Raw genomic sequence first — 57671 nt, 5'->3', positions numbered from 1 at the left:
AAAAAGGCGACAGATGCGTCTGAAGAACAACGGGTCTATCAGATAGACAGCGTAGATCGGAATACAGGCGTACAACGAATGAAAAGTTGGCAAGCGGATCTGGAGATTACGGCCGGCGGTAAACGTTATCGTTTGTTTATCCGTCGCGCCCCTGCCGATTCCCTTCCCGCGGTCGAGAGCGAGATGGGCACATTTACCGATAATCGCATTGCGGTGAGTATTACCCGTGCGGATCGTTCCCAGCTGTTCGGCAAGACCTTTACGAAAAAGGATTTCGCTGCTTTCTTGCCCGACGCTTATCTGAGTCGATCGATTTTGGAAGGGGTAGTTTTGGACAATGAAAAGACTGCGAATGGGAAGGGGGACATCGTATTAGCAGCTAGTGTGAGTTTCCCGATGACCGACTTGTATGTCCCCTTTACCATTACCATCGCTCCTTCGGGGAAAGTGGCGATCGAGAAGGAGGAGGATACCGTCGATGTTACTCTGTGGGAAGCGGTAGCCGACAGCACCGACGTTTAGTCCATCGGACGGTAATCCTTCGCCAGTCCGCCTTCGCTGGTTTCTTTGTATAAGGAAGGCAAATCGTGTCCGGTCTGCTTCATTACTTCGACTACTTTATCGAAAGAGACTCGATGGCGTCCGTCGGTAAACGAGGCGTAGATATTAGCGTCCAACGCTTGGGCGGCCGCATAAGCGTTTCGTTCGATGCAGGGGATCTGCACCAGTCCACACACCGGATCGCACGTCATCCCCAAATGGTGTTCCAACGACATCTCCGCAGCGTATTCGATTTGCGCCGGGCTGCCTCCGAACAATTGGCACGATGCGGCGGAGGCCATGGAGCAGGCGACGCCCACTTCCGCTTGACAACCGGCTTCTGCTCCCGAGATGGAAGCGTTCGTTTTTACCACGTTGCCGAACAGACCGGCGGTGGCTAAGGCGCGAAGTATACGGGTATCGCTGAACTCGTGACTCTTCTGTAAATGATAGAGCACGGCCGGCAATACACCGCACGAGCCGCAGGTAGGAGCCGTTACGATCAGTCCGCCGGAGGCATTTTCCTCACTCACGGCGAGCGCATAAGCGAAGACCAGTCCGCGCGAGCGAAGGCTGTCTTTATACCCCCTCGCCTTGATGTAATAGGTAGAGGCCTTTCGCTTTAAGTTCAGCGGGCCGGGGAGGACACCCTCGTGTTCCAACCCTCTTTCGATGGAATCTTTCATCACCTTCCATATCTCGGCTAAGTAATCCCAGATGTGGTCGTCTTCACAGTCGCTGACGTATTCCCAATAGTTGCGCCCCGTATGTTCGCACCAATACAGAATTTCTCCCAACTTGTTCTTTGTATAGATGTCGGGGGTCGATCTATCATCGAAGCCTTCTTCGGCCAGGGCTCCACCGCCCACGCTGTACACAGTCCATTCGTCGGTCACCTTTCCCTGCTCGTCTTTCGATTTGAAAGTCATTCCGTTAGGATGAAAGGGCAAAAAAACGTGTGCTTTCCAGCGGATCTCGGTGGGGGCGGCGGGTTGCAGAATATCGAGGATGGCTTTATCAGTCATGTGTCCTCTGCCGGTTGCGGCTAGGCTGCCGTAGAGCGTCACCTCGAAAGTTTTTGCTTCGGGATGCCGACAGAGGAAGGTGGTTGCTGCCCGGCGGGGAGCTATAGTATGACTGCTCGATGGGCCGTTGCCGATGCGATATAGTTCACGTAAAGACTTCATGAAGACAGGTATTTAAATTTTCCGCAAAACTAATACTTTATTTTGACATGCTATCGATTTGGTTGGGCAAATCCGTTTGACATGGAACTTTCGATCGTTGCCGAAGCGATCGAGGCTTTCTTTTCCTTCGTTTTGGCGTTTACGGGCGCTGCGAATCTCTTTTTTCGTTTTGAAGCCTTCGGAAAGTTCCGCTGCTTTCAGAAGATGAAATAATCGGTCTGTGCATACGCTTTCAAAGCAAATCGACTACGGTAATTCCCACCCCGCCGAGTTGGACATGCTCGTCGCGATAACAGGCGATGCCTGGAACTGTGGAAAGATATTTGCGAATAAGCATTCGGAGAATGCCAGAGCCCGTACCGTGCAGAATCCGTACGCGCTTGGCTCCTAAGAGCACGGCATCGTCGATGAAATAAGTGACCGCTCGAATCGCTTCGTCACCTCGCATTCCGCGAACGTCGATGTCTTGCTTGAAGTTCAGCTTTTTTTCGTAGACCTGTTCCTGTGTCTGCGTACCCACAAAAGCGCTTTTCGCTGTGGAGCGTTCGGTGGTTGGAGGGCGGTTTGCCCGTTCCAATCGGGCAATGTTCACTGTTGTTTTGACAACACCGAAAATGACGACGGCATTGTTGCCGTTTATTTCGGCTACCTGCCCCACGCTGCTTTGTCCCGTAATCCTCACGGTATCGCCTTCCCGAAGTGGGAGGTTTTCCTTTTCAGGTTCGTCGATCGATCGAGCTCCCTTTCGTGCTTTTCTTCTCGCTTGTCTTTCTTGTAATTTCCGCATTTGCTGTTCGATTTGGTCGTCTGCGGCTATTTGCTCCACGCTGTCTATCTCACTTTGCAGTTTCTCCAATTGCTGGCGAACTTGTTTAGTCTGTTCCTTTTCGGCTTGGGCTTCTTTAATCGTTCGGATCGTTTTTTCAATGCGGGCGTTCGATTCTTTCAGCAGCCATTCCGCCTCTTCTTTCGCTTTTCTGATGATTTCTTTTCGACTTTTGTCCAGTTCTCGTATTTCCGCTTCATACTTGGTGATGATCTCCTCCAGATATTTTTCCCGAAGGCGGACATGCTGCCGCTTATTTTCCCAGTATCGCTTGTCTCTGACGATATCCTGCAAGTATTTGTCAGAGTTGATGTACTCGCTCCCGACTAATGCCGAGGCATCGTCGATGACATCTTCCGGCAAGCCGATTTTCCTCGCAATCTCTACGGCGAACGAGCTTCCCGGATTACCGATCTGAAGTTGGAAGAGTGCTTGCATCAGATGTCGGTCGTACAACATGGCTCCGTTGACGATGCCTTCGTGGTCTTCCGCATAATGTTTCAGGTTCTGGTAATGGGTGGTGATGAGACCAAATATTTTTTTTTCGTTGAAACGTTTCAACAAGGCCTCCGCAATGGCGCCACCTATTTGCGGCTCAGTTCCTCCACCGAATTCGTCGATAAGAATCAGGCTGTGTTCGTTGCCGTGTTTCAGCATTGTCTTCATATTCGACAAATGTGAGGAATATGTGCTCAGATCATCCTCAATACTCTGTTCATCACCTATATCGATGAAAATATCGCGGAAGATCCCCGCTTTGCTGCTTTCGCTCAAGGGGACGGGCATGCCGCATTGGAGCATGTATTGCAACAACCCGACCGTTTTTAAGCAAACGGATTTGCCGCCGGCATTCGGTCCGGAAATGAGTAAGATTCGTTGACGGCTGTTCAATTCGATGTCTAGGGGGACGACCTCTTTGTCGTGTTTGGCTAATGACATCTGCAATAAGGGGTGGACAGCCGTCCCCCAATCGAGGATGCACGCATCTTCCACGTCTGGTTTCAGGCCGTTCGTCTGAATAGCGAATAGCGCCTTGGCGCGGATAAAGTCAATCTCTGCCAGAAACTCGTAAGATCGCAGTATTTCCGGGATTTGCGGGCGAATGTTGACGGAGAATTCCATCAGGATACGGACGATTTCCCGCTTTTCTTCGTGCTCCAATTCGCGGATGCGATTGTTGGCTTCGACCACTTCTTCGGGTTCGATGAATACGGTTTTGCCAGAGGAGGATTCGTCGTGAACAATGCCTTTGATCTTTCGCTTCAATGTGGGCGCAACAGGGATCACCAACCGTCCATCGCGCAGCGTGGGAACCGCCTCTCTATCTACATACCCGGCGGATTGCGCCTGTTTGAGAATATGATTCAAGGTGTGCGAAATACTTCCTACGATCCTTGTCAGATCGCTTCGCACGGTTTGCAAAATGTCTGACGCATCGTCTCTGATGTGCCCAAACGGGTTTACTAACCGATCTATTTCGTCAATAAGCTGCGGAAAAGCGAGTACCTCGTCTTCTATCAGTCTGTATAGGGCGGGGTAAAGAGCAGCTCCGCTGCGATTCGGTGTCAGGAATCCAATGATATTGCGGATCGTTTCCAAAGATTGGCGCAAGTCGAACAACTTCGGTTCGTCGAGATACGTTCCTTCCGCTCGGATTCGTTTCAGACAAGGGCGTACGTCGATGAAAAACTGATGGGGGAAAGGCTCTTCTTCCTGCAATATTCGCATCATCTCGACGGTTTGATCGAGCTGTTCGTTTATTTCGTCGAATTGGGAGGAAAATTTCATTTCGTCTATCCGTTGTTTGCCTAAGGAGCTCAGGCATTTCTCTTTCAGCAACAACCGGATAGTGTCGAATCCGATCTTTTGTTCGTAATTCTTCGGATATATCATACCTGTTCTAATCTGATTCGCAAAAGTACGATACAAAAATATTTATTGCAAAATTCGACTGAAGTATTTGCAGAAGTTGGGGAAAGCCTTTACATTTGTACCAACAAAAAGGAGAGATGCCGGAGTGAACGATCGGACCGCACTCGAAATGCGGCATACGGGTAACCGTATCCAGGGTTTGAATCCCTGTCTCTCCGCAACGGGTATTAAATGAATCTTAATTTTAATAAGATATGAGGGTGACCTTAGAGACTTCGTTTGCGGGGTTGAAGTTAAAGAACCCCCTTATTGTCAGCAGTTCGAGTTTGACGGATACTCCCGCTAAGAATAGGAAGTTGTATGAAGCCGGTGCAGGAGCGATCGTGCTGAAATCTCTTTTTGAGGAACAGATATTGATGGATGCCGATAATCTGCTCGACACCGGTACATGGTACGGCGAAGGCAATGATTATCTGGAAGGTTACCTGCGTCAACACAAATTGAACGAATATGTTTCACTGATCGCTGAAAGCAAGAATATTTGTGATATTCCCATCATCGCCAGCATCAATTGTTATGACGACGCCAACTGGACCGACTTTGCCCGAAACGTGGAGAAGGCCGGTGCAGACGCTTTGGAAATAAACATCTTGGCTTTGCGGACCTCCCTCGATTACGATTACGGCGAGTTCGAACAAAAGCATATCGATATTTTAAGGCGAATCAAAAAGGCAGTTCGTATTCCCATTATCATGAAATTGGGTGATAATTTCACCAATCCGGTAGCACTGATCAACCAACTTTCGGCGAACGGTGTGGCGGCGGTAGTGCTTTTCAATCGGTTTTATCCGATTGATATCAATGTAGACAGGATGCAGCAGGTGCCGGGCAAGGCGCTCAGCACGGAAATGGATTTAGGCAGAGTGCTGAGATGGATTGGAATCGCTTCCGCTGCTGTAAAAAAAACGGATTACGCTGCCTCGGGCGGCATTCATTCAGCCAAAGGGGTTATCAAAACGATATTGGCCGGAGCCACGGCGGTAGAAATATGCAGTACTATTTATAAGAATACTTCGAACGTGATCGCTGAATACCTGCAAGAGATGAAATGTTGGATGGAAAGCAAACGCATGGCGAATATCGATAGCTTCAAAGGTCTGCTGAGCATGCGCGATTTGAATGGGGTGAATACTTTCGAGCGGACGCAATTCTTGAAGTATTTCGAGAATTTTAGTCAATAAATGCTGAGAATTTACCGCTTCGATGCTCGTGAATCATCTTTCCCATGAATTTAAGAACGGTTTTCCGGAATAAGAAACGTTTATGAAAAATGTGTTTTTGTGGTTCTTGCTGATCCCGATCGTCGGTCATATCTATGTTTCCGTACGCCTATGGCAAATGTTGCCCCTGTTGACTGCGGGTAAGATTGCTGTTGTCATAGCGATGGTCGTCGCTTTCGCCCTATTGTTTATCGGTGTGTCCGGGGTACTCGATAAGATGCCGATGCCCCTTGCCGTTGTTTTCTATGAGGTCGGCACCTCGTGGATCTTTATTCTTCTGTATCTGTGCATGCTATTTCTATTGCTCGATTTCGGCCATCTCGTCCGGTTGGTTCCGTCTTCCTTTCTGCACCAGAGTGTTTCGGGAAGTCTTTCCGTTTTCTTCTTGATGCTTGGCATCTTTGTTTACGGCTATATACATTATAACGAGAAGGTAAGAGTGCCGATAGAACTGAAGACCGACAAACGTATGGATAAACCGATAAAAATGGTGATGATCAGCGATTTACATCTGGGTTATCATAATCGGAAAGCTACCTTGCACCGATGGATTGATAAGATCAATGCGGAAAGTCCTGACCTCATTCTCATCGCTGGCGATTTGCTTGACGGGAGTATTCGTTCTGTCGACGAAAAACGCCTGTATGAAGAGTTTCACAGGCTGAAAGCGCCGGTTTATGCTTGTATGGGGAACCATGACTTCTATACCGGCGTGCAGAACGATTTGAGATTCTGTCGACAAGCGGGCATCACTATGCTCCGAGATACAGCCGTGGTGTTTCGGGATATGGTCATCGTGGGAAGAGACGACCGAACGAATGCGGGAAGGAAAGAACTCGCTTCTATTATGGAAGGGATAGACAGAAGTAAATATATCATCGAACTCGACCACCAGCCTTACCGTTTGGAGGAGGCGCAAGCGTGTGGAGTAGACTTTGAATTCTGCGGTCACACACATTACGGACAGGTTTGGCCCATCTCATGGATAACCGACCTGATATACGAAGTTGCTTTCGGACCTTATCAAAAAGGGAATACCCGTTATTATGTCAGTTCGGGGTTAGGTATTTGGGGCGGGAAGTTCCGTATAGGCACGCAGTCGGAATACCTTGTGGCTACGTTGGGTAACGATGGCTACCGCTGAGAGCGATTGTAATCGGGACGAACCGATTTCTGAAGGAATTCAAATTAATTTCTATTTTTCCGATCCGTTTTCGTTCCTTTTTTCCTACCTTTGAAACGTTTAATGAACGGCTATGATCGAACGTCCCAAAGTATCGGTAGTTATTACCATCTATAACGGAGCTTCTTATTTGGAAGCTTCCGTGCGTTCCGTGCTTTCGCAAACGTTGAAGGAAATAGAGATTATTCTTGTGGACGACGGATCATCGGACGATAGCGTTTCGAAACTGAAGAAGCTGGCCGAAGAAGACGAGCGTATCCTGCTTTACGAACAGGGACATAAGGGACGCCCGTCGGCTCGTAATGCTGGATTGGATCACGCCAGCGGCGAGTTCGTTTACTTTATGAATTGTTCGGACGAACTGGATGGCGATGCCTTGGAGTATGCTTACAAGTTTACCAAGAAGAGGCAATTGGACTTTGTTTTCTTCGACGGCGACGTGGTGGGCGGCGAAGAGGCCAATGGAATTCAAATAAACAAATATCACCGTTCGGCTCCTTATAACGAGATTATCGTTTATAAGGGTTTGATCTTGTTCGACGATATGCTCGATAATGGCACTTATCGACCGGTGCCGTGGTTACTGTTTATCAGGCGGGTTATTCTGCAGGAAGCAGGGATTCGCTTTTATCCGGGAATCGTTCACGATGACGAACTCTTTACTGCCTTATTGTTCATTCAGTCGGATCGAGTGGGGTGTATCCGTCGGAGCCTTGTCAGGCATCGCATTGTAAAGGAATTCCTAGTACCTTCCTCCCAGATGTTGTACCATATCCGCTGCTATCTTACGGTTTTGGATGAGCTGTTTGCTTATGCAGGGCGTTTCCCTTATCTCTATCCGCATATCAGGAAGTATGCTTCCATCACGTTGAATCGGGTTTTCAAATCAATTCACCAGATTTCGTTTTCAAAAAAGATTCGTGCCACAAGGCTTTGCCTGAAAGCGGGTTATTTGCGCTATATCGAAGGCAGTACGCTGATCGGTTTCTGGTTCAGGAAATAAAAGTACGTTTGTTACGAAGTTTGTTGTGTGTCTGCGGTTATTCGTAAAGATCCTGTGCATAGGCGAAGAATGTTTCGCTTTCTTCGAGCGTAGGCCGGTGTTTGTCTTTTTCCGAGAGAATGATTTTTTCGTCAGGTAGGCGCCAATCGATACGAAGTTCCGGATCGTTCCACGCGATACCTCTTTCGAAATCTGGCGCATAAAAGTTATCGCATTTATACTGAAACAGCGCTTCTTCGCTCAGTACAGCGAATCCGTGAGCGAACCCTCTGGGGACGAAGAACTGATATTTGTTCTCTTCGCTCAGTACGGAGGCGACGTATTGTCCGTAGGTGGGCGAGCCTTTCCGAATATCGACGGCAATATCTAAAACCGTTCCCTTGATTACCCTGACTAACTTCGCTTGAGTGAAAGGGGGCTTTTGAAAATGCAGACCGCGGATCACTCCGTAGGTGGAATAGCTTTCGTTGTCCTGCACGAAAGTCGTATGCAACACCTCGCGGGAAAAATCCCGAAGGTTGTAACTTTCGAAGAAGTATCCTCGCGTATCGTGGAAGACTTTCGGTTCTATGACATAAACTCCGTTGATAGCAGTTTCGATGACATTCATTTTACGTTGTTTTTTTCTTCGACCTTATTGATAAGAGTTTTCAAAGATAGCAAAACGGAATGGATTTTTTAGGTGGTAAATAGTAAAAGATTAGCTATCTTTGCAATAAATGACGAATAAAAGAAAAAATATGAGTTCGACAAGCAATCATTTGGTAATTATGGCGGGGGGTGTCGGTAGCCGTTTCTGGCCGATGAGTACACCGGAAAGCCCCAAACAATTCCTTGATATATTAGGTTGTGGAAAAACCTTGATCCAGTTGACGGCGGAGCGCTTTGAGCCTATTTGTCCTCATGAAAACATCTGGGTCGTTACTTCTGCAAAGTACAAAGAGACGGTGCAGGAACAATTGCCCTGGATCGGGGAAGATCGTATCCTTTGCGAGCCTTGTCGCAGGAACACGGCCCCGTGTGTCGCGTACGCCAGCTGGAAAATTAAACAAATAGCCCCTGAAGCGAATATGGTCGTTACTCCGAGTGATCATCTTATCGTGGATGTACGTGAATTCGAACGGGTTATTCGATCGGCATTGAAATTCACCAGCGGTTCAGATGCGATCTTAACGCTGGGGATGAAACCTAACCGGCCCGAAACGGGGTATGGGTATATCGAAGCGGATTTGAGTTGTGCTTCCCTGACGAACAAGGAAGTATATCGGGTGGATTCCTTTAAGGAGAAACCGGATGCGGCAACAGCCCAGCGTTATATATCCAAGCAGAATTATTATTGGAATTCGGGCATCTTCGTTTGGAATGTCCACACGGTGGTGAATGCAATCCGCGTTTATCAACCCGCCATGGCTAAAATTTTCGAACGCTTGACACCGTATTACTTTACTGAGAAAGAGCAGGAAATGGTGAACGAGGTTTTCCCCTCGTGTGAAAATATATCGGTGGATTACGCTATTATGGAGAAAACGGATGAGATTTTCGTCTTCCCTGCCGACTTCGGCTGGAACGATTTGGGAACGTGGGGATCCTTGCACGAGAATACCCGGCGGGATGCCCATAACAATACGTCGATCGGGACAAATATTCGATTGTACGAAACCCGAAATTGCATTATTCATACCACGGACGAGAAGAAAGTTGTGGTGCAGGGATTGGATGGGTATATCATCGCCGAGAAAGAGGACCAACTCCTGATTTGTCGCTTGAGCGAAGAGCAGCGGATCAAAGATTTTTCCGCAGATTGATGCATCCGAACGAATGTGCCGTGTACCGGAAGTAACTTTCGCCCGCCGCGAGTCCCGAAAAGAATCTCCGACGGGCAGTGTTGCCTGTCATTATGTTATGAAATCAATGATTTTTCGAACTGGTCCCTGCTGCGGGTGATAACACACACGCCCCTTTATCTTATCACATTCAATGCCGCTTCGTAGTTCGGTTCGTCGACTATATCGGCGACCAATTCGGTGTAAATTACCTTCCCGGACGGATCGATGATAACGACGGAACGAGCCAACAATCCTTTCAACGGGCCGTCGCTCATCAATAATCCGTACGTTTGGGCGAAGTCGGAATCATACAGGTAATCCGAAAGCGGGATGACCTGTTCGATGCCTTCGGTCGTACAAAAGCGGCTTTGTGCGAAAGGGAGGTCCTTCGAGATGCAGAGAACCAACGTATTCGGCAGGGTTGCCGCTACTTGATTGAACTTGCGGACAGATGCGGCGCAAACGGTAGTGTCCAAGCTGGGGAAGAGATTCAAAATAAGATTTTTACCTTTTCCGTCCTTCAGCGAAAAGCGACTTAAATCGCCTTTTACCAATGAAAAATTGGGAGCAATCGCTCCTACTTGTACGAACTCGCCGAGCAGATTGACCGGCATTCCTTTGAACATTGTTTTCGACATAACGATATCTTTTAAGGTTTGAATATTTCTTATTTTTTTCCCTTATATGTAAGATACACGACGATAGCCACGCCAACGGCGATAAAACCGTAGCCTATTTGATGACTGTATCGCGTCACGACATCTAACAATTGATCTTCGGGAACGACGGATTCCAAATAATAGCCGATGATCGCTAAGATGGAATTCCAGATTCCTGCCCCCAAGACGGTATAGACGATGAAAGTATGCAGTTTCATCTTGGCTAAACCGGCAGGAATGGAAATCAATTGGCGGATGGCGGGGATTAATCTTCCGATGAACGTCGATAGGGCCCCGTGATTGTCGAAATACGTTTCCGCATTCCGAACTTTCTGTACATCGATTAAACAAACGTGTCCCAACCGACTGTTGGCAAATTTATATACGAGGGGTCTGCCTAAGTAATAGGCGATGGTATAATTAATCAGGGCGCCGATGGTAGCGCCGATGGTCCCGAAGACGATGATGAGTACCACATGTAGCTCGCCCGTTGCAGCAGCCTTGTAAGCTGCCGGCGGGATAACGATTTCCGACGGGAAGGGGATAAACGAACTTTCGATGGTCATTAAGATCGTAACGGTCCAATAGTTCAGGTGGTCCAAACACCATTGTATGAAAGCGACTGATTCCATAAGTTAATTTTCTGCTTCGAATTTCGATACATCGATCTCTCCTGTGCTAATTTCTCTTTTTACGTTTGCGATAGAATCTTTGAACAGGGTGTCGTTCATCGGATCGTCGTCGGTTCCCAACTTCTCGTAGATTTCCGGCGCATACTTTCTCAATAAGGTTAAATAGCGAACAGTACCCGCATAATTCTTTCGGCAGAAGTAGCAGTAGGCGAGGAACAAATAACAGCTTTTGTCTCTGTCCGAATATTTTTCTTCAATCTGTTGGAAATACGTGATAGCTAGATCCAGATCTTTGGCGTCCAAACAAGAAGTGGCGATCTGAAGCCATATCATATACTCCGTATCGTCATCTTCGGCCTCTATTAAGCTTCGGGCCTTGCCGAAAGAACGCATGGCTTCCGGTTTCCTTGCCATGAGGAGGTACAGGAATCCTTCCGTAACATAAAACGTGATTGTTTCAGCATCCATTTCTATGGCCTTCGTAAGGTATGCCATCCCTTTCGAGGGCTGGCCGAGATGGCCGTAGGCATTGGCCATGTCCTGGTATGCCAGTGCCGAGATATATTGGTTGGAGTTCGGATGACGGATGATTTTCATGCTGTACTCGATGGCTTTGTGGTAGTCTTGAAGTTCGAGGTATATTTTGGTTATGTAGCTCCATGCCTTTTCCTTGTTTACGCTGGCTTCCTCGAAGCGTTTGTATGTTTCCAGAGCCGCTTGGATATCGCCTGCTTCCAGAAAGCATCCTCCTTTCAGTTCGAGTACCGTCGCATCCTTATCGTTGATTGCTAATGCATAGTCTAACGTCTCTTCGGCTTCGGGGTATCGTTCGTCTCTCATATAGCATTTGGCTAACCCGATCCAATAGGCTAAAGAATAAGGATGTTTGTCGATCAGTTTTTTGAATAATTCGATCGCTTGCGGAATATTGTCGAAGTTGAAGTAGTAATTGCATAGCATTTCGATCAGCTCGTCGTTCTTATCGAGCTCATAGCCGTGATCTCGGATTGTTTTCAACCACTTTTTGGCGTATGCCTTATTCCCTTGGTCCGCATAAGCATTCACAATGTCGGCCAGCACTTCCGAGGAATACGCTTCGTCTTCGGCTAACTTTTGAAAGATCTGATCGCATTCTTCCCATCGCTCTTCCTGAGCCAGCAATTCTACCTGAAGGAATCTGACCTCCCGATCATTTTGATCGGTGATTTTGGCTAAAAAGCGATAAGCCTTTTCCAAATCATCGTTCGACGCTGCGGATCTGGAAAGGAAGATCAAAACGTCGGCGTCGTCAGGATGGACCTTTAAAGCCGTATTGATGACTTGTTCCGCTTCCTTGATCCGATCATTTTCGAGATAATATTCAGCTATATCGACAAATTCATCAGCTTCCAAATAAACCGATGATTTGTTTTCCACACTTTGTTCGTATGCGTGTAATATTTCTCTGAAAGGAGTATTTTCAAATTGTGAAGAGGTATCGTAATTCATGGGTTATTTGTTAATTTTGCTCCAAGTATCCTTCAATGAAACGGTGCGATTGAAAATCAAGTGATCCGGAGTAGAATCTTTATCGACGTTGAAGTATCCGATGCGTTGGAACTGCAAATAATCTAAAGGCTTGGCTCTCGACAAGTATTTCTCGACATAACAGCGAGTGAGAATATGCAGCGAGTCGGGGTTGATCATTTGTTTCATGGCCGTCAACGCATCGCATTGCTGCGCTTCCCGAATAGCTTCTAATTCATCCCGCGGGTTTTCTACATTCCAAAGCCTATCGTAAAGACGGACTTCTGCAGAGAGACAGTGTGCACAGCTTACCCAGTGAAGCGTTCCCTTGACTTTGCGGTTGCTGCCCGGCATTCCTGTTTTGGTGTCGGGGTCGTATTCGGCATAGATTTCTGTAATATAGCCTTGCTCATCTTTTTTGCAGCCTGTACACTTAATGATATATCCGTTTTTCAGGCGGACTTCCTGCCCCGGAGTGATTCGGAAAAATTTCTTCGGAGCAACTTCCATGAAATCGTCCCGTTCTATCCACAGTTCGCGACTGAATTCAATGAGGTGCGAATCTGAATTCGGATCCTCCGGATTGTCGATGGCTTCCATCTCTTCTACTTTTTCTTCCGGATAATTGGTTATGATCAGCTTTATGGGATTCAAAACCGCCGAAACTCTCGTAGAACGGGTGTTCAGATCCTCTCGGACGGCGCTTTCCAACAAAGCGAAATCATTTAACGCGTCATATGTGGTATAACCGATCTTATTGATGAAGTTACAAATTGATTCGGGAGAGTAGCCGCGACGGCGGAAGGCGCAGATCGTCGGCATACGGGGGTCATCCCATCCGTTGACCAAATGTTCTTTCACAAGGATCAACAGATTGCGCTTGCTCATTAAGGTATAGTTCAGGTTCAGTTTGTTGAACTCGTATTGGCGGGGACGATGATCCTGGAGATCTTCGTCGTCTTTTACCCAGTCGACGAACAAGTCGTAAAGCGGACGGTGGGGAACGAACTCCAAAGTACAGAGAGAATGGGTAACTCCTTCGAAATAGTCACTTTGTCCATGAGCGAAATCATACATCGGATAGGCTTTCCACTTATCGCCCGTGCGGTGATGCGGCGTCTTTACTACCCTGTATAGGATAGGGTCGCGGAAATGCATGTTCGGACTGGTCATATCTATTTTAGCGCGAAGCACCATCTTTCCTTCTTCGATTTCTCCGGTATTCATTTTTTGAAAAAGATCCAAACTCTCTTCCAGAGGACGGTTTCTGTATGGACTCTCCACGCCGGGTTGGGTAGGCGTACCTTTTTGTGCTGCGATTTGTTCCGATGTCTGTTCGTCGATATAAGCCTTGCCTTGTTTGATTAAACGGATGGCAAAGTCCCACAACTGCTGGAAATAGTCGGAGGCATAATATTCTCGTTCCCATTTGAAGCCTAACCATTTGATATCCTCTTTGATCGCATCGACGTATTCCATATCCTCTTTGGTCGGGTTCGTATCGTCGAAGCGAAGATTGCACACGCCACCGTATTGTTTGGCTATTCCAAAGTCCAAACATATTGCTTTTGCATGGCCGATATGTAGGTACCCGTTCGGTTCGGGAGGAAATCGGGTCTGTATTCTCCCGTCGTTCTTTCCTTCCTGTAAGTCTTTCTCAACAGCTTGTTCAATGAAATTCAAACTTTTCTTTTCAGAAGCCTCCATATTTTTTGTAGCGTCCATATCTAACTTATAAATTGATGTAGTCTGCAAAAGTACGCATAAATTTTAATTTATACCTTACAAGGACTCTGCGAAATTTGTTGGTATCGAATGCTCTGTCTGGCGTTTTCGATAAAAACCTTTGTTTTAGAAAACTTTTTTATAGTTTTGTAACCGGAATATATAAAGAAAGATTCTTTTTAAGATATTTTACCTGGATTCGTTGAAAAACATAAAAATATGTTGTAAGACATGTAATTTAATTTGGCGGATACTAAAAAAGGGTTCATATTTGCAATGTTATCCTGAAAACAATCTTTTTACCTTAAAAAACTAATACCTATTGAAAGCCTAAAAAGAGAGCTTTGTGAAAAGCTCTCTTTTTTTGTAAGAGAAAATCTGCAATGCGGTTAGTTGGGATAAATGTTCCGAAAGGAAGTTTTGTCATTTTATTAGTTTTATTAGCTATTTTATTGTAACAGAAATACTAACTTTGCAAGCTGGATAAGCGTATACTGTTAGATGAAGAATTTTTATATCAAACTCTATATACTGATTTTACTTTTATTATATTCCGTCCCTTTTGTGGCGCAAAATATTCAAGGAGTTGTGCGGGATTCTACAACGAATGAACCGTTGGCCTATATTGCCGTTTTCTATGACGGTAGAGGCGTGGGGAGTATTACCGACGCTGATGGCCGTTACACTGTGGAGACTCGAAAGGGGTGGAACCGATTGACTTTCTCCGCCGTAGGGTATACGACGAAAGAGGTCAATATTATTCCTGGAGTGACCAGAACGATGGACGTAAAACTTATTCCGAATAATATCATGCTGGATGAAGTGCTGGTCAAGCCGAAGCGCCAGAAGTATTCCCGAAAAAATAATCCGGCTGTCGAGCTGATGAAGAAAGTCATAGAAAGCAAAAAACAGCATAAGCTGGAACAGAACGATTATTATCAATACCATCGTTATCAAAAAATAACCTTATCCTTGAACGAAGTAACTCCCGAGATGTTAGACAAAGGGATGTACAAGAAGATGCCTTTCCTCAAGGAGCAGATCGAACGCTGTGAAGAAACGGGCAAGTTCATCCTGCCGTTGTCGGTCGACGAAACCGTTTCGCAAAAGATTTATCGTAAGCATCCGAAGTCGGAAAAGAATTTGATCAAAGGCATCAACTCCAACGGTATCAACGATTTGTTCGCAACGGGCGATATGTTGAATACCGCCTTGAAAGATATATTTACTGACGTCGATATCTATGAAGACGATATTCGATTGCTGCAATATCCGTTTATAAGTCCGATATCGAGTAAAGATGCCATTTCTTTTTACAAGTATTATATCATGGATACCGTGAAGGTTGAAAACGATCGATGTTTTCATCTGACTTTCGTTCCTAATAATTCTCAGGATTTCGGTTTTACGGGACATCTGTACGTATTAGCCGATTCTTCTTATTCGGTGAGGCGGTGTTTGTTGAATCTTCCTAAGAAATCAGGCGTGAACTTTGTAGATCACTTGAGTATTGTCCAAGACTTTGGAGAATTGCCCAACGGAGATCGCGTGTTGATTCAAGACGATATGATTGTCGAGATGAAGATCGTGAAATTTGCCCAAGGTTTTCAGGTTCGACGGATAACCCGTTACGCGGATTTCGCCTTCGATCCTTTATCGGATAAGCTGTTCAAAATAAAAGGAGCTGAGATCAAAGAAACGAATGCCATGATGCGTGACGAAAACTTTTGGAATGAATATCGCCAGGTTAAGCTTTCCGAGCCAGAAAGTTCTATGGATTTGCTGGTAAAACGGATGGAACAGCTACCGGGTTTTAAATACATCATCTTCGGCTTAAAGGCACTGATAGAGAATTTTGTCGAAACAGGTTCTAAGGCACATCCCAGCAAAGTCGATATCGGTCCCGTGAATACGATGATATCCAGCAACTTTATCGACGGCTTGCGGCTTCGTTTCAGCGCTCAATCCACAGCCAACCTCAATCCGCATCTATTCTTTAAAGGATATTATGCTTACGGTTTTCGCGATAACCGTTCCAAGTACATGGGCGAGGTAGAATATTCGTTTCTGAAGCGAGAATATCTGCCCCGCGAATTCCCTAAAAACTCCATCACGTTCAATTACACTTACGATGTAATGGCTCCTACCGATAAATTTCTAAAGACGGACAAGGACAATGTGTTTACTTCGTTGAAAACCACGCCGGTAGATCAGATGAATTATGTTCGGAATATATCTTTGAAATACGAGTATGAAACTTATTTCGGACTGAAAACGCAAATAGCGATCAAGCATAGCACGGAAGAGCCGACGGGCAGTTTGGCTTATCTCAAGAACGACGGCAACGGAACGGCAGTGCCGAAGATAAAGACGATGGAGACTTCGCTCCTGTTCCGGTATGCTCCCGGAGAGACGTATGTCAATACCAAGCAACGCCGTTTGCCCATCTCGTTCGATGCTCCCGTGTTTACGGTCTCGCACACGCTCGGCCTGAAAGGATTGTGGGGCGGCGATTACGATTATAATATGACGGAAGTGGGTGTATATAAACGTTTCTGGTTCTCGTCGTGGGGTAAGATCGATTTGTTTGTCAAAGGAGGCGCGCAGTGGAACAAGGTTCCCTTTCCGCTGCTGATTATGCCTGCCGCTAACCTCTCGTATATCTTGCAAAGGGAGACTTTCAACCTGATTAATAATATGGAATTCTTGAACGATCGTTACGCCTCTCTGGATGTATCGTGGGATATGAACGGAAAGATCTTTAACCGCATCCCACTGCTGAAGCGGTTGAAGTGGCGCGAATTGATAGGGCTCAAGATCTTGTACGGATCGTTATCGGATAAAAATAACCCGCAAAAGAATCCGGGTGATGCCGCTCTTTTCTTATTTCCGACGAGGAACGGGGAGACGACCAGCTTCGTCATGGATGCTAAGAAACCCTATATGGAATGTTCGATAGGCATTCATAATATCTTTAAATTAGTTCATATCGAATATGTACGTCGTCTTACCTATTGGGATCATCCCGGCGTCCATAAATGGGGGATCCGGTTTATGGTGATGATGTCATTTTAACAGAGGAGGAAGAGTATGTCTGAACCTTTAGCGGAACGAATGCGTCCGAAGACGCTCGACGAGTATGTCGGTCAGCAACACCTCGTAGGGCCGGGGGCCGTATTGCGTAAAATGATCGAGAGCGGCCGTATCGCTTCATTCATCTTGTGGGGGCCTCCCGGAGTCGGGAAGACGACGCTGGCGAAAATCATTGCGAACCGGTTGGAAACACCCTTTTACATCTTGAGTGCGATCGCTTCCGGCGTGAAAGATGTCCGGGAGGTCATAGACAAGGCTAAGCGGAATCCATTCTTCTCGCAAACCAGCCCCATCTTGTTCATCGATGAGATTCACCGCTTCAGCAAATCCCAACAGGATTCGCTCTTGGGAGCGGTGGAAACGGGAACCATCACTCTGATCGGCGCCACCACGGAGAATCCTTCGTTCGAAGTCATTCGCCCGCTATTATCCCGTTGTCAGGTGTATGTATTGAAATCTCTGGAGAAAGCAGATTTGTTGGAGTTGCTGCATCGGGCCATCACGCAGGATTTTATCTTAAAGGCCAAGCATATCGACTTGAAGGAAACCGATTCGCTGTTGAGGTACTCGGGCGGGGATGCTCGGAAGCTGCTCAATATTTTAGAGTTAGTGGTCGAAGCGGAGGCAGATGCCGAAACGATCGTCATCACGGATCAGAAAGTCTCCGAACGGCTGCAACAGCATCCGCTGGCTTATGATAAGGGCGGGGAGATGCATTACGATATCGTCTCGGCCTTTATCAAATCTATTCGAGGCAGCGATCCCGACGCAGCCTTGTATTGGCTGGCCCGAATGATCGAGGGGGGCGAAGACCCTGCCTTCATAGCGCGTCGGCTGGTGATCTCGGCTTCGGAAGATATCGGTTTGGCCAATCCCAACGCATTGCTCCTGGCCAATGCGGCATTCGATGCGGTGATGAAGATCGGTTGGCCGGAAGGACGGATCCCCCTGGCCGAGGCCACCGTTTATTTGGCAACGAGCCCCAAGAGCAATTCCGCTTATCGGGGGATAGAGTCGGCCCAGCAACTGGCGGAAGAGGAAGGAAACCGGCCGGTACCTTTGCATTTGAGAAATGCTCCGACCGCCTTGATGAAGCAATTGGGTTACGGCGAAGCGTATAAATACGCCCACGATTACGAAGATCATTTTGTCGTCCAACAGTTTTTACCCGACGGATTGGAGCATAAGCGCCTGTGGTTTGCACAGGAAAACGCGCAGGAGAACAAAATGAAAGAACAAATGATCAAATGGTGGGGAGATCGGTTTAAATAATTCATATATTCCATATTAAGAAGATGAAAATAGTAGTTTTGGATGGTTACGGATTGAATCCCGGAGACCTCGCTTGGGACGAGATGGGAAAGTTAGGTAGTCTGACCGTATACGATCGGACTTCTTCCGGCGAACTGCTTCTTCGTGCGGCCGGTGCAGAAGCGCTTATTACGAATAAAACAGCCATTGACGCCGAGGCTATGGCCAAGCTCCCGGCCCTGAAGTATATCGGAGTTTTGGCTACGGGATACAATATCGTCGATGTCGACGCGGCCCGAAAGCGCGGTATCGTCGTGACGAATATCCCGGCGTACAGTACCCGCTCCGTAGCACAGACAGTCTTCGCCCACCTGCTGAATATCACCAACGACGTAGCCCATTATGCGAGCGAAAACCGCAACGGCCGTTGGGCGAACAGTTCCGATTTCTGCTATTGGGATACGGCCCTGACCGAGCTGGCAGGTAAGAAGATGGGGATTGCGGGGATGGGGAACATCGGAACCGCCGTTGCCCGCATCGCCCTGGCTTTCGGCATGGAGGTGTACGCCCAGACCTCGAAGCCGCAGGAGAAATTGCCTGCCGGCATTCGGAAGTCGCAATGGAATGAGTTACTTCGAACCTGCGATATCATTAGCTTGCATTGCCCGTTAACGCCTGATACGAAGGAAATGATCAATGCCCAAACCTTAGCCCTGATGAAGCCGACGGCTATCCTGATCAATACGGGACGCGGCCCGCTCGTTCAGGAACAGGATTTGGCAGACGCGTTGAACAGCGGCGTCATTGCAGCGGCGGGGCTGGATGTCCTATCGTCCGAACCTCCACAGAAAGACAACCCTTTGCTTACCGCCAGGAACTGTTACATTACGCCTCACATCGCATGGGCTACGAAAGAGGCGAGGACACGGCTGATGAGCATGGCGGTAGCCAACCTGAAGGGCTATATGCGCGCCGAGATCATAAACAACGTAGCCAAGTAAGGCAGCTAAGCCCCTTGAAACGAAGAGTCACATTCGTTTGGTTTATCAGAGAGTAAAAACACGCTGCGTAGAGAATTAAAATTGTCTACGCAGAGAATTAAAATTGTGTGCGTAGGGAATTAAAATTGTGTGCGCAGAGAATTTAAACAGTCTGCGCAGGGAATAAAATTGAAATAAGCTACGTCTCTCTTTTTCTCTATACACCCTCAGAGCGTGTCGCCGGTTTGTCGACGCGCCCTGTTCCTTTCCGTTTGGTCGATGGGCGGAATCGGGTTACGGGGCCTCCTGGCCCGTTGCATACATGAAGTGTTTTTTAATAATACGGCTAAGATTTTTTCGATTTATTGTGCTGAATGACATGAGATTTGCCTATCTTTGTCGCCGAAAAGATCTCGCATTCGTACTGAGAGCGAATGCATAAAAAGTTTAATTTTAAAGTAAAAGTAAATGTTAACAGAAAAAGCAGGTACGTTGGCAGGTATGATCTGGAACGCACTGAACGAAACGGAAGGATTGACTCTTAAGCAGCTTAAGAAAGCTACGGGGCTTCGCTCGGAGAAAGACCTGTATTTGGGTTTGGGCTGGTTGTTAAGAGAAGGCAAGGTCGAAACTTCTGAAGCAGAAGCTGACATCTTTGTCAAATTGGTTTGAGGGATTAGTGATCTGATAAAAAATGCGTTGACACGTCCGTTTTGTATGTTGTCGACGCGTTTTTTTTATATCTTTGCCCATAGATAATGCCATTGAAATGAAAAATATTCGCAATTTCTGCATCATAGCCCATATCGATCACGGTAAATCGACGCTGGCAGACCGTTTGCTGGAATATACCCACACCATTGAAGTCACGGAAGGCCAGATGCTCGATAACATGGATCTGGAACGCGAACGCGGGATCACCATCAAGAGCCACGCTATTCAGATGGAATATCTCTTCCGCGACGAGAAGTATATCCTCAACCTCATCGATACCCCCGGGCATGTGGATTTTTCGTACGAGGTCTCGCGCTCGATAGCCGCGTGCGAAGGCGCTTTGCTCGTGGTCGACGCTACACAGGGCGTACAGGCGCAGACCATTTCGAACCTTTACATGGCGATCGAACACGACCTCGAGATCGTTCCCGTCATTAACAAGTGCGATATGGAAAACGCGATGCCCGACGAGGTGGAAGACGAGATCATCGAACTGATAGGTTGCCGGCGGAACGATATTATCCGCGCTTCGGGCAAGACGGGGATGGGTGTGGACGACATACTTCGCGCCATCGTGGAACGAATTCCGCACCCTGTGGGAGATGAAAACGCTCCGCTGCAGGCACTGATCTTCGATTCCGTCTTTAACTCGTTCCGTGGCATCATCGCTTATTACAAGGTGGTGAACGGCGTCATCCGGCAGGGCGATAGTGTGAAATTCTTCAATACGGGAAAAGAATACGATGCCGACGAGGTCGGTATCCTGAAGATGGATCTCGTTCCCCGCAAAGAACTCAGAACCGGTGATGTGGGATATATCATTTCGGGAATCAAAGCTTCGACGGAAGTCAGGGTAGGCGATACGGTGACGCACGTCGACCGCCCTTGCAAAGAAGCTATTTCCGGATTCGAAGAGGTCAAGCCCATGGTTTTTGCCGGCGTATATCCCATCGAACCGGAAGATTATGAAAACCTCCGCGCCTCCTTGGAAAAACTACAACTGAACGATGCGTCGTTGACTTTTCAGCCGGAATCCTCGGTGGCTTTGGGTTTCGGCTTCCGTTGCGGCTTTTTGGGCTTGCTCCACATGGAAATCGTACAAGAACGGTTGGATCGCGAATTCAACATGGACGTGATCACGACCGTGCCGAACGTTTCGTACAGGATCTATGACAAACAGGGGCACATGACCGAAGTTCACAACCCCGGCGGCATGCCCGATCCGACCTTGATCGAACGGATCGAAGAACCTTATATCGACGCTTCCGTCATTACTTCTACGAAATTTATCGGCCCCATCATGACGCTTTGTCTGGGCAAGCGAGGAGAGCTGGTCAAGCAGACTTACGTGTCGGGCGATCGCGTAGAGATTCGGTATGATATGCCGCTGGCGGAGATCGTAATCGATTTCTACGATAAATTGAAGAGCATTTCTAAGGGATATGCCTCGTTCGATTACCATCCCGCCGGATATCGTTCGTCGAAATTGGTAAAGTTGGACATCCTGCTGAACGGCGAATCGGTAGACGCCCTCTCTACGCTGACCCATGTAGATAATGCTTACGATTTAGGTCGGCGGATGTGCGAGAAACTTAAAGATTTGATTCCCCGACAGCAGTTCGATATTGCCATTCAAGCGGCCATCGGCGCAAAGATCATCGCGCGGGAAACGGTCAAGCAAGTCCGCAAGGATGTCACGGCCAAGTGTTACGGAGGCGACGTCAGTCGCAAGCGTAAATTGCTTGAAAAACAAAAGCGAGGAAAAAAGCGCATGAAACAGATCGGAAACGTCGAGGTTCCGCAAAAAGCGTTCTTAGCCGTGCTGAAAATAGATTGATCGTTGAATGTGAGTAACCCCATAAATCTGATAGAAATGAAAACAAAATGGTCTTTTTCTTTACTTTTTGCGTTGGTGCTCGGACTCTCTTCCTGCACAGATCGTCTGATCGGCGATGCGGAAGAACGTGAAACCGTTCGACAGGATTTTGCCGCCCGGAAAACCGCATTGAATAACGAGGCATTGTTTCAGGTCTTCGAACAAGATTTGAGCTCCAGGGAACGAGAAGCGTTGACTTTTCTATACGCTTATATGCCCCTGGGTGATATGGCGGATCATGATGGGAATTATTTCGTGGAGAATGTGAACATCGCCTTTAAAGCGAAAAAAGAGATGCCGTGGGGGAAGGATATTCCGGAACGCGAGTTCCGCCATTTCGTTCTTCCCGTGCGCGTGAATAATGAGGACTTGGACGATTCGCGTAAACTCTTTTATGAAGAACTGAAAGATCGGGTGAAGGGATTGTCGCTGTACGATGCGGTGCTGGAGGTGAATCACTGGTGTCACGAGAAAGTGGTCTATACACCTTCCGACTCTCGCACAAGTTCCCCTTTGGCCTCGGTCAGGACCGCTTACGGGCGTTGCGGAGAAGAATCCACTTTCACCGTCGCCGCCTTGCGTGCCGTATGCATACCGGCCCGTCAGGTCTACACCCCTCGATGGGCGCATACCGACGATAATCACGCTTGGGTCGAAGCGTGGGTAAACGGGAAATGGTATTTCTTCGGCGCTTGCGAACCGGAACCGGTGCTCGACCTGGGATGGTTCAACACCCCGGCTTCTCGCGGTATGTTGATGCATACGAAAGCGTTCGGACGATATAAAGGGCCGGAGGAAGTCATGAAGATGACGCCCACCTACACCGAGATCAATGTGATCGACAATTACGCTCCTACAGCCAAGGCCGAAGTCTCGGTGGTCGATACGAAGGGAAGACCGGTCGCCGACGCAACGGTTGAGTTCAAATTGTATAATTACGCCGAATTCTATTCGGTAGCCAAGAAACAAACCGATAAGGACGGGAAAACGTTTTTGACGGCCGGAAAGGGAGATATGCTCGTATGGGCTTCGAAAAACGGAGCATTCGGCTATTCGAAGTTTTCGTTCGGCAAAGATCGTCGGATCACCGTCGCACTCGATCGACAGGTGGGGAAGATCGAACCGGCGACGGTCGAATTCGATATGATTCCTCCGCCGGAGAAACCGAACGTTCCGGAAGTTACCGAAGCACAACGTGCGGAAAACAACGTACGCCTGAACAAGGAAGATTCCATCCGCAACGCGTATGTGGCTACCTTTCTGACAGAGGCCGACGCTCGGGAGTTCGCCCGAAAGAACGGTTTGGACGAAGACGCCGTTTCGCGGATTCTGGTCGCTTCTCGCGGCAATCATGGAGTGCTCTGCAATTTCATGTCCAGACTTCATGCTGCCGATTCTAAAAGGGGAGGCGTCAATTTGTTGCAACAGATCTCCTCGAAAGATTTGAGAGATGTGAAACTGGATGTGCTCATCGACCACATGATGTCGCATTATCGGATAAAGAATGCAGATTATTATCGGCGTTATGTACGTAATCCCCGTATTAGCAATGAACTTTTAACCCCTTATCAACTTTACTTCGACAAACATGTCCCTGCCGACGACCAAAAGGCTTTCCAGGAAGATCCGATGAAGTTGGTGGAATGGGTAACCGAGCATATCCGAATCGATTCGGGTTGCAATTTGGGAGGAGCGCCCATTTCGCCCGTCGGCGTTTGGAAAACGAGAGTTGCCGATGAACATAGTCGCGATATCTTCTTCGTCGCTCTGTCGCGAGCCATGGGAATTCCGGCTCGCATCGATCAGGTAACGGGTAAGGTGCAATGGATCGAGGACGATGCCGTACTCGATATTACATTCGGACAGCAAGCGCAGGTACAGCAGCCTAAAGGATGGCTTTCGGCAGATTATCGACCGGTCTCTTATCTGAAGAATCCGAAGTATTACAACCATTTTACTATTTCCAAACTGACGGATAAGGGAACGTTGCGACTTTTGTCGTACGACGAAGGAGATTCTGGCATGGAAGAGGGGACGGGCTATGACAGTCTGTTGCGGAAAGGCACCCCGCTGGATGTCGGCGACTATGTGCTGGTAACCGGAACTCGATTGGCCAACGGAGGTGTGTTGACGCATTTGACTTTCTTTACCGTCCGACCGTCGGAGAAAACGACCGTCGACTTGGTAATGCGCGATGCGCAGGATGAAGTGAAAGTGATAGGTAATTTTGATTCGGAATCTTTATATCGAACTCCCGACCAATCCACCAAGTCCGTTCTCTCGACTACGGGGCGGGGCTATTTCATCGTCGGGATATTGGGCGTAGGGCAGGAGCCCACCAATCATGCCATGAAAGATATAGCGGCGCTGTCCGCCGAATTCGAAAAGTGGGGACGGAAGCTTGTGTTGTTGTTCCCGAACGAAGAGCAGTATCGAAGGTTCGACGCCTCCGATTTTGAAGGATTGCCTGCTACTATCGCATATGGAATCGACGCGGACGGAGCGATTCGAAAGCAAATCGTTGACGGAATGAAGTTGTCCGATGCCAACTCTTTGCCGATTTTCATTATTGCCGATACCTTTAATAGGGTAGTATTCGTATCGCAAGGCTATACTATCGGCTTGGGCGAACAGCTGATGAATATCATTCATCAGCTCTGAAGAAATTGTCGGATTATTCCGTGAAAGCTTCTGTAAGGTTCGAACAACAGTTACTTCCTTGCGGGAGCTTTCGCAGTTTCCGAACAGTCGGAACCGTTCTTGCGAGAAGCGGCACAGGCACTATACCTACGGGGTTCGAGTAAGAAGTGCCTGTAGTGCGGCTTCGACGAGGTACGGATCGGTCACATCCTGTCGATATTCGTCGATTCTCACGGTTCCTCCCATGGAGACATTCGGATTTCGGAAACGCATCCTGCTCTCCCGCGTGCTTCTGCCCGAAAAATGAAACTCGTTCGCTCCGGTTTTCTCCGCGATCTTACGGATGTTCAGCGGATTTATGCCGCATCCTGGCATGATGATGATGCGTTCGCCGGCCAACTCCACCAATTTTTTTAATAAAGGAATGCCCTCGACTGCGTTCGGCTGTTGTCCAGACGTCAGTATTCGTTGACATCCTAAAGAAATGATGTCGTTCAACGCTTTCCGGTAATTGCGGCATACGTCGAAGGCCCGATGGAAAGTCATGCTCAGTCCGTCCGACTTTTTCATGAGCCGCTCCATCGCTTTCATGTCGATATCTCCATCGGCGGTCAGACAGCCGAAGACTACTCCGTCGACGCCCAGTTCCTTTGCTTGTTCGATATCGTGGAGCATGATTTCCAATTCTGTGTTCGAATAGAGGAAGTCTCCGCCTCTCGGTCGGATGATGACGTGCAGTTTTGTTTGTCTCAATACGGAACGCGCCGTAAGTATTTCGCCAAACGATGGTGTGGTGCCACCTTCAGGAATACCCGCGCAGAGCTCTACCCGGCAAGCGCCTCCTGTTTGCGCGAGGACAGCGCTTTCTACGGAATTGGCGCATATTTCTATCCGATAGTCTTTTTTCATTTTTACTGATATATCATGCGAAGATAATTCAATAGGCGATACGATGCAAGATATTTTCCAATACTGATATAGATTCATTTGTGATAGCCATTATTTTAGGATCATCGGAAAAATAATGGAAGCATCGGAGAACATCTTTCCGTTGACGTCTGGAACCTCAACGATGAGGTTGCACGACCTCGATGGTGACGTCCAGGATACCTCCGACGGGGTGTTTATCCCGCTGTCGGCGTTTGGAGAGATTGCGCTAAAACATTCGTTTTGGCACAATCCCTTCCTTCAAGGAACTGCTCGCCTGATTCAAGACGGAAGTCTAATTGCTTTTTAAAGCTGCCACCCTTTGTAGGGAAGTTGTTACAGAGCGTCCGGCGGTCGGGGAATGATTTTTTTTCTTTGCAGGAAGCCGCTGTTCGTAACTCTTTCGATTCCCCCTCCTTTCTGAACGGATAGCAGTCGTCAAAAACTATTCTTCCGACTCAGGCGAGCCGTTTTGGAGGTGATCTGTTCTGTCAGGCTTTTATTTTGACATGCCTTCATTTAACCTCATCGGTTCTATTTTTATCTCAACGGATGTATTTCGGACGTCGCTGGATAGGATACCCCATGTAAACGACGGGATCTTTTAACTCGCCGGAGGGTTTATTATACCGACAGATCTCCCAAACAGATCCCAAAATGTTTGAAGCAAAGAAATATTCTTCATATCTTTTCAATAATTACAATTAATGTATTATTTTTGCTCAAGTTTGTAAAGTAGAGTTTGCAAAATGGGAGATGTGATAACACATACGGGTATAATTGACCATATAAACGGCCTTTGCATTCGGGTGAAGATCGTGCAGGCTTCGGCTTGCAGTGCGTGCAAGGCGCATACGCTGTGTAATGCATCGGATAGTAAGGAGAAGTTTGTCGATGTTTATGAAAAGCATGCAAATGAATATTACCTGGGAGAGCAAGTGATTCTTTACGGGACGACTGAGATGGGACTGAAAGCTGTTTTTCTGGGCTTCGGTTTGCCGTTCGTCATCCTGATGCTCGTATTGTTTTTAGCCATGTATTTCACCGATCAGAACGAAGGATTATCTGCTCTTATTGCACTATTGGCATTGATACCTTATTATATCGCTCTGTCGCTTTGCAAAAATAAATTGAGCAGAGAGTTTACTTTTTCTATAGGACGAATGAACAATTAATAAATAACTAACTAACTTATGAATGTAATTCTGATTGCAGCAATTTCATTAGGGGCAATTGGCTTGATTTCTGCGATGATTCTATATGTCGCTTCGAAGAAATTCGCTGTGTATGAAGATCCAAGAATCAGTCGGGTGGCGGCAGTACTTCCTCAGGCCAATTGTGGTGGTTGCGGTTATCCGGGTTGTGCCGGTTTTGCTAATGGTTGTGTAAAAGCGGCGGCCTCCGGATCGCTTGACGGCTTGTTTTGTACGGTCGGCGGAACTCCTGTCATGGAACAGGTTGCTTCCATTCTGGGCATGCAGGCAAAAACTGCCGAACCGCGAATTGCGGTGGTCCGTTGTAACGGTAGCTGTGAGAATCGGCCGCGTATTGCCCGATACGACGGGGTTCGTTCGTGTGCCATTGCTCATGCGACATCCGGCGGCGAAACGGGCTGTACGTATGGTTGTCTCGGTTGTGGTGATTGCGTGGATGCCTGTAAGTTCGACGCCATCCATATGAATCCCGAAACCGGCTTGCCCGAGGTGGTCGAGGACAAGTGTGTGGCCTGCGGAGCCTGTGCCAAAGCCTGTCCGCGTCATATCATCGAAATGCGTCTGAAGGGTATCAGAGGACGCAGAATGATTGTCGAATGCGTCAACAAAGATAAAGGACCTGTCGTAAACAAAGCTTGTGCGGTAGGTTGTATCGCCTGCGGTAAATGTTTTAAGGTATGCGAGTTCGGCGCTATCACTATTGAAAATAACTTATCGTACATCGATGCGGAGAAGTGCAAGTTATGCCGCAAATGCGAAGATGTTTGTCCAAAACATACCATTCATGCCATTAACATGCCACCTCGCAAACCGAAGCCTACGGCTGTTCCAGAAACCCAAACCGTTGTCCGACCGGCCCAGATTATGGCGGCTGTCGTCGTCTCAAAGGCGGAAGATGCTCAATCTATTGTAACCCAACGGGAAATGACAAATCCCGAGGTTAATTAATCCGAATATAAAACAACTAAAAATAGTTAAAGTGAAGACATTTAAAATTGGTGGAGTTCATCCAGCAGCAAATAAATTGTCGGCAGGTAAAGCTATTGTCGAACTTACACTTCCCAAGCAAGCGATTATTCCTTTGTCGCAGCATATCGGTGCCCCTGCAAAGGCGATTGTTGACAAAGGTGACATCGTCAAGGTAGGGACAAGAATTGCTGAAGCGAACGGCTTCGTATCCGCGAATATATTCTCTTCGGTTTCGGGGAAGGTCAGGAAAATCGATACGGTTCCCGATGCAAGCGGTTACCCCAAGCCGGCCGTTTTTATCGATGTGGAAGGGGATGAATGGGAAGAATCTATTGACAAAACTATTACGCTCGTTAAAACGTGCGATCTGACCCCGGAAGAGATTATCGATAAGGTGAAGGCAGCCGGTGTCGTCGGTATGGGGGGGGCGACTTTCCCTACCCATGTAAAGCTCATGCCTCCTCCGGACTCGAAACCGGATTATGTCATTATCAACGGGGTCGAATGCGAACCTTATCTGACCGCCGATCATCGGTTGATGTTGGAGAAAGCCGACGAAATTTTAGTTGGAACGACTATCCTGATGAAGGCGGCGAAAGTGGCGAAAGGATATATTGCTATCGAGAGCAACAAGCCGGACGCCATTGGTTTGTTAACCGAGAAAGCCGAGGAATATTCGGGTATAGAAGTCGTTCCGCTGAAAGTGAAATATCCTCAAGGGGGTGAGAAGCAATTGATCGATGCAGTGATCCGTCGACAGGTACCTGCTCCTCCTGCATTGCCCGTTTCCGTCGGAGCTATTATACAGAACGTAGGCACTACTTTCGCTGTGTACGAAGCGGTCCAGAAGAACAAGCCTTTGTTCGAACGCGTTGTGACGGTGACGGGCAAGTCTTTGGCCGATCCTTCGAACTTCCTCACCCGTATCGGTACGCCGATGAGTCAGTTGATCGAAGCTGCCGGTGGCGTGCCTGAGGATACGGGAAAAATAATTAGCGGAGGACCGATGATGGGCAAGGCTGTCGTAACCGACGAGGTGCCCGTTACAAAAGGAAGTTCCGGCATCTTATTGATAAGAGAAAAAGAATCGAGACGCGCTCAGGAAGAGCCCTGTATTCGCTGCGCGAAATGTGTTTCTGTCTGTCCGATGGGGCTCGAACCCTATTTGTTGGCCACTTTATCGGCCTATAAGAATTGGGAGCGTGTGGAAAAAGAATGTGTAATGTCATGCATAGAATGCGGTTCATGTCAATTTACATGTCCATCTCATCGCTACTTGCTGGATTATATTCGTATGGGGAAGGACACAGTAGGAGGGATTATTCGTGCGCGTAATACTAAAATGTAATTGAGTTATGGCTAATAAACTAACCTTATCGTTGTCGCCTCATGTGCATAATAACGACAGTGTACAGAAAAACATGTACGGCGTGCTTATAGCGTTGATCCCCGCTTTTTGGGCTTCGCTTCTCATCTTCGGCATAGGAGCGTTGGTCGTTACCTTAACGTCGGTGGTAGCCTGTGTGTTTTTCGAATGGGCTATAACGAAGTATATCTTGAAAAGAGAACGTACGACCGTCACTGACGGTTCGGCCATTCTAACAGGCGTATTGTTGGCGTTCAACCTACCGTCTAATCTGCCTGTCTGGATTATTGTCATAGGTGCTCTCGCCGCTATTGGAATCGGGAAGATGACTTTTGGCGGTTTAGGGTGTAATCCTTTGAATCCCGCTTTGGTAGGGCGTGTGTTCTTATTGATTTCTTTTCCCGTGCAGATGACTTCCTGGCCGCGACCCGGTCAGTGGGTTGCCTATTTGAATGCAGAGACAGGAGCCACTCCATTGGCACTCATGAAGCAGGCTATCAAGGCTCACGACCCTTCCGTCTTGAAAGAGTTGCCGGGCAGTCTCGGTTTGTTGATCGGCCTGCCGGAGAATTATCAGTCGGGCGTAGGTTCTTTGGGCGAGATCTGCGGCGTAGCCTTGCTGTTAGGTTTTGCATATTTGTTGTGGAGAAAGATCATTAGTTGGCATATTCCGGTAGCTATTTTCGTTACGGTATTTGTGTTCTCTGGCTTGATGAATCTGTATGACCCTTCCGCCTTTGCCGCTCCTTGGTATCATTTGTTTACCGGTGGTTTGATGTTGGGCGCCATTTTTATGGCGACCGATTACGTTACGTCGCCGATGACGCATAAGGGGATGCTGATTTACGGAGTCGGCATCGGTTTCCTGACAGTCTTGATTCGGTTGTTCGGCGCATACCCTGAAGGTATGTCGTTTGCCATTCTTATTATGAATGTATTTACACCGTTGATTAATACGTATTGCAAACCTAAAAGATTTGGGGAGGTACTAAAGAAATGAAAAAGCTTGAATCATCATTGAGGAATATGATTCTCTCGTTGAGCCTGATAGCAGCTATCGTCACTGCACTGCTCGCCTATGTGAATCAGTTGACGGCCGGACCGATTGCGGAAGCGAATAAAAAAGCCTTGAACGATGCCTTGCACGAAGTGTTAGTAGAAGGTTCGACGGTGGAAGAACCGAAAGAAGTGGAAGTGAACGGGGAAGCCTATAAAATCTATAAGGCGAATAAAGACGGAGCCTTTGTCGGCGCCGCCATAGAATCGGCTGCAAACGGTTTCGGAGGGACGCTCAAAGTGCTCGTCGGTTTCGATAAGGAGGGGAATGTGCTGAACTATTCCATTTTGGAATCGAGCGAAACGCCCGGACTCGGCTCAAAGGCCGATAAGTGGTTTAAGAAAGAGGGAAAGGGAGACATCACGGGGATGAATCCCGGCAAACAACTCCTGAGCGTTACGAAGGACGGCGGTAGCGTGGATGCCATTACAGCATCGACTATCACTTCGCGCGCCTTTCTCCACGCAATCAACAACGCTTATGCCGCATACAGCGGGCAAGCCGTCGATACGAATAGCGGAGCGAGCGAGCAGGCCGACAAATCAGCCAAAGTTTCAACAATTAATGAAGAAAGGAGCAGACTATGACTCATTTAAAAATATTTCTGAACGGACTTATCAACGAGAATCCGATCTTCGTTCTCCTATTGGGGATGTGTCCTACGTTGGGAACGACCTCTTCAGCCTTGAACGGTATGGGAATGGGAGTCGCTACTATGTTTGTCTTGATCTTTTCGAACATATCGATTTCCGCTTTGAAGAATTTCGTCCCGGATTTGGTGCGCATTCCTGCTTACGTGGTGATCATTGCTACCCTGGTCACCTTGCTTCAGATGTTCATGCAGGCTTATGTTCCCAGTTTGTACAAAACGCTGGGTATATTCATCCCTTTGATTGTGGTGAACTGTGTCTTGCTTGGCCGTGCGGAAGCCTTCGCTTCCAAGCATGATCCGGCATCGTCTTTTTTCGACGGTTTAGGTATCGGACTCGGCTTTACCATCGCTTTGACCTTGTTGGGTGCTATTCGTGAGTTTTTAGGTACGGGAAAGGTCTTCGATGTGGTTATCATGCCTGAGCATTACGGCATGCTGGTCTTCGTACTGGCCCCCGGCGCTTTTATCGCCTTGGGCTATCTGATTGCGATTGTTAATAAATTAAGAAAGGCATAAGTCTGATCAAAAAACAAGAAAGATATGGCATACATATTAATATTCTTTACGGCTATCTTTGTGAACAACGTGGTGTTTTCACAATTCTTGGGTATTTGTCCGTTTTTAGGTGTATCGAAGAAGGTTCAGACAGCCACGGGCATGTCGGCCGCTGTAGTGTTCGTCCTCACCATTTCCACCATCGTCACTTATCTGTTGCAGAAGTACGTGCTCGATAAATTCGGTCTCGGTTATCTTCAGACCATCGCTTTCATCTTGGTGATTGCGTCATTGGTACAGATGGTCGAGATCGTATTGAAAAAGGTTTCTCCTTCCCTGTATCAGGCGTTAGGCGTTTATCTTCCTTTGATTACAACAAACTGTTGTATTCTGGGCGTGGCTATCCTTGTTGCCAACGGTACATTCAATGCGCAAGGGTTGGAGCATCATTTATTGACAGGTGTGGTTTACGCTGTCTCGACGGCTATCGGTTACGGCTTGGCGTTGATCTTGTTTGCGGCTATTCGCGAACAGTTGTCGTTGGTCAACATTCCGAAAGGTATGCAAGGAATGTCGATCGCCCTGATCACGGCAGGTTTAATGGCTATGGCCTTTATGGGCTTTTCTGGAGTGGATAAAGGGTTGGCTTCGTTATTCGGTTTGGATTGAACAAGCGAAACTTATGATTTGAATGAAAGATTCGGTTTCTCGTGATTTATTTTTATAAATAAAGGGAGAAATATTCTTTTTTGTTGCAAATTTGGTTTACATTTGTGTCATGAAAAAAGAAATTGTTCTTTATAAATCTATTTATCGACATCATGAAGAAAAGGATATTAGTAACGGGCGGAACCGGATATATCGGTTCGCATACGGCGGTTGAACTGCAGGAGAGCGGCTACGAGGTGGTTATCGTAGATAATCTTTCCAATTCTACAGCCGACACAGTCGATCATATTGAAAAAATAACGGGCATTCGTCCTTGTTTTGAAGAAGTGGATTGTTTGGATTTCGATGCGCTGGATCGTGTCTTTACCAAGTACGAAAGTATCGAAGGAATTATTCATTTTGCGGCCAGCAAAGCAGTAGGCGAATCGGTAGAAAAACCGTTGAAGTATTATCGAAACAATATTGTATCATTGATCAATTTGCTCGATCTGATGCCTAAGTATGGGGTAAAAGGGATGATCTTCTCTTCTTCATGTACCGTTTACGGACAGCCGGACGTATTACCGGTTACCGAGGAAGCTCCGATAAAGAAAGCGGAGTCTCCCTACGGAAATACGAAACAGATCAACGAAGAAATTATTTGCGATACTGTAGCATCGGGCGCTTCGATCAAGGCGATTCTCCTTCGTTATTTTAATCCGATAGGCGCTCATCCGACAGCTTTGATCGGCGAACTTCCCAACGGCGTACCTCAGAATTTATTGCCCTATCTTACGCAGACGGCTATAGGGCTGCGGAGAGAATTGAGCGTTTTCGGAGATGATTATCCGACCCCTGACGGTTCCTGCATTCGCGATTATATTTACGTGGTCGATTTGGCGAAGGCACATGTCATCGGCATGCATCGTATGCTGGAAGACAGGCAGACGAAGCCCGTCGAAGTTTTCAATATCGGTACGGGGTGCGGATTGTCCGTACTCGAGCTGATTCGTAAATTCGAAACAGCTACGGGCGTCGAAGTACCTTACAAAATTGTTGGTCGTCGCCCCGGAGATATTGTGAAAGTGTGGGCCGATCCCGCGAAGGCGAATACTGTATTGGGATGGCGAGCCGATACTTCTGTAGAAGATACGCTCCGCTCCGCTTGGAATTGGCAGAAGAAACTGCGCGAAAGAGGAATACAATAGATATAAATTAGGTTGTGGAGCTTATATATAAAGAAAATATGCAACCTGAAACTTCTTTTTCCATGTGAATGGAGGAATAGCAAGTAAGTGAAGTCCTCAAACTTCGACAGGGAACATAGTAGTTTTGTCGTGTTTTATTTTTGTGTTTGTAGGTAGTCCCTTGACGTGAGTCGAGGGACTATTAGCGTTTTGCCAAAGGTATAAAGTCGAGGATATCATCTCTTTGGAGCGTTCCTCAAGCTTCTTTTTCTTTGTCGTGAAAGCTTTGGGAGGTTTCACAAAGGAGAACGTTCGTGGAGTCTTTGCAATGTGACGCTGCAGTATGTCAGATCAATAGTTCCCGTTGCCGGCAGAAACAGCCGACGAATTTCTCGTCCACGAAAGGAATCTGTTCTTTAAAAAGTCCGTATACCGAAGAGCCGGAGCCCGACATGGATGCGTAAATGGCTCCCATATCATACAACTTGTCCTTGATGGCGAGAATGTGTGGATGGCGAGGGAACACCAACTGTTCGAAATCGTTGGTCAACAGCTCTTTCCATGCTTCCACCGGTTGGCCGATCGCTTCTTTCAACGGAATTTCCGGTTTATGAGGCGTGATAGCGGTATAGGCTTCTCGGGTGGAAACGGTATCTTCGGGCTTGACGAGCACCAGGAAATAATCTTTCAGGGAGACAGCAATAGGCTCGAAGATGTTTCCGACGCCGGTAGCAAGGGCCGGTTGATTCTGGATGAAGAATGCACAGTCGGCACCTATACGGGCTGCATATTCTTCCATCTTCTCCGTAGAAATATTCAAAGAAAAGCGTTCGTTTAGCATCTTGATCATGAAAGCTGCATCCGACGAACCGCCGCCTAAGCCCGCACCGCATGGGATGTGTTTGAATAAGTGAATATGGACGGCTGGAATGTGGGGATAATCCTCTTTGATGAGCTGCCATGCTTTCACTACAGAATTTTCGTCGGGACTTTCCTCAATAGCGGCTCCGCGCTGATAAAAAGAATAAGGCGATTCGGTTTGTTGCGACAGACTGACTTCCAGTGCATCTTGCAGAGGAATGGGGTAGAAGACGGTTTCGATATTGTGATAACTGTCGGGACGTTTCTCCGTCACATGAAGTCCCAAATTGATTTTAGCATTCGGAAAAGTAATCATACGCCGTTTCTTTTCGTTTTAAATAGGACAAATATAAGCAGAAAGTTTTTAAAGACCTCCGCTTTATGAGAGATTCTCATTAAAATAGCTTATATTTGTCCCGCAAAAGAAGAGAAATGCCAGGACCGAGAAGAACAAGCAATGCTTCAAAATCACCGAAGGCGGCTCAAGTGGACGAATACGGCCATCTTCAGCCACAAGCTACCGAATTGGAAGAAGCGGTATTGGGTGCCTTAATGATCGATGGCGAAGCTTTTTCAGAAATCAGCGAAATCTTGCGATCGGAATCCTTTTATGAACACCGGCACCAGCTCATCTATCAAGCCATTTCGTCGCTGGCCATGCAGCAGAAACCCGTAGACATCCTGACGGTAGCCGATCAGTTGCGTTCGACCGGCGAATTGGAAGAGGCGGGCGGACCGTTTTATATCACCCAGTTGAGTGGTAAGGTCGCTTCGTCGGCGCATGTCGAATATCATGCAAAGGTGATTGCTCAGAAGTTTCTGGCTCGACAATTGATCACCTTTACAAGCGGTATTCAAACGAAGGCTTTCGACGAAACCGAAGACGTGGAAGATCTGATGCAAGAAGCCGAAGGGAAATTGTTCGAGATTTCCCAGCAAAATATGCAAAAGGACTATACGCAAATCAATCCTGTTATCAAGGAAGCGTATTCCATGTTGCAGAAGGCGGCTGCCCGAACGGACGGCTTAAGTGGACTCTCGAGCGGCTTTCACGCTTTGGACAAGATCACTTCCGGCTGGCAGAACTCCGATTTGATCGTCGTCGCCGCCCGCCCCGCCATGGGCAAGACTTCGTTCGTGCTCTCGATGGCGAAGAACATGGCGATCGACCACAAAACGCCTGTAGCCATGTTTTCGCTTGAAATGAGTAATGTACAATTGGTGAATCGACTGATTGTCAATGTGTGCGAGATTCCCGGAGAGAAAATTATGAGCGGTCAGTTGGCTCCCTACGAATGGGCGCAGTTGGATTATAAAATTAACTCTTTGTACGACGCTCCGCTTTACGTCGACGATACCCCTTCGCTCTCCGTCTTCGAATTGCGGACGAAGGCGCGCCGGTTAGTCCGGGAACACGGCGTGAAGATTATCTTTATCGATTATCTCCAATTGATGAATGCGAGCGGAATGTCGTTCGGCAGCCGGCAGGAAGAAGTCAGTACGATCTCCCGTTCCCTGAAAGGACTGGCGAAGGAGCTGAACATTCCTATCATTGCACTGAGCCAATTGAATCGAGCTGTCGAAACTCGCGTGGCGGACAGGAATACGAGCGGTTCGGAAGCGAAGCGCCCGCAGTTGAGCGACTTGCGCGAATCTGGCGCTATCGAACAGGATGCGGACATCGTATGCTTCATCCATCGTCCGGAGTATTATAAAATATTTACCGACGATAAAGGAAACGATTTGCACGGTATGGCCGAAATCATTGTATCCAAACACAGAAACGGAGCGATAGGCGATGTTCTTTTGAGATTCCGAAGCGAATACGCCAGGTTTCAGAATCCCGACGACGAACTGGTGATGCCTGGTCCGGAACCGGATCGATTCAAGGCGGTGGGTTCCAAGATGAACAAACGAAAAGAAGGAGTTCTCGACATTCCTTTACCGCCTCATATCGCGTCCAACGATCCGTTTGGTAACCTATCGCCGGAAAACAATCCGCCTTTTTGATCGAATCGGCTGATCCTGTTGTTCGACTTGTGCTTTTAGCGTAAAACGTGAGGTCGGAATAAAAAAAACAGTTAACTTTGCACATCAAATTCGAACTATAAAAACGTATATATGAATATCTCCTATAATTGGTTAAAAGAGTATGTTGATTTCGATTTATCGCCAAAGGAGGTGGCGGATGCGCTGACTTCCATCGGCCTCGAAGTGGATAAGGTGGAAGAAATTCAAACCGTGAAGGGCGGTTTGGAGGGAATGTTTATTGGAAAGGTGTTAACCTGCGAAGCACATCCCGATTCCGATCATCTGCATGTTACTACCGTCGATCTGGGTAAGGGCGAACCTGTTCAGATTGTTTGCGGCGCCCCTAACGTGGCCGTTGGACAGAAAGTAGTGGTCGCTACGATCGGAACGAAATTATATAAAGACGAGGAATGTTTCACGATAAGGAAGACAAAACTTCGCGGTATAGAATCGAATGGAATGATCTGTGCGGAGGACGAAATAGGGATCGGTACAAGTCATGCTGGTATCATCGTTTTGCCCGACGAGGCTGTAGTCGGAATGCCGGCGAAAGACTATTACCGCATCGAAAGCGAGTATGTGATGGAAATAGATATTACTCCCAATCGTTCGGACGCCTGTTCACACTATGGGGTGGCAAGAGATTTTTATGCATGGTTGGTTCAAAATGGATATAAAACTTCTTTGCACAAACCTTCGGTGGCGGCATTTGACGTCGACAATCGAGAGCTGAAAATCGAAGTTCGGGTCGAAAATACGGACGCGTGTCCTCGCTACGCTGGGGTGACGGTCAAAGGAGTAACCGTCCAGGAGAGTCCGACATGGCTGAAGCACAAATTGCAGTTGATAGGCCTTCGATCCATCAACAACGTCGTGGATATTACCAATTATGTACTTATGGCTTACGGGCAACCGATGCATTGTTTTGACGCCGATAAAATTAAAGGTAAAGAGATCGTAGTGAAGACTGTTCCTCAAGGGACGAAGTTTACTACGCTCGATGGCGTGGAAAGAACTCTGTCCGAACGTGACCTGATGATTTGTAATATGGAAGAACCGATGTGCATTGGCGGCGTATTCGGCGGTCTGGTGGCGGGGGTTACAGAAGAGACGAAAAACGTATTCCTGGAGAGTGCATACTTCAATCCCACATGGATTCGGAAAACGGCGCGTCGTCATGGTTTGAGTACGGATTCTTCTTTTCGTTTCGAGCGAGGCGTAGATCCCAATGGTAATATTTACGCGTTGAAAGCAGCGGCTTTGCTCATGAAAGAATTGGCGGGCGGGACAATTGCGATGAATTTGGTCGATCATTATCCGAAACCTATTCAGGACCAGGTAGTGGATTTAAGTTATGAAAAGGCAGTTTCGTTGATCGGCAAGCGACTTCCATCGGATGTGATGAAGCGTATCCTCACTAGCTTGGAGATAAAAATCATAGAGGAGAATGACGGAAAATTCAAGCTCCGGGTACCTCCCTATCGCGTCGATGTTCAGCGGGAATGTGATGTGGTAGAGGATATTCTGCGTATCTACGGATATAACAAGGTGGAAGTTCCCGAATCGTTGAAGATGTGCCTGAGCGTGGAGGGAGATGATGACAGATCTCAACGATTACAGAATATCGTTTCGGAACGGCTCGTCGGTTGCGGACTCCATGAGATCCTGAACAATTCTTTGACAGCTTCCGCTTACTACGAAGGTCTGGAGACGTACAAACCGGAACATTCCGTTCGTTTGATGAACCCGTTGAGCAATGATTTGAATGTCATGCGACAGACGTTATTGTTCGGCGGTTTAGAAAGCATCGTCCGAAATGCCAACAGAAAAAATGCTGATCTTAAATTCTTTGAATTCGGTAGTTGTTATTGCATCGATGAATCAAAGAGAAATCCAGAGGTAGCCTTGTCGCCTTATACCGAAGATTGTCACTTGGGAATATGGTTGACGGGTAAACGGGTAAGTAACTCGTGGATACACCCCGATGAAAATACTTCCGTGTACGAGTTGAAGGCTTATGTGATGAATATCTTTGCCATGTTGGGTCTGAACTTCGGAACGGTGGTATTCGATGCGTCGGACAATGATATTTATTCGGCGGGTATTTCCGTAAAGACCAGAATAGGAAAGTCGATCGCGGCTTACGGAATAGTAAATCCGACGATTCGGAAAACATTTGATATCAATAACGAAGTCTATTTTGCTGACGTGAATTGGACGGAATTGCTGAACGCAGTAAAAAATGTGAAGGTTGAATTCAAAGAATTGTCGAAATTCCATGCTGTCCGTCGAGATTTGGCCTTATTGATCGATAAGGATGTTCCGTTTGTCGAGATAGAAAGAGTCGCCTATCAAACGGAACGTAAATTGCTGAAGAAAGTAGAATTGTTCGATGTTTATGAGGGCAAGAACTTGGAAGCGGGAAAGAAGAGTTACGCTGTCAGTTTCTGGTTGCAGGATGAGCAGGCCACGTTGAACGACAAAGTCATTGACAAAACGATGCAAAAGATTATTATGAATTTACGAAGTAGGTTGGAGGCAAAACTGAGATAATAGAATGATAATCATATAACAAATCAATATTTATCCGATGGGAAGAGCGTTTGAATATAGGAAAGCTGCAAAGCTTAAAAGATGGGGCCATATGGCTCGTACATTTACGAGGTTGGGTAAGCAAATTGCTATTGCTGTAAAGTCAGGCGGCCCGGAACCTGAGAATAATCCTACGTTGCGTAGCGTGATCGCTACCTGTAAGCGTGAAAACATGCCGAAGGATAACATCGATCGTGCCATAAAAAATGCCTTGGGAAAAGATCAGACGGATTACAAAAACATGACTTATGAAGGCTATGGCCCTCATGGGGTCGCTGTCTTTGTGGATACGCTTACGGACAATGCGACGCGAACAGTGGCGGACGTACGTTCCGTCTTCAACAAATTCGGCGGGAATCTGGGCAATATGGGATCTTTGGCTTTTCTTTTCGACCATAAGTGTATATTTACTTTCAAGAAGAAAGATGGAGTTGACATGGACGAATTGATTCTGGATCTGATCGATTACGGTGTCGAAGACGAATTCGACGAAGACGACGAAGAAGGCACCGTGACGATCTATGGTGATCCGAAGAGTTATGCTCCTATTCAGAACCATTTGGAAGAACAAGGCTTTGAAGATGTTGGCGGCGATTTCACCTATATTCCCAACGATTTGAAAGATGTTACATCCGAGCAACGGGAGACGATAGATAAGATGGTGGAACGCTTGGAAGAGTTTGATGACGTCCAGAATGTCTATACAAATATGAAGCCTACCGAGGAATAGTTCGTAAAGTATACCCGTAAAGGGAAAAACTATACGGTCCGGGTATTCAAATAGGATGTCACTTCGTCTCTATAGCTGTCCGATATGGGAAGGTACTCCTTTCCGAAGACTATTCGTCCGTGATCTATGATCTTTATCTTTCTCTTTTGGACGATAAAAGATCGGTGAATACGCATGAACATGGAACTCGGCAATTTCTCTTCCAAAGCTTTCAGGGTAATTATGGATAGGATGGGGCGCGCTTCGTTTTCGATATGAATTTTTACGTAATCTTTCAACCCTTCGATGTATAAAATCGATTTCAGAGGAATTTGAATAAGTTTATACTCACTTCTTACATAGATAAAGTCATTCCCTTCGGGGCTCTCCACTCGGTTTACGGAAACGTTGTTCGCGAGGGTAGGAATATTTTTTTCTTTTTCCGCCTTTTGTTTCATTTCATACCATTGAACGGCTTTGTTTACCGAATTCAGAAAATCGGAATAACTGATAGGTTTCAATAAATAATCGAGAGCATTTACCTTATAACTGTCTAATGCATATTGACTGAATGCCGTTGTGAAAATGATTCGGATTTCGGAGCTAACCAATTTAGAGAATTCCAGACCGTTCAGCTCGGGCATCTGAATATCGAGAAAGAGGAGGTCGACTTTATGAATACGATTTAATTCGTTCATTGCTTTGACGGCGCTGTTATATTTGCCCGTAAGGTTCAGAAAAGAAGTCTTATCCACATAACTTTCCAACAAGTGGAGCGCTAAAGGTTCGTCGTCGATGATTGCACAATTTAGAATCATATTCTTTTATCTTTCGAGTTTATGGTTTGTTTCGATCTGTAAAACGGAGGTGTAAACCTGTTTCTTGTTATCCCCCCGTTTCCATTCATATTGATGTGGATATATTAAATCGAGGCGGCGTTGGAGTTGTTCTAAGCCGATGCCGCTTCCGCTTTTATCCACATTGCTCTTTGGGAAATTGCTATTAACGATTTCACACTTTACATTGCCGTTTGCATAACCCGTAATGGAGATCTTGATAAAGCTGTGCTCCGTAGAGCTGACCCCGTGTTTGAATGCATTTTCTATTAAAGAAATAAAGAGGAAAGGAGCGATTTGAATATGGCTGCCTATCTCTTCTGTTAATGCCAGTTCCACTTTGACATTTTCAGCCAAGCGTATTTTCATCAGCGATACATAATTCTTAATAAAATCGAATTCTCTTGTCAGAGGAATCCAATCGGTCTGGTCCTCATAAAGCATGTATCGAAGAAGTTTACTTAATTCCTGAACGGATTCCTGCGCTTTATCCGAATCAAAAGCGATGAGTGCGTAGATATTGTTGAGCGTGTTCAGGAGAAAGTGTGGATTCAATTGATTTTTCAGGTTCTTCAGTTCCGCATCGGTCTTCTGTTGTTCACTTTGAATCAGCCGCTTTTCCAGCGTTCTCCACCGTTTACTGAGACGTACGGTTATGCTCAATCCTACCACGAATACCATCATGACTAAATCTCGGATGTAGAAATAATATGCTGGAGGACCGTAATGTTGGCCGGGAGGAGGGGGCGTCATTATATTCCATAAGGTATGAACCGCTATGGTGACAATGACGATGAGAAGGAAATTCAAGATAAAGAAATTCCTTATTTTATTGTTGAGCAACGCTTTCGGTATCAGGAAGAAATAGTTGGTATAAAATACGACAAAGTATCCTACGGGGACGATACTGTGTCCTATGAATTTGCTCCACGAGAACCCGCTTTCCCGATCCACAAAGACCAGAGGGAAACCGAACACAAGCGTCCAGGTCAGTATATGGATGAAAAGTTCGAGCGGTTTATATCTTACTGAGGCAGTCATGGCACAAATATAATTAAATTATTCGTAACGCAATGCTTCGATGGGATCCAATGCTGCGGCTTTTTTTGCGGGATACCATCCGAAGAAAACTCCCGTCGCGGTACATACTGCAAACGATAACAAAACGCTCCAGGGTTGGATGTATATCGGCCAATGAGCGGCGGCTTTGATGATGTAACTGGCTCCGCAGCCGATACATACGCCGATCAGACCGCCCGTAATACTTATCAGGATAGCTTCGATCAAGAATTGTAAGAGTATGTCGACGCCACGCGCACCTACTGACATACGTAAGCCGATCTCGCGAGTACGTTCGGTGACACTTACGTACATGATGTTCATAATCCCGATGCCGCCTACTAACAAGGAGATTCCGGCAATACAGGCCAGGAGAGTTGTCATTAAGTCGGTGGTGGTATTCATCATGCTGCTCAACTCCTGTTGCGTGCGGATGGTGAAGTCGTCGTTGTCGGTTGCTTTTAATTTATGTTCGCGTCGGAGGATGGTCGTGATTTCGTTTACCGCATCTTCCGTCATATCTTCCGTAATAGCTGAAGCGAAGACACCGTTTAAATAAGTTTGGGCGAGCAAACGTTTCATTACTGTTGTATAAGGAGCTAACACGACATCGTCTTGGTCTTGCCCCATTGAATTGTAGCCTTTCGATTCTAAGATTCCGATCACTTTGAATGGTACGTGGTTCACGCGAATGATCTTCCCGATGGGCTCTTCGTTCGGGAACAGATTATCGACGATCGTTTTACCTATTACGCAGACTTTCGCTGCAGTACGAATATCGTTATCCGAGAACATTTCTCCGTCTCTGATCTTTAATTGCCGGATAGTCAGATAGTCTTGGGCGATTCCAGTAACGGAAGAAGGGTAATTGTTTCCTCCGGCGATTAATTGACCGGACGAAGAGACGTTTGGGGTGATGCCGGCGAGGTAGGTACACTCCTCCCTTAACTTCTCATAATTTTCCAGTTTTAATGTCTGCATGGCGGAAGGGTCTTGTCGGATTCCTCCTCGCATATCCGCTCCCGGATGAATCATGATCATGTTGGAACCCATTTCGGCAATTTGTGCCTGTATACTCTTTTTGGATCCTTGTCCGATTGCCAACATGGCGATGACCGAAGCAACTCCGATGATGATGCCGAGCGCCGTAAGAAAGGATCTCATCTTATTGTTGGCTAACGCTTTAAGAGCGATCTTGAATAAATTGGTAAAGTTCATACTTTCTTTATTTAGTCATACGTTAATCGTCTTCAGGGATAGGTAACTTCGCCAATGTTTCTGCCGCCGACATGATCGTTATGTTTTTATTGTCTTCGACGACTTTTCCGTCGCGCAACCGGATGTTGCGACTGCTGTATTTGGCGATTTCCGGATTATGTGTAACGAAGATGATCGTTCTCCCTTCGGCGTGTAACTGCTGGAATAAAACCAAAATCTCGAAACTCGTGCGTGTATCTAAGTTGCCTGTCGCTTCGTCGGCTAAGATTACCGCAGGATCGTTGACCAAGGCCCGGGCAATAGCGACGCGTTGCATCTGCCCTCCCGACATTTGGTTCGATTTGTGTTCCAATCTGTTGCCCAATCCTACGGCTACCAGAGCCTCGACGGCTCTTTTCCTTCGTTCTTCAACCGATACCGAACTGTTGTACATCAAGGGCAATTCTACATTCTCTACCGCTGTGGTTTTGGCAAGCAGGTTGTAATTTTGGAAGACGAATCCGATTTTACGATTGCGCAATATGGCACGTTGCGACTTGCTCATGGTTCTGACTGATACGCCATCGAGGAAATAAGTTCCGGTAGACGGTGTATCCAAACAGCCTAAGGTGTTCAACAGGGTCGATTTTCCTGATCCGGAAGTTCCCATGATGGTAACGAATTCTCCTTCCTCGATGATGAAACTGACACCTCGTAAGGCATGGACGGTTTCGTTCCCTACGATGAAGTTTCTTCGTATGTTTTGCAATTCGATAATCTTTTTCATTTATTATTGTTGTTTTTGTTTCTGTTAGGAGGGCTGGGCATGAAAGGGCTGCGTTCCGAACCGCTGTTGTCTTCCGATGTTGCTTCGCTGGCAGCTACGCCGATATTTACTTCCGTAATTACCGGTGTGTTTGTTTCGATACCGCCGACGATTTCGGTATTTGTTCCATCACTCGTTCCTATCCGGACGGCATGGGCGGTAAGCGTTTTGCCCTCAATGGTCCAGACTTTATGAGTTGCATCTACATCCTTAATGGTGTAACCCTTAACGATGTTCTTATTTGGGGTGAAACGCAAAGCTTTATTCGGTACTCTCAGCACGTTCTCCTTATTCAATGTGTAGATGGTGGCGTTGGCCGTTAAGCGCGGTTTCAATTTCAAGTCCGCATTATCTGCCGTGATAACGACTTCGTAAGTAACCACGGTAGTAGTTGAGGTCGTATTTGAAGACGAACTGCTGGAACTGTTGGTGCTGCCTAACCGAATTTGTTGGACACTTCCTTCGAACATGTCGTCAGGATAAGCATCGACGGTGAACTTAACCAATGCTCCTTCTTTTACTCCTGCAATGTCTGCTTCATCAACGTCGGCAATGACACGCATCTTGGTCAAGTCGGCTGCAATGGTAAACAACGTAGGGGTTTCGAATCCGGAAGCGACGGTTTGACCTTCCTCGACGGCACGACTGGTAACTATGCCGTCAATCGGAGAGGTGATGGTGGCATACGACAAATTCCGCTGCGCTTTCGCTAAAGCGGCGCGACTAGACTCATACTTGCTTTTGGCAAGTTCGTAGTTGTATTGCGACCCTTCGTAATCAGTGTCACTGATCAGCTGTTTTTCGTGCAACTTCCGATTGCGTTCATAAAGTTTTTTTTGATAATCGTATTCGGCCTTGCTACCGTCATAGTTGGCCTTTGAGGATTGAAGTTCGCTTTGGAGAGTCACTTTATCCATTTCGGCTATCAACTGTCCTTTGGTTACGACAGCGTTATAATCCACATATATTTTGTCGATAATGCCCGATACCTGTGTGCCGACTTCGACTTCGGTAACCGGCTCGATCGTTCCTGTGGCAGTGATCGAATTACTGATTTTGCCGTTACTTGCTTTGCTGGTCTTGAAACTGATCGTCCCGTTCTTCGAATTTCCGCCGAATAAGGAAATGCATGCTATGACGAGGACTGCAACAGCTCCATAGGTAAATTTCTTGTGTTTCATCTTATTTTCATTTTATGATTATACATTCGGTTAGAGGATATTGATTTTTCCGTCTGCATAGAACGTTAACAATGTCCTGTTTAGCAAGGCCATGTACTTTGCCTGGACACGTTGTTGCTGCGCATTGAGCAGATGATTCTTTTCGGTTAGAAGTTCTACCGTATTTTTCATTCCTAAAGCGAATTGTTCGCTGACCATATCGTAGCTTATTTGATAGCTGTTCATGTTGCTTTCGGCGGCTTTGTATTGTTGTTGGGCATTCGTGGCATCCAAGTACAGGCCTTCGATGGTTTGATATAATTCCTTTTGTTTGTTGATCAGGTCTAATTGATTGCTATCGTATAGTAAACGCGCCTTTTCGACATTACTTCTGTTCTGGCGGTTATCGAAGATAGGAATGCTTAAGCTCAACCCGATGATGTTGTTCCAGCCGTTTTTTATTTGTTTGCCCCAACCGTAGTGGCTTGAGCTATTGGTCATGCTGCCCGCAGAGGCGTTCAAGCTAAGAGTAGGCAAATAGCCAGCCTTAGCTACAGAGAGACCTAATTTCGAATTCTCGATGTTCAATTTGCTGCTTTGAATTTCCGGGCGAAAGGCGAGCGCTTGCTTATAGACATCATCCTGTGCGGGCAATAACTTTAATACTTCCTCGTCGTTGATTTCGGGCAAGACTAAATTCATTTCGTCCGAGCCATCCAATTCAAGCAATTGTTTCAGTTGCAATTTATAGCTGCGCAAAGTGCTCTCGGAAGTTACTATCTGATACCGATCGTTGTTGACCTGAGCTTTCAATTGCGCAAGATCGGCTTTCGAAATGCATCCTTCGCGGAAAAGCTCTTGCCCACGATCATAAGTGGCTTGGCTTACTTCGACAGTATTTTTATTGATTTTCACCGACTCGTCGGCATAGAGGATCTGAATGAAGAGTTGTGCGATCTGTTCCTGTAACGAATTCTCGGTCTGTCGAACGGACAAGTCGGCTATCTGATGGTTCAATTTCTGCTGTTTGATGTTATTTACATTGCGTTTTCCGTTCCATAGAGTCATATCGGCGGAAAGTCCGTAGGTTCCGGAGTAGGTCGTCTTGCTGTCGCTGGAGACGATCTCCGTGCCGTTCACCGTATTGCTGTTCTGTTGATATGGACGGTTGGTCACATTGTGTCCGGAAGCGAACGAGAGCGAAGGGAAGAGTGCGGCTTTGGCCGTTTTTACATCTACTTCGCTTTCGGTCAAGGAGATTTTACGCTGTCGCAATTGGATATTTTGTTCGAGAGCGTACTCTATACAATTCTGTAACGTCCATTGTTTTGCATCGGAAGGATGGGGTACCTCGTTCGTTTGAGCCGTTGCATAAGCTGTCGTTAGCAACATCATTATCAGATAAATCCCTTTTAGTTTCATCGTTTATGATTTTAAATTTCGGTACAAATCTATGGTCGGATCCTGTTTCGTTCAAATAAAATCGACCGATGACTGAAAACAGTCGACGTTTTTCCCGATTTATTTCCACAAACTTCAAAATAACAGTTTACTTTTACCCTTTATCAGGGATAAGACTCGAGAAGTAAACCAAACTCAGGAATGCCAAACTGAAATAAACAACTAACAGGAATAAGGTCAAACCGAGTCAATTCGCATAAGGAATAAGATCACAAAGTAGTCAACCCAAATATAGAAAACTACAACGCTGAGACGTGGGTATCGTTAGTGGCGAAGGCGGGGAGACGCGGCTTTTTTGTCGTGCTATTTTCTCGGTTTTATTTTTATTTTTATCTTTGCCAACAGATTGCATACAGTTAGGATAAAATGAATTGGTCCGATTTTGCTTCCCATCTTCCCATTACAGATCCCACCTGGATCTTTTTCCTGGTGCTGCTCATCATCCTGTTTGCACCCTTAATCATGGGGAAATTTCGTATTCCCCATATCGTGGGGATGATTCTGGCGGGAATGTTGGTCGGCAAGTACGGTTTGAATCTCTTGAATTTCGATGACAGTTTCGAGTTGTTCGGGAAGGTCGGTATGTATTATATCGTATTCCTCGCCGGTTTGGAACTCGACATGGACGATTTCAAAAAGAACCGCACCAAGGGTGTGGTTTTCGGTTTGCTTACCTTTATTTTTCCTATGTTGCTCGGCGTTGTTACCAGTCTCGTGTTTTTGCATTACAGTATGGTCTCTTCCATCTTGCTGGCAGGTATTTACGCCTGCAATACGCTGATCGCCTATCCTATCATCAGTCGGTACGGACTTTCGGGAGAACGTTCTTCCAGCATCTCTATCGTGGGGACGATCGTGACGGTTCTGTTCGCGCTGATTATTCTGGCGGTCATCGGAGGTATCTATAAAACTCCCGACGACAGCGCTTGGTTCTGGGTATGGCTCTTGGGGAAGGTGGTCGTTCTGACGGTGCTCGTCATTATCTTTATGCCCCGTCTTTGCCGATGGTTCTTCCGCCGGTACGAAGATGCCGTCATGCAATTCGTCTTCGTGCTGTCAATGGTATTTTTGGGAGCAGCTTTGATGCAAATCGTAGGGATGGAAGGTATCCTCGGCGCTTTCCTCGCGGGGCTGGTGTTGAATCGTTACGTGCCGCACGTATCGCCTTTGATGAGTCGGTTGGAATTTGTGGGCAATGCCTTGTTCATTCCTTACTTCCTTATCGGTGTAGGAATGATTATCGATATACGCAGCCTGTTCGTGGGAAGTTTTGCGTTGTATGTAGCCTTTATGATGACTGCCGTTACTATTATCTCCAAGTGGATACCCGCTTATATCACACAAAAGATCTATGGTTTGGAGACGGTGGAGCGGAGCATCCTGTTCGGCATGACGAATGCGCATGCGGCAGCCGCATTGGCCGCCGTACTGATCGGGCACGGGATCATCATGGATAATGGAGAACGTCTGTTGAGCGACGAGGTGTTGAACGGTACCGTAGTGATGATTCTGATTACTTGCATTATAAGCTCTATCGTTACCGAAAGGGCGGCGAGAAAAATCGTTACGAGGCAGTTGGAAAAAGTACCCACGGAGAAGAAGGAACAGGAGTGTTTCCTCATACCCATAGCCAATCCCGAAACCATCGAGGGGTTGATGGAAATGGCCTTGACATTGCGTCTGCAGAAGGATAAAACGCCGCTGATCGCATTGAACGTGATCGATGATAATAATGCCTCGGAGATGAAAGAACAGATCGCCAAACGCAATTTGGAACGTACCGCCAAGGTGGCAGCAGCAGCCGATGCGATAGTCAAAACCGTATTGCGTTACGATTTGAATATCGTGCAAGGTATCATCCATACCATGAAAGAATATTCGGCTACCGATGTGGTGATCGGTTTGCACCGAAAGAGCAAATTGACGGATTCTTTCTTTGGTTCGCTGACCGAACGCCTGTTGGAAGGGACCAACCGGCAGGTCATGATCACTAAGTTGTTGATGCCGGTCAATACGCTTCGACGGATTATCGTCGCCGTACCGGAAAAAGCGGAGTATGAGGCCGGTTTCGTGAAGTGGGTCACGCAACTGTGCCGCATGAGCCGGCAGTTGGGTTGCCGCATTCGTTTCTTCGCTACGAAGAATACGTCGGCACTGTTACGGCATATTGTGGAAAAAAGAGGCGGTGGCCCCTACGCCGAGTTCTCGGAGTTGACCGATTGGGACGACTTGTTGACTCTTACCGACCGAGTGAGTTTCGATCACCTCTTTGTCGTCGTTTCCTCTCGAGTCGGTTCCATTTCCTATCGGTCGTCGTTCGAAAGGCTTCCGATGCAGCTAAACAAGTATTTCGCCGATAACAGTTTGTTGATTGTCTATCCTGATCAGTTCGCTGATCTGCAAGATACCGTTTCTTTCTCCGATCCGATTATGTATCGCCCCGTTTCGCACGTTTTGTATGACAAGGTGATAGGTCGTTTCTCGAGATGGACAAAAAGGAATGATTAGCATTTAACCGATGATTGCATTGAAAGACATACGGAAAAGTTTCGGGACGCTGCAAGTGCTGAAAGATGTCGATCTGAACATTGAAGCCGGTCAGATCGTCAGCATCGTCGGACCGAGCGGAGCAGGCAAGACTACACTGCTTCAGATAATGGGGACCTTGGACAGGGCCGATAGCGGGTCGGTCTTCGTCGACGGTATGGATGTCGGGCGTTTGAAAGAGAAAGAACTTTCGGCTTTCCGGAATAGACGGATAGGTTTTGTTTTCCAATTTCATCAGCTCTTGCCCGAATTCACGGCCTTGGAGAATATGATGCTCCCCGCGCTGATTGCGGGCCGGTCGGTTTCGGATGCCCGAAAGAGGGCGGCGGAAATTGTGGAGATGCTCGGACTGAGAGAACGTTCGTCGCATAAACCCTCGGAGCTGTCGGGCGGCGAGAAACAGCGGGTTGCCGTAGGGCGAGCCCTGATAAATAATCCGGCCGTGATCCTTGCTGATGAACCTTCGGGAAGTTTGGATACGGCGAACAAGCAAGAGCTGCATCAGCTGTTCTTCGAGTTGAGAGATCGATTGAATCAGACCTTCGTTATCGTCACCCACGATGAAGGCTTAGCCCGCTTGACCGACCGCACGATCCATTTGATAGACGGACGCATCTCGGGAGAAACTGTAGGCTAAGCATCAGAAGTAGTTGATCGATTCGTCGCCGATCATCTTCTCCGGGAACAAGTCTCGGAGAATTGTTTTTGCTTGTTCCAAATCTTTTTCATCTACTAAAATAGGGATCTCGAATCCAGGGATAGGCATTAACTGCGTCATATTCTCATTTTGCAGAATAGAAAGAATGCCTTGTTCTTCCAATACGGCTTGAATGCGATGAGCTTCAATACCGTTTTTGCAATAAGTAAGAGTTACTGTTTTCATAGTCGTAATGATTAGTTTGGTGATGTACCAAATATCGTATTTAATTTTTGATTATCCAAATTTTTAATCGATTATTTGCGGGATAAGTCCGACCTCCACCTCCTCCGACATTATACCCTGTTACATTGTTGCTGAAAGAACCGTTCGGGCAGTAACGAGCGTGGAGCATCGATCGGAAACGTTTTTCTGAGACGAAGCCGATGCGAGGGGGAGGGGAAACCAAATTTTTGAAAGGATGGAGAAAGGAAAAAACGAAAATAGTTTCTTATCTTTACGAAAAATTAATCGATATGGAAATTGATTTGGGAAAATATAATCTGTTGGAAGTCGTCAAAGAAGTTGATTTCGGAGTGTATTTGGACGGCGGGGATGACGGAGAAATCCTCTTGCCCTCGCGTTACGTGCCGTCGAACTGCAAGGTCGGTGAGCGGCTGAATGTCTTTATCTATTTGGATCAGGACGAGCGTTTGATAGCCACTACGCAAAAGCCGTTGGCGGAGGTCGGACAGTTTGCTTACCTGAAAGTGGCGTGGGTGAATCAGTTCGGGGCTTTCCTCGACTGGGGGCTGATGAAGGATTTGTTCGTTCCTTTTCGGGAACAGAAACAGCCGATGCAGAAGGGGTGCAAATACCTCGTGCACGTTCATGTGGACGAGGAAAGCTATCGTATTATGGCGTCTGCCAAAGTGGAGCACTTCCTCTCGAAAGAGATGCCGGAGTACGAAGCCGGCGAGTCGGTGGATATCCTGGTCGGACAGAAGACCGACTTGGGGTACAAGGCGATTATCGAGAACCGGTTCGGCGGATTGCTGTATCGAGCCGAGATTTTTCGACCGATAGAGACGGGCATGAGGATGAAAGCTTTTATCAAGCAGGTACGAGAGGACGGGAAGATCGATTTGGCCTTGCAGCCGGACGGGTATAGGAAAGTCGACGATTTCGCCCAGATATTGCGACGGTACCTTAGCGCACACGGCGGATATACCGAATTGAATGATAAAAGCGACGTCCGCGATATTTACGAGACCTTCGGCGTAAGCAAGAAAACTTTTAAAAAGGCTGTCGGAGAACTTTACAGAAAGCGGCTCGTCGTCCTGGAGGAACAGGGAATCCGTTTGGCGAGGGAATGATCCTTCGCATTAATCTCCACCTATGCGAACAATAGAAAAATACCTGCCGCTGTCGATAGGGCTTCTCGCCGTGTTCTTGCTGTGGTTTTATTTGGAGAAGGCCCAGGAATTCCTATTTTATTACCGGGAACAAGTGCAGATCTTTCGCTTCGATTCGTCGTTTATCTATGATCGGTTTTTTGTCGTCGGCGGCTTTTCGCTGTGCTTGTCGCAATTCTTCGTGCAATTCTTCTGCGTGCCGCTGATAGGCTCGTTGATAACCGCCGTATGCAGTGTTGCATCCGCAGCTTTTCTGTGGCTCGCTTTCCGGAAAATAAACCGCCACGTATGCCTGTTCGCCCTGTGTTTCTTGCCCGTCCTGTTTCAGATAAATGCGTTGTATGATTTTTATTATAGCTATCAGGGGCTTGTGTCCTTTTGCTTGGCTTCGCTGTTCATCTATGTTTACGCCGTTTTTGTGCCGACGTTAAAGGGAATTTATCGACTGCTGTGGGGGAGTATGCTTTCGGTTGTCTTGTTCGTGCTGGCAGGTGCGGCGGCTTTGTTGTCGGCCGTGGCCATCTTCTTTTTCGAATTGTCGACCGATTATAAAAGAGCCCATTACCAGCTTCTTCCTGTCGTTTTAGTCCTTTTATCAGGATTTTATATAGTCGCGCGAGGGGATGCGGCGAGTCTTCGTCTTGCTCTGCTGAACGACGCCTACTATGAGCCTATCTTAAGACCGACGAAGTTTTTTCTCACTTCGTGGATATTGGTCGTTTTAGTCATGCTCGTTTTCTTTGCGCTGAAAAGGCTCCCCGTTTTTAAACCCTCGGTTTCCGTCGGCTGTGCCCTTGTCCTGTTTGCGGGAATCTGCTGGTATTGCCTTTACTCGGGCGAAAGAAACAGTTCGAAGGCGTACGGTTTGTTCGAGTTGCAACACTATGTGGTTACGGAGGATTGGGATCGCATCCTGCAAAGCAAGGTTGTTCGGGCCGATAATTACTTGTTGTTGAATTATGCCAATTTGGCCCTTTCGCATAGAGGCAGGTTGATTTCGAATTTATTCGACTATCCGCAAAGAGGGCCTATGTCGTTGTTGGTGCAGGGGAATTCCAACGATCAAATTCCCGAACTTACCACCATTCTCGCCGACTTGTACTACCGGGTGGGCAGTATAGGAGCTGCGCAGAGCAAAGCTTTCGATTCGAACGTGGGGATCAGGTACGGCAATCCCTCGATGGTGAAGTTGCTCGTAAAAACGAACCTCATCTTCGGAGCTTATGCCGTAGCGGAAAAATACATAAGTTTGTTGGAGAAGACGTGGCGATACGCCGATTGGGCAAGGGCGCAGCGACGGTTTTTATATGACGACGAAGCGGTGGCGAGCGATCAGGAGCTGGGAACGAAGCGAAAAGGCTTGACGAGGCAGGATCATTTCGCGTTTTTGTATGGGCCTTATGCGGATATGTTGAACACCTTGGAGGCGAATCCCGCGGATACGGTCGCTCGCGATTATGCCCTGGCGTTTCTGATGCTGGCCAAGGATCGGAAAAACGTGAACAGATTTGTCGAGAGATATGCCGGTACGGAAATTTTGAAAACGGTCCCTCCGTTATTTCAACAGGCTGTGATGATTATGAACGAGAACGATCCGGCTTATTGCAGGCGATACGGGGTGAGCGAGAATGTCGTCGAATCTTATGGCGATTTCAGACGAAAGTATCTTTCGGCGATCGAAAACAGACGAAGCGCAGCGGCCGATTTGTTGGGCGAATACGGGAAGTCGTACTGGTATTATTTTCTCTTTAAAAACATACCATAGTGCGGGCCTCGATCGGTTTCGACGAGCTCGCCCATTACTGCCGATCCGCTCAGCAGGAGCTAAAATCCGTTTTAGGTGCTGCCGATCCGCTCAGCGGGAGCTAAAATCCATTTTAGGTGCTGCCGATCCGCTCAGCGGGAGCTAAAATCCGTTTTAGGTGCTGCCGATCCGCTCAGCGGGAGCTAAAATCCATTTTAGGTGCTGCCGATCCGCTCAGCGGGAGCTAAAATCCGTTTTAGGCGCTGTCGATCCGCTCAGCGGGAGCTAAAATCCATTTTAGGTGCTGCCGATCCGCTCAGCGGGAGCTAAAATCCGTTTTAGGCGCTGCCGATAATGCAACTTACCCAAGCGGAGGAAATTTCCTCCGCTTGGGTAAGATTTAAACGCTTCGAAGAGGAACGCAGATCAATATCCCGGATTATTCGGAGCTAAATTCGGATTGATTTCGATGTAATTATTGTAAATGGGCAATAAAATATTGTTTTTCGTGAAGTTGTAATTGCTGTAGGTCGTCGTGCGGCCTGTGATCTTCACTTTATGATCTCCGTTTTCGCGTTGTTCTGAGAGGACTTCTCCCTCCATGTGTTCGATTTTAAATTTCGACAGGATATCGGTAATCGTTCCCCAGCGAACCATGTCGGCCCGACGCAATCCTTCGCCGTTCAACTCTACCCGACGTTCTCGGCGAACCAGTTCGCGCAATTTGCTTTGGTCGTTGACGATAGAAGCTTCCACCTCTGGCATTCCGGCTCGGCGCCGAATCGTATTGATGCATGCTACGGCTTCGGACAGGTTGCGGTTCTCTTCGATGTCGCACTCTGCGATGGTAAGCAAGACTTCGGCATAACGCATTACTTTGAAATGGAGCGTAGTGCTCGATATGTCTGAAGGATCGATGTTCGCCGCCTGGAAATACTTGCCCAGTTGTAGGCCGGTTTTGGAAGCGTTGTCGGCTTTCGACCAGTAATCGTCCGTGCCGGCAACCATGCTGTTATAATACGTGGCATAGCCGGAATAAGGTTGACCCGAATATACGACGGAAGCCCGCAAACGGGGGTCGCGATGAGCGAAAGGATCGGTCGGATCGTACAGCGGCGATTCGCCGATCGTTTTCCCGTCGGTGCACTCGAAGGCGTCGACCAGGTCGCACGTCGGTACTACGGACGACCAGCCGCCTATACCGTTGGCCAAGAACGGAGGGTCGTAAAGATCCATGTTCGATTTGGCGATGTAGGAATGCGTCAGGATGGTTTCCGAGTCGTATTGGTTGGCAGTGAGGAAACACTCCGCATAGCTGGTGGAAGGCATGCTCACCTGCCCGCTTTTGCGAATGGCGTCGGCATACGTGTAGGCGTTGGCATAATCGCTGCGGTACAGGTAATAACGCATCAGCAAACCCTGTACGAACTGTTTGTTGAAACGTCCCTGCATCGAATTGTTCTTATCGGGCAAGTACTGGATGCAGTCTTTCAGTTCGGAAACGAAGAACGAGCGGACGGAAGCCACCGGATCTCTTGAGACCATCGATTCTTGCGGCGAAGGCAGCACTTTCGTAATCAGCGGATAATCGCCGTAAAGCTCGCTCTTCCAGAAGAAGAGGAAGGCGCGGATGGCGCGGATCTCGGCTTTGTACTGATTTTGTTTCTCCGTCGAAGTCCATTGTATTTTAGCTTCGTTCTCCAGGTATTCGTTACATGCGCGGATATCCAAAAAACGGAAGAAACTGGTACCGGTACTCGTAGAGGTATTGTTGCCGTCTTGCAGCGTCTTATATCCTTCCCAAGAGAAATTATTGAAGTAATTATCGGAGGTGCAATCCCAGTAAATCATATTGTAGCCGCCCAAAATCGATTCCAGATAATGATAGCAGCCGGTCAAAGCCAGTTCGGCATCGCTTTCCGATGTCCAGAAGGTCGATGGAGATAAAGCATCTTTCGGAGCCCTGTCCAAGAAGTCGGAGCAACTCGAGAACAAAAGCGCCGACGACATGATAAAACTAACGATTATTTTTTTCATATGGATAGTATTTTGAAGTTAGAAAGTAATATTGACGCCGATCGAATGAACGATAGTCTGCGGATAACCGTTGCCGCGTCCCGAAGGCGTTTCGGGATCGTAACCGTCGATCATATCCGAAATCGTGAATAAGTTCTGGCCGCTGTAATAGATTCTGGCGCGTTCTATGCCGGCGGCTTTCACCATGTTTAGAGGCAGGGCATAGCCGATCTGCAAATCTTTCATTCGCACGTAAGAGGCGTTCATGATCCACGGCTTGGCATCGCGGCGGTTGTTATAGCCGTCTTCTACCAAACGGGGATACTTGGCGCCCGTGTTCTCCGGGGTCCAGGAATCTTTCCATAGTTTGTGAAGTTTCGAAGTCGAAGCGCTCAGGCTGCCCAGACCCTCGCCGATGGTTCGGTACACATCGGCCGCCCCCTGGAAGAAAGCGATCAGATCGAAACGCCTGTACGAAACGTTCAGGTGGAAACCGAAGGTCCAGCTCGGATCTAACGAGCCTAAGACGGTACGGTCTTTGGCGTTGATCTTGCCGTCGTGATTCAAATCGACGTATTTCACATCGCCCAACCGACGCGTGTGCTTGTCTTCCTCGTCTACCGGCCAGGTATTCAATTCTTCCTGTGTCTGGAAATAGCCGGCGGTTTTGTAACCGTAGAACGAGTTCATGCGGTGCCCGATCCAGTTGCGGGTCGTAATCTGATCGTATCCGGGGTTCCGCCATTCGATCGGCGTGCCGTCGTTGTTCGTACCCAAGTCGAGGATCTTATTCTTGTTATATGCCACGTTGGCGCCTACTTCCACGTCCACTTCGTGGAATTTGTTGCGATAGCTCAAAGCCAACTCGATGCCGCTGTTGCGAACCTTGCCGATATTGTCGTAATAGCTGCTCAACGCATAGGTGATAGGCGTATTCACAGACATCAGGATGCCGTTGGTCGTCTTGTGGTAGTAATCGAAAACGATATCGAATTTACCGATGTTGGCATCCAAACCGATTCCCCAAGTGGTAGTCGCCTCCCATTTCAAGTTTGGATTGACGGCGTAATAAGTCAAGGCGCCATTGTAGTAATTGCCGCCAAACGTATATCCGTAACCTAACGACATGGTTGAGATCGTAGGATAGTAGGAACCCAAATCCTGACTGCCTAACGAACCCAAATCCTGATTACCCAGCTTCCCCCAGGATGCCCGAATCTTCATGTTGGAGACCACGCCTTTCAAACCTTTCCAGAACGGCTCTTCCGAGATGCGCCATCCGGCGGATACGGACGGGAAGAAACCCCACCGGTTCTCTTTTTGGAAACGGGATGAACCGTCGTAACGGGCGTTGATTTCGAATAAATACTTGCCGGCATAATCGTATGAGATGCGGCCGAACCAGGAGAGCATGGACAGCTCTCGCGTATAACCTTCGGCCTTCGCCGTAGCGGAAGAACCGGCGTTGATATCCGTGACGATATCGTTGGCCATCCCCTCGCGGTATGCGTAGGTGTAACGGTATTTGTAAATCTCGGAGTGGAAACCCGCCAACGCATCCAGGTTATGCATACCGAACGACTTCTTGTATTCCGGAGTCGCGTCGAAGGTGATGCGGTCGTAGTTGGAATAACGCTGCGCAGCGAACGTGGTTCCCTGAACGCCCGAACGATATTTCGCCTGAATAGCGTGGTCGGTACGGCTGTAGTTATGCTCGTTGTAAGCGAACGTGCCCTTTACCGACAATTCCGGCAAGATGTAATACTTGGCCGAACCCATTGCCAGCAGATTGGTCGTCCGGCGCATGGCGTTGGCGTCCGAATCGATCCAGGCGATAGGGTTGCCGTCGGAGACGGAACCGTACGAGCCGTCGGCATATCGGTTGACGACCATCGGCGAGATACGGGCTATCAAACGGAAAATCTGGTATACCGAGTTGGTCGAAGCGAATGAGTCTCTATCGCTACCGGTAGTTTGGTAGGCCGGAAGCGGTTCCATGACATCCTGGCGCATGTACGACAAGCTCCACGACGTCTCCAGATTCTTGGTCGGATGAATGTCTACGTTCAAACGGCCGCTGTACTGATTTTTGTTGTAATCTCTCACGATACCGTCCTGATACAGATAGCCGACCGATGCCAAATAGCGAGCTTTTTCATCGCCGCCCGATACGGTCACGTTGTGAGAAGTCTGGAGAGAAGTCCGATAGAGCAAGCCCAACCAATCGGTATTGGGATAATTTTCAGGATCCGATCCGTTACGGTATTTCTCGATCTGCTCGGCTGTATAGATCGGGTCGTAAATACCTTCGTATTTCCGTACCTCATTCCATTTTTCTGCAATTTCGGCGGAGGAGAAATATTTCGGAGTATCGGTCGCCCTTGTCGAACCTACCAACCCTGCGTAGTTAACGGTAATCTTACCTGCTTTACCACGTTTGGTGGTCACGAGGATAACGCCGTTGGCGGCCTTGGATCCATAGATGGCCGACGAGGCGGCATCCTTCAATACGGAGATGCTTTCTACATCGTTCGGGTTGACGTCGTTCAACGAACCTTCCACCCCGTCGATGATGACCATGGGAGTGGCATTGTTCATGGTTCCGACACCGCGGATATTGATCTTGCCGACGTCTTGTCCCGGTTGCCCGGAGGTTTGAGTAACCTGAACGCCCGGAAGCAAACCGGCCAAACCGGAAGACAGGTTGGTCAGCGGACGGTTGTCTAAAAGCTTGTTGTTTACGTTAGCCACGGCGCCGGTCAAATTGGCTTTTTTCTGCGTACCGTAACCCACCACCACCACTTCTTCTAAATTTTGCATATCCTCTTTCAGGACAATCCGCAGGACAGAGCCCGTTACTCTGACATTTTGAGTCAGATAACCCACATAAGAGATTTCCAGCGTTTTACCGTTGGAAACTTCAAGAACGAAATTCCCGTCCGTGTCGGTAACCGTTCCCGTCGTACTCCCTTTTACCAACACCGATACGCCGATCAGCGGATCGCCTGATTCGTCTACTACTGTACCGCGCACTAAACCGTTCTGTTGTATTACTGCAACACCTTGTCCGTTACTAAATCCGGCCATTGCAAATTGCGGAGGAAGAGATAACAATCCTATCCCGGCAACTATTGACAGCTTTATTCCTCGTCCGATACGGAAAGGAAAAGGTAATCGTTTTTTTGTCATAAGAAAGTTTTTAAATGAATACTGAGTTTATATTACTTTAAAATTATTATCGATAATATGGTATTAAAAATGGTTACTTTTTT

The 57671-nt window shown here is 47.4% G+C and carries 44 protein-coding genes and 1 tRNA gene (1 of these 45 running past the window's edge); 27 read left to right on the top strand and 18 right to left on the bottom strand.

The window, feature by feature from the left end; all coding sequences use genetic code 11:
• A protein-coding gene (locus tag BN102_RS05640) for a DUF4738 domain-containing protein (RefSeq protein ID WP_019208132.1) crosses the window boundary here: on the top strand, positions 1-522 show its 3' portion. It extends 63 nt beyond the left edge of the window; the window shows 522 of its 585 coding nt (coding positions 64-585); the start codon falls outside the window, past its left edge; the stop codon is at positions 520-522.
• Here BN102_RS05640 and BN102_RS05635 read toward each other — a convergent pair.
• Both BN102_RS05635 and BN102_RS05630 read right to left on the bottom strand, forming a co-directional pair.
• Positions 519-1727 carry an L-serine ammonia-lyase gene (locus tag BN102_RS05635; protein ID WP_019208131.1) on the bottom strand — a complete coding sequence of 403 codons (1209 nt, stop codon included), beginning with the start codon at positions 1725-1727 and terminating at the stop codon, positions 519-521. The genes BN102_RS05640 and BN102_RS05635 overlap by 4 nt on opposite strands.
• 232 nt (positions 1728-1959) lie before the next feature.
• On the bottom strand, positions 1960-4446 hold the full coding sequence (locus tag BN102_RS05630) for an endonuclease MutS2 (protein ID WP_019208129.1): 2487 nt from the start codon (positions 4444-4446) through the stop codon (positions 1960-1962).
• Between the two features lie 110 nt (positions 4447-4556).
• Here BN102_RS05630 and BN102_RS10900 point away from each other — a divergent pair.
• The 4 genes from BN102_RS10900 to BN102_RS05615 all read left to right on the top strand — a co-directional run bounded on the left by BN102_RS10900 (position 4557) and on the right by BN102_RS05615 (position 7891).
• Positions 4557-4643 (top strand) — tRNA-Ser (locus tag BN102_RS10900).
• Positions 4644-4679: 36 nt separating this feature from the next.
• On the top strand, positions 4680-5666 hold the full coding sequence (locus tag BN102_RS05625; RefSeq protein ID WP_019208128.1) for a dihydroorotate dehydrogenase-like protein: 987 nt from the start codon (positions 4680-4682) through the stop codon (positions 5664-5666).
• Positions 5667-5748: 82 nt separating this feature from the next.
• Positions 5749-6849: a metallophosphoesterase gene (locus BN102_RS05620; protein ID WP_019208127.1), complete on the top strand. Its 1101-nt coding sequence runs from the start codon at positions 5749-5751 to the stop codon at positions 6847-6849.
• Between the two features lie 112 nt (positions 6850-6961).
• Complete coding sequence (locus BN102_RS05615) at positions 6962-7891, top strand: glycosyltransferase family 2 protein (RefSeq protein ID WP_019208126.1); 930 nt, start codon at positions 6962-6964, stop codon at positions 7889-7891.
• A gap of 37 nt (positions 7892-7928) precedes the next feature.
• On the opposite strand, the gene rfbC is transcribed toward BN102_RS05615, so the two are convergent.
• Entirely contained in the window at positions 7929-8501 is a 573-nt protein-coding gene (rfbC, locus tag BN102_RS05610) for a dTDP-4-dehydrorhamnose 3,5-epimerase (RefSeq protein ID WP_019208125.1), read from the bottom strand.
• 130 nt (positions 8502-8631) lie between these two features.
• On the opposite strand from rfbC, the gene BN102_RS05605 reads away from it, so the two are divergent.
• A complete protein-coding gene (locus tag BN102_RS05605; protein ID WP_035455994.1) occupies positions 8632-9696 on the top strand; it encodes a mannose-1-phosphate guanylyltransferase in 1065 nt (354 codons plus the stop codon).
• A gap of 155 nt (positions 9697-9851) precedes the next feature.
• Here BN102_RS05605 and tpx read toward each other — a convergent pair whose 3' ends face one another.
• The 4 genes from tpx to BN102_RS05585 are packed head-to-tail and all read right to left on the bottom strand — an operon-like array spanning position 9852 to position 14239.
• Complete coding sequence (gene tpx, locus BN102_RS05600; RefSeq protein WP_036787357.1) at positions 9852-10355, bottom strand: thiol peroxidase; 504 nt, start codon at positions 10353-10355, stop codon at positions 9852-9854.
• A gap of 29 nt (positions 10356-10384) precedes the next feature.
• Positions 10385-11008, bottom strand: coding sequence for a DedA family protein (locus BN102_RS05595; RefSeq protein WP_019208122.1), 624 nt, complete (start codon positions 11006-11008; stop codon positions 10385-10387).
• Positions 11009-11011: 3 nt separating this feature from the next.
• Complete coding sequence (locus BN102_RS05590) at positions 11012-12496, bottom strand: tetratricopeptide repeat protein (RefSeq protein ID WP_019208121.1); 1485 nt, start codon at positions 12494-12496, stop codon at positions 11012-11014.
• Positions 12497-12499: 3 nt separating this feature from the next.
• Positions 12500-14239 carry a glutamine--tRNA ligase/YqeY domain fusion protein gene (locus BN102_RS05585; RefSeq protein ID WP_019208120.1) on the bottom strand — a complete coding sequence of 580 codons (1740 nt, stop codon included), beginning with the start codon at positions 14237-14239 and terminating at the stop codon, positions 12500-12502.
• 501 nt (positions 14240-14740) lie between these two features.
• Here BN102_RS05585 and BN102_RS05580 point away from each other — a divergent pair.
• The 6 genes from BN102_RS05580 to BN102_RS05555 all read left to right on the top strand — a co-directional run bounded on the left by BN102_RS05580 (position 14741) and on the right by BN102_RS05555 (position 24814).
• Positions 14741-17314 carry a DUF5686 and carboxypeptidase-like regulatory domain-containing protein gene (locus BN102_RS05580; protein WP_019208119.1) on the top strand — a complete coding sequence of 858 codons (2574 nt, stop codon included), beginning with the start codon at positions 14741-14743 and terminating at the stop codon, positions 17312-17314.
• Between the two features lie 15 nt (positions 17315-17329).
• A complete protein-coding gene (locus BN102_RS05575) occupies positions 17330-18604 on the top strand; it encodes a replication-associated recombination protein A (protein ID WP_019208118.1) in 1275 nt (424 codons plus the stop codon).
• Positions 18605-18627: 23 nt separating this feature from the next.
• Positions 18628-19584 (top strand): D-2-hydroxyacid dehydrogenase, encoded by a 957-nt coding sequence (locus tag BN102_RS05570; protein WP_019208117.1) that lies wholly within the window; start codon positions 18628-18630, stop codon positions 19582-19584.
• Between the two features lie 447 nt (positions 19585-20031).
• The gene (locus tag BN102_RS05565) at positions 20032-20235 is read left to right on the top strand and encodes a winged helix-turn-helix domain-containing protein (protein ID WP_019208116.1); all 204 of its coding nucleotides are present in this window, start codon (positions 20032-20034) and stop codon (positions 20233-20235) included.
• Positions 20236-20332: 97 nt separating this feature from the next.
• Positions 20333-22114, top strand: a complete 1782-nt coding sequence (gene lepA, locus BN102_RS05560) for a translation elongation factor 4 (protein ID WP_019208115.1) — start codon at positions 20333-20335, stop codon at positions 22112-22114.
• Positions 22115-22150: 36 nt separating this feature from the next.
• Positions 22151-24814 carry a transglutaminase family protein gene (locus BN102_RS05555; RefSeq protein ID WP_036787354.1) on the top strand — a complete coding sequence of 888 codons (2664 nt, stop codon included), beginning with the start codon at positions 22151-22153 and terminating at the stop codon, positions 24812-24814.
• Between the two features lie 126 nt (positions 24815-24940).
• Here BN102_RS05555 and BN102_RS05550 read toward each other — a convergent pair whose 3' ends face one another.
• Positions 24941-25702 carry a copper homeostasis protein CutC gene (locus tag BN102_RS05550; RefSeq protein ID WP_019208113.1) on the bottom strand — a complete coding sequence of 254 codons (762 nt, stop codon included), beginning with the start codon at positions 25700-25702 and terminating at the stop codon, positions 24941-24943.
• 767 nt (positions 25703-26469) lie between these two features.
• Here BN102_RS05550 and BN102_RS05540 point away from each other — a divergent pair.
• The 8 genes from BN102_RS05540 (at position 26470) to galE (ending at position 33329) form a co-directional block, all read left to right on the top strand.
• Positions 26470-26895: a SoxR reducing system RseC family protein gene (locus BN102_RS05540; protein WP_019208111.1), complete on the top strand. Its 426-nt coding sequence runs from the start codon at positions 26470-26472 to the stop codon at positions 26893-26895.
• 18 nt (positions 26896-26913) lie between these two features.
• Positions 26914-27882 (top strand): Fe-S cluster domain-containing protein, encoded by a 969-nt coding sequence (locus BN102_RS05535; protein WP_051007713.1) that lies wholly within the window; start codon positions 26914-26916, stop codon positions 27880-27882.
• Between the two features lie 31 nt (positions 27883-27913).
• A complete protein-coding gene (gene rsxC / locus BN102_RS05530) occupies positions 27914-29251 on the top strand; it encodes an electron transport complex subunit RsxC (RefSeq protein ID WP_036787351.1) in 1338 nt (445 codons plus the stop codon).
• Positions 29252-29258: 7 nt separating this feature from the next.
• The gene (locus BN102_RS05525; RefSeq protein WP_019208108.1) at positions 29259-30269 is read left to right on the top strand and encodes an RnfABCDGE type electron transport complex subunit D; all 1011 of its coding nucleotides are present in this window, start codon (positions 29259-29261) and stop codon (positions 30267-30269) included.
• The gene (locus BN102_RS05520) at positions 30266-30913 is read left to right on the top strand and encodes an RnfABCDGE type electron transport complex subunit G (RefSeq protein ID WP_019208107.1); all 648 of its coding nucleotides are present in this window, start codon (positions 30266-30268) and stop codon (positions 30911-30913) included. The genes BN102_RS05525 and BN102_RS05520 overlap by 4 nt, the downstream gene beginning before the upstream one ends.
• The gene (rsxE, locus tag BN102_RS05515) at positions 30910-31494 is read left to right on the top strand and encodes an electron transport complex subunit RsxE (RefSeq protein WP_019208106.1); all 585 of its coding nucleotides are present in this window, start codon (positions 30910-30912) and stop codon (positions 31492-31494) included. Before BN102_RS05520 ends, rsxE begins: the two co-directional genes overlap by 4 nt.
• Positions 31495-31518: 24 nt before the next feature.
• On the top strand, positions 31519-32142 hold the full coding sequence (locus BN102_RS05510; protein WP_021311474.1) for an electron transport complex protein RnfA: 624 nt from the start codon (positions 31519-31521) through the stop codon (positions 32140-32142).
• Positions 32143-32294: 152 nt separating this feature from the next.
• Positions 32295-33329: a UDP-glucose 4-epimerase GalE gene (gene galE / locus BN102_RS05505; RefSeq protein WP_019208104.1), complete on the top strand. Its 1035-nt coding sequence runs from the start codon at positions 32295-32297 to the stop codon at positions 33327-33329.
• Between the two features lie 325 nt (positions 33330-33654).
• On the opposite strand, the gene ispE is transcribed toward galE, so the two are convergent.
• Positions 33655-34485, bottom strand: a complete 831-nt coding sequence (gene ispE, locus BN102_RS05500; protein ID WP_019208103.1) for a 4-(cytidine 5'-diphospho)-2-C-methyl-D-erythritol kinase — start codon at positions 34483-34485, stop codon at positions 33655-33657.
• Positions 34486-34601: 116 nt separating this feature from the next.
• Between ispE and dnaB the strand changes: the two genes are divergently transcribed.
• From dnaB to BN102_RS05485, 3 genes are all read left to right on the top strand, one after another.
• Positions 34602-36179, top strand: coding sequence for a replicative DNA helicase (gene dnaB, locus BN102_RS05495; protein WP_019208102.1), 1578 nt, complete (start codon positions 34602-34604; stop codon positions 36177-36179).
• Positions 36180-36290: 111 nt separating this feature from the next.
• Positions 36291-38753 (top strand): phenylalanine--tRNA ligase subunit beta, encoded by a 2463-nt coding sequence (gene pheT, locus BN102_RS05490; protein ID WP_019208101.1) that lies wholly within the window; start codon positions 36291-36293, stop codon positions 38751-38753.
• A gap of 37 nt (positions 38754-38790) precedes the next feature.
• On the top strand, positions 38791-39522 hold the full coding sequence (locus BN102_RS05485) for a YebC/PmpR family DNA-binding transcriptional regulator (protein WP_019208100.1): 732 nt from the start codon (positions 38791-38793) through the stop codon (positions 39520-39522).
• A gap of 29 nt (positions 39523-39551) precedes the next feature.
• Here the strand turns inward: BN102_RS05485 and BN102_RS05480 are convergent, their stop codons facing one another.
• From BN102_RS05480 to BN102_RS05455, 6 genes are read right to left on the bottom strand one after another with little or no spacing between them, the layout of a single operon-like run.
• A complete protein-coding gene (locus BN102_RS05480) occupies positions 39552-40319 on the bottom strand; it encodes a LytR/AlgR family response regulator transcription factor (RefSeq protein ID WP_021311426.1) in 768 nt (255 codons plus the stop codon).
• 6 nt (positions 40320-40325) lie between these two features.
• Entirely contained in the window at positions 40326-41378 is a 1053-nt protein-coding gene (locus tag BN102_RS05475; protein ID WP_019208098.1) for a sensor histidine kinase, read from the bottom strand.
• An 18-nt stretch (positions 41379-41396) separates the two neighbouring features.
• A complete protein-coding gene (locus BN102_RS05470; RefSeq protein WP_019208097.1) occupies positions 41397-42614 on the bottom strand; it encodes an ABC transporter permease in 1218 nt (405 codons plus the stop codon).
• Positions 42615-42636: 22 nt separating this feature from the next.
• Complete coding sequence (locus BN102_RS05465) at positions 42637-43380, bottom strand: ABC transporter ATP-binding protein (RefSeq protein ID WP_019208096.1); 744 nt, start codon at positions 43378-43380, stop codon at positions 42637-42639.
• Positions 43377-44600, bottom strand: a complete 1224-nt coding sequence (locus BN102_RS05460; protein ID WP_019208095.1) for an efflux RND transporter periplasmic adaptor subunit — start codon at positions 44598-44600, stop codon at positions 43377-43379. The genes BN102_RS05465 and BN102_RS05460 overlap by 4 nt, the downstream gene beginning before the upstream one ends.
• Positions 44601-44630: 30 nt before the next feature.
• Positions 44631-45971 (bottom strand): TolC family protein, encoded by a 1341-nt coding sequence (locus BN102_RS05455; RefSeq protein WP_390939701.1) that lies wholly within the window; start codon positions 45969-45971, stop codon positions 44631-44633.
• Between the two features lie 435 nt (positions 45972-46406).
• Between BN102_RS05455 and BN102_RS05450 the strand changes: the two genes are divergently transcribed.
• Together BN102_RS05450 and BN102_RS05445 are read left to right on the top strand one after the other, a co-directional pair.
• Complete coding sequence (locus tag BN102_RS05450) at positions 46407-48548, top strand: cation:proton antiporter (protein WP_019208093.1); 2142 nt, start codon at positions 46407-46409, stop codon at positions 48546-48548.
• A gap of 10 nt (positions 48549-48558) precedes the next feature.
• On the top strand, positions 48559-49224 hold the full coding sequence (locus BN102_RS05445) for an ABC transporter ATP-binding protein (protein ID WP_019208092.1): 666 nt from the start codon (positions 48559-48561) through the stop codon (positions 49222-49224).
• A 3-nt stretch (positions 49225-49227) separates the two neighbouring features.
• Here the strand turns inward: BN102_RS05445 and BN102_RS05440 are convergent, their stop codons facing one another.
• Positions 49228-49470, bottom strand: coding sequence for a putative signal transducing protein (locus BN102_RS05440; protein WP_019208091.1), 243 nt, complete (start codon positions 49468-49470; stop codon positions 49228-49230).
• A 290-nt stretch (positions 49471-49760) separates the two neighbouring features.
• Here BN102_RS05440 and BN102_RS05435 point away from each other — a divergent pair, with 290 nt between their 5' ends.
• Both BN102_RS05435 and BN102_RS05430 read left to right on the top strand, forming a co-directional pair.
• Entirely contained in the window at positions 49761-50600 is an 840-nt protein-coding gene (locus BN102_RS05435; RefSeq protein ID WP_036787474.1) for a CvfB family protein, read from the top strand.
• A 22-nt stretch (positions 50601-50622) separates the two neighbouring features.
• Complete coding sequence (locus tag BN102_RS05430; RefSeq protein WP_019208089.1) at positions 50623-52404, top strand: DUF6057 family protein; 1782 nt, start codon at positions 50623-50625, stop codon at positions 52402-52404.
• A gap of 405 nt (positions 52405-52809) precedes the next feature.
• On the opposite strand, the gene BN102_RS05425 is transcribed toward BN102_RS05430, so the two are convergent.
• Together BN102_RS05425 and BN102_RS05420 are read right to left on the bottom strand one after the other, a co-directional pair.
• Positions 52810-54420 carry a RagB/SusD family nutrient uptake outer membrane protein gene (locus tag BN102_RS05425; protein WP_083867204.1) on the bottom strand — a complete coding sequence of 537 codons (1611 nt, stop codon included), beginning with the start codon at positions 54418-54420 and terminating at the stop codon, positions 52810-52812.
• Positions 54421-54438: 18 nt separating this feature from the next.
• Positions 54439-57588, bottom strand: a complete 3150-nt coding sequence (locus BN102_RS05420) for a SusC/RagA family TonB-linked outer membrane protein (protein WP_083867203.1) — start codon at positions 57586-57588, stop codon at positions 54439-54441.
• Positions 57589-57671 lie beyond the last annotated feature (83 nt).

Origin of the sequence: Phocaeicola abscessus CCUG 55929, from assembly GCF_000312445.1 — a bacterium.
Taxonomy (GTDB): Bacteria; Bacteroidota; Bacteroidia; order Bacteroidales; family Bacteroidaceae; genus Phocaeicola; species Phocaeicola abscessus.
The sequence above is the reverse complement of the archived record's forward strand: the minus strand, read 5'-3'. Positions and strand labels throughout refer to the sequence as shown.

Excerpts from the sequence above, each read along its gene's own strand:
- BN102_RS05620 (WP_019208127.1), top strand. The coding sequence starts at position 5,749 with ATGAAAAATGTGTTTTTGTGGTTCTTGCTGATCCCGATCGTCGGTCAT.
- galE (WP_019208104.1), top strand. The coding sequence starts at position 32,295 with ATGAAGAAAAGGATATTAGTAACGGGCGGAACCGGATATATCGGTTCG.
- BN102_RS05450 (WP_019208093.1), top strand. The coding sequence starts at position 46,407 with ATGAATTGGTCCGATTTTGCTTCCCATCTTCCCATTACAGATCCCACC.
- BN102_RS05570 (WP_019208117.1), top strand. The coding sequence starts at position 18,628 with ATGAAAATAGTAGTTTTGGATGGTTACGGATTGAATCCCGGAGACCTC.
- dnaB (WP_019208102.1), top strand. The coding sequence starts at position 34,602 with ATGCCAGGACCGAGAAGAACAAGCAATGCTTCAAAATCACCGAAGGCG.
- BN102_RS05525 (WP_019208108.1), top strand. The coding sequence starts at position 29,259 with ATGGCTAATAAACTAACCTTATCGTTGTCGCCTCATGTGCATAATAAC.
- ispE (WP_019208103.1), bottom strand. The coding sequence starts at position 34,485 with ATGATTACTTTTCCGAATGCTAAAATCAATTTGGGACTTCATGTGACG.
- BN102_RS05540 (WP_019208111.1), top strand. The coding sequence starts at position 26,470 with ATGGGAGATGTGATAACACATACGGGTATAATTGACCATATAAACGGC.
- pheT (WP_019208101.1), top strand. The coding sequence starts at position 36,291 with ATGAATATCTCCTATAATTGGTTAAAAGAGTATGTTGATTTCGATTTA.
- BN102_RS05585 (WP_019208120.1), bottom strand. The coding sequence starts at position 14,239 with ATGGACGCTACAAAAAATATGGAGGCTTCTGAAAAGAAAAGTTTGAAT.
- BN102_RS05470 (WP_019208097.1), bottom strand. The coding sequence starts at position 42,614 with ATGAACTTTACCAATTTATTCAAGATCGCTCTTAAAGCGTTAGCCAAC.
- BN102_RS05555 (WP_036787354.1), top strand. The coding sequence starts at position 22,151 with ATGAAAACAAAATGGTCTTTTTCTTTACTTTTTGCGTTGGTGCTCGGA.
- BN102_RS05460 (WP_019208095.1), bottom strand. The coding sequence starts at position 44,600 with ATGAAACACAAGAAATTTACCTATGGAGCTGTTGCAGTCCTCGTCATA.
- BN102_RS05615 (WP_019208126.1), top strand. The coding sequence starts at position 6,962 with ATGATCGAACGTCCCAAAGTATCGGTAGTTATTACCATCTATAACGGA.
- BN102_RS05565 (WP_019208116.1), top strand. The coding sequence starts at position 20,032 with ATGTTAACAGAAAAAGCAGGTACGTTGGCAGGTATGATCTGGAACGCA.
- BN102_RS05455 (WP_390939701.1), bottom strand. The coding sequence starts at position 45,971 with ATGTTGCTAACGACAGCTTATGCAACGGCTCAAACGAACGAGGTACCC.
- BN102_RS05575 (WP_019208118.1), top strand. The coding sequence starts at position 17,330 with ATGTCTGAACCTTTAGCGGAACGAATGCGTCCGAAGACGCTCGACGAG.
- BN102_RS05480 (WP_021311426.1), bottom strand. The coding sequence starts at position 40,319 with ATGATTCTAAATTGTGCAATCATCGACGACGAACCTTTAGCGCTCCAC.
- BN102_RS05420 (WP_083867203.1), bottom strand. The coding sequence starts at position 57,588 with ATGACAAAAAAACGATTACCTTTTCCTTTCCGTATCGGACGAGGAATA.
- BN102_RS05630 (WP_019208129.1), bottom strand. The coding sequence starts at position 4,446 with ATGATATATCCGAAGAATTACGAACAAAAGATCGGATTCGACACTATC.
- BN102_RS05445 (WP_019208092.1), top strand. The coding sequence starts at position 48,559 with ATGATTGCATTGAAAGACATACGGAAAAGTTTCGGGACGCTGCAAGTG.
- rfbC (WP_019208125.1), bottom strand. The coding sequence starts at position 8,501 with ATGAATGTCATCGAAACTGCTATCAACGGAGTTTATGTCATAGAACCG.
- BN102_RS05425 (WP_083867204.1), bottom strand. The coding sequence starts at position 54,420 with ATGAAAAAAATAATCGTTAGTTTTATCATGTCGTCGGCGCTTTTGTTC.
- BN102_RS05520 (WP_019208107.1), top strand. The coding sequence starts at position 30,266 with ATGAAAAAGCTTGAATCATCATTGAGGAATATGATTCTCTCGTTGAGC.
- BN102_RS05510 (WP_021311474.1), top strand. The coding sequence starts at position 31,519 with ATGGCATACATATTAATATTCTTTACGGCTATCTTTGTGAACAACGTG.
- rsxE (WP_019208106.1), top strand. The coding sequence starts at position 30,910 with ATGACTCATTTAAAAATATTTCTGAACGGACTTATCAACGAGAATCCG.
- BN102_RS05440 (WP_019208091.1), bottom strand. The coding sequence starts at position 49,470 with ATGAAAACAGTAACTCTTACTTATTGCAAAAACGGTATTGAAGCTCAT.
- BN102_RS05430 (WP_019208089.1), top strand. The coding sequence starts at position 50,623 with ATGCGAACAATAGAAAAATACCTGCCGCTGTCGATAGGGCTTCTCGCC.
- BN102_RS05590 (WP_019208121.1), bottom strand. The coding sequence starts at position 12,496 with ATGAATTACGATACCTCTTCACAATTTGAAAATACTCCTTTCAGAGAA.
- BN102_RS05465 (WP_019208096.1), bottom strand. The coding sequence starts at position 43,380 with ATGAAAAAGATTATCGAATTGCAAAACATACGAAGAAACTTCATCGTA.
- BN102_RS05595 (WP_019208122.1), bottom strand. The coding sequence starts at position 11,008 with ATGGAATCAGTCGCTTTCATACAATGGTGTTTGGACCACCTGAACTAT.
- BN102_RS05550 (WP_019208113.1), bottom strand. The coding sequence starts at position 25,702 with ATGAAAAAAGACTATCGGATAGAAATATGCGCCAATTCCGTAGAAAGC.
- BN102_RS05475 (WP_019208098.1), bottom strand. The coding sequence starts at position 41,378 with ATGACTGCCTCAGTAAGATATAAACCGCTCGAACTTTTCATCCATATA.
- BN102_RS05435 (WP_036787474.1), top strand. The coding sequence starts at position 49,761 with ATGGAAATTGATTTGGGAAAATATAATCTGTTGGAAGTCGTCAAAGAA.
- BN102_RS05535 (WP_051007713.1), top strand. The coding sequence starts at position 26,914 with ATGAATGTAATTCTGATTGCAGCAATTTCATTAGGGGCAATTGGCTTG.
- tpx (WP_036787357.1), bottom strand. The coding sequence starts at position 10,355 with ATGTCGAAAACAATGTTCAAAGGAATGCCGGTCAATCTGCTCGGCGAG.
- BN102_RS05625 (WP_019208128.1), top strand. The coding sequence starts at position 4,680 with ATGAGGGTGACCTTAGAGACTTCGTTTGCGGGGTTGAAGTTAAAGAAC.
- BN102_RS05605 (WP_035455994.1), top strand. The coding sequence starts at position 8,632 with ATGAGTTCGACAAGCAATCATTTGGTAATTATGGCGGGGGGTGTCGGT.
- BN102_RS05635 (WP_019208131.1), bottom strand. The coding sequence starts at position 1,727 with ATGAAGTCTTTACGTGAACTATATCGCATCGGCAACGGCCCATCGAGC.
- BN102_RS05485 (WP_019208100.1), top strand. The coding sequence starts at position 38,791 with ATGGGAAGAGCGTTTGAATATAGGAAAGCTGCAAAGCTTAAAAGATGG.
- lepA (WP_019208115.1), top strand. The coding sequence starts at position 20,333 with ATGAAAAATATTCGCAATTTCTGCATCATAGCCCATATCGATCACGGT.
- BN102_RS05580 (WP_019208119.1), top strand. The coding sequence starts at position 14,741 with ATGAAGAATTTTTATATCAAACTCTATATACTGATTTTACTTTTATTA.